Annotated in this window: 50 protein-coding genes, 1 other RNA gene and 1 pseudogene (1 of these 52 running past the window's edge); 12 read left to right on the top strand and 40 right to left on the bottom strand. The window is 35.2% G+C overall.

What is annotated here, in order from left to right; all coding sequences use genetic code 11:
- A protein-coding gene (parC, locus tag CP366_RS03610) for a DNA topoisomerase IV subunit A (protein ID WP_089147933.1) crosses the window boundary here: on the bottom strand, window positions 1–1,453 show its 5' portion. 1,004 nt of this gene lie to the left of the window's left edge; the window shows 1,453 of its 2,457 coding nt (coding positions 1–1,453); its start codon is at window positions 1,451–1,453; its stop codon lies beyond the left edge, outside the window.
- Between the two features lie 18 nt (window positions 1,454–1,471).
- Entirely contained in the window at window positions 1,472–3,418 is a 1,947-nt protein-coding gene (parE, locus tag CP366_RS03605; protein ID WP_013086390.1) for a DNA topoisomerase IV subunit B, read from the bottom strand.
- A 98-nt stretch (window positions 3,419–3,516) separates the two neighbouring features.
- Between parE and plsY the strand changes: the two genes are divergently transcribed.
- Window positions 3,517–4,152, top strand: a complete 636-nt coding sequence (gene plsY / locus CP366_RS03600) for a glycerol-3-phosphate 1-O-acyltransferase PlsY (protein ID WP_005719656.1) — start codon at window positions 3,517–3,519, stop codon at window positions 4,150–4,152.
- A 117-nt stretch (window positions 4,153–4,269) separates the two neighbouring features.
- Here plsY and CP366_RS03595 read toward each other — a convergent pair.
- The 7 genes and pseudogenes from CP366_RS03595 to CP366_RS03565 form a co-directional block, all read right to left on the bottom strand.
- A pseudogene (locus CP366_RS03595) lies at window positions 4,270–7,557 on the bottom strand (DEAD/DEAH box helicase); the annotation flags it as partial.
- Window positions 7,558–7,713: 156 nt separating this feature from the next.
- Window positions 7,714–7,950 carry a replication initiator protein A gene (locus CP366_RS03590; RefSeq protein ID WP_041810979.1) on the bottom strand — a complete coding sequence of 79 codons (237 nt, stop codon included), beginning with the start codon at window positions 7,948–7,950 and terminating at the stop codon, window positions 7,714–7,716.
- A 161-nt stretch (window positions 7,951–8,111) separates the two neighbouring features.
- Window positions 8,112–8,663, bottom strand: coding sequence for a cysteine hydrolase family protein (locus CP366_RS03585; protein ID WP_057727074.1), 552 nt, complete (start codon window positions 8,661–8,663; stop codon window positions 8,112–8,114).
- An 11-nt stretch (window positions 8,664–8,674) separates the two neighbouring features.
- Window positions 8,675–9,430, bottom strand: a complete 756-nt coding sequence (locus CP366_RS03580; protein WP_005727753.1) for a hypothetical protein — start codon at window positions 9,428–9,430, stop codon at window positions 8,675–8,677.
- Between the two features lie 46 nt (window positions 9,431–9,476).
- Window positions 9,477–10,133 carry a hypothetical protein gene (locus CP366_RS03575; protein WP_089146973.1) on the bottom strand — a complete coding sequence of 219 codons (657 nt, stop codon included), beginning with the start codon at window positions 10,131–10,133 and terminating at the stop codon, window positions 9,477–9,479.
- A 25-nt stretch (window positions 10,134–10,158) separates the two neighbouring features.
- Entirely contained in the window at window positions 10,159–10,767 is a 609-nt protein-coding gene (locus tag CP366_RS03570) for a hypothetical protein (protein WP_013086397.1), read from the bottom strand.
- 97 nt (window positions 10,768–10,864) lie between these two features.
- A complete protein-coding gene (locus tag CP366_RS03565; RefSeq protein ID WP_005719668.1) occupies window positions 10,865–11,221 on the bottom strand; it encodes a hypothetical protein in 357 nt (118 codons plus the stop codon).
- A gap of 783 nt (window positions 11,222–12,004) precedes the next feature.
- On the opposite strand from CP366_RS03565, the gene CP366_RS03555 reads away from it, so the two are divergent.
- Entirely contained in the window at window positions 12,005–12,628 is a 624-nt protein-coding gene (locus tag CP366_RS03555) for a non-canonical purine NTP pyrophosphatase (protein ID WP_005722384.1), read from the top strand.
- Between the two features lie 141 nt (window positions 12,629–12,769).
- Here the strand turns inward: CP366_RS03555 and CP366_RS03550 are convergent, their stop codons facing one another.
- The 6 genes from CP366_RS03550 to CP366_RS03525 all read right to left on the bottom strand — a co-directional run bounded on the left by CP366_RS03550 (window position 12,770) and on the right by CP366_RS03525 (window position 17,141).
- Window positions 12,770–13,207 (bottom strand): hypothetical protein, encoded by a 438-nt coding sequence (locus tag CP366_RS03550; RefSeq protein WP_005726999.1) that lies wholly within the window; start codon window positions 13,205–13,207, stop codon window positions 12,770–12,772.
- Between the two features lie 49 nt (window positions 13,208–13,256).
- Window positions 13,257–14,489, bottom strand: coding sequence for a metallophosphoesterase (locus CP366_RS03545; RefSeq protein ID WP_005722382.1), 1,233 nt, complete (start codon window positions 14,487–14,489; stop codon window positions 13,257–13,259).
- A gap of 3 nt (window positions 14,490–14,492) precedes the next feature.
- Window positions 14,493–15,617 carry a class I SAM-dependent RNA methyltransferase gene (locus tag CP366_RS03540; RefSeq protein WP_005719674.1) on the bottom strand — a complete coding sequence of 375 codons (1,125 nt, stop codon included), beginning with the start codon at window positions 15,615–15,617 and terminating at the stop codon, window positions 14,493–14,495.
- A gap of 66 nt (window positions 15,618–15,683) precedes the next feature.
- Window positions 15,684–16,051: RNase P RNA component class B (gene rnpB / locus CP366_RS03535), an RNA gene on the bottom strand.
- A 26-nt stretch (window positions 16,052–16,077) separates the two neighbouring features.
- Window positions 16,078–16,488, bottom strand: coding sequence for a DivIVA domain-containing protein (locus tag CP366_RS03530; protein WP_005723079.1), 411 nt, complete (start codon window positions 16,486–16,488; stop codon window positions 16,078–16,080).
- Window positions 16,489–16,571: 83 nt separating this feature from the next.
- Window positions 16,572–17,141 (bottom strand): DUF1273 domain-containing protein, encoded by a 570-nt coding sequence (locus tag CP366_RS03525; RefSeq protein WP_005719679.1) that lies wholly within the window; start codon window positions 17,139–17,141, stop codon window positions 16,572–16,574.
- A 68-nt stretch (window positions 17,142–17,209) separates the two neighbouring features.
- Here CP366_RS03525 and recU point away from each other — a divergent pair, with 68 nt between their 5' ends.
- Complete coding sequence (recU, locus tag CP366_RS03520; RefSeq protein WP_005723080.1) at window positions 17,210–17,839, top strand: Holliday junction resolvase RecU; 630 nt, start codon at window positions 17,210–17,212, stop codon at window positions 17,837–17,839.
- A gap of 2 nt (window positions 17,840–17,841) precedes the next feature.
- Window positions 17,842–20,154 (top strand): PBP1A family penicillin-binding protein, encoded by a 2,313-nt coding sequence (locus tag CP366_RS03515; protein ID WP_013086401.1) that lies wholly within the window; start codon window positions 17,842–17,844, stop codon window positions 20,152–20,154.
- A gap of 154 nt (window positions 20,155–20,308) precedes the next feature.
- Here the strand turns inward: CP366_RS03515 and nth are convergent, their stop codons facing one another.
- From nth to rexB, 7 genes are all read right to left on the bottom strand, one after another.
- A complete protein-coding gene (gene nth / locus CP366_RS03510; RefSeq protein ID WP_013086402.1) occupies window positions 20,309–20,938 on the bottom strand; it encodes an endonuclease III in 630 nt (209 codons plus the stop codon).
- A gap of 2 nt (window positions 20,939–20,940) precedes the next feature.
- A complete protein-coding gene (locus CP366_RS03505; protein ID WP_005719684.1) occupies window positions 20,941–21,585 on the bottom strand; it encodes a DnaD domain protein in 645 nt (214 codons plus the stop codon).
- 78 nt (window positions 21,586–21,663) lie between these two features.
- The gene (gene asnS, locus CP366_RS03500) at window positions 21,664–22,962 is read right to left on the bottom strand and encodes an asparagine--tRNA ligase (protein WP_013086403.1); all 1,299 of its coding nucleotides are present in this window, start codon (window positions 22,960–22,962) and stop codon (window positions 21,664–21,666) included.
- Between the two features lie 53 nt (window positions 22,963–23,015).
- On the bottom strand, window positions 23,016–23,513 hold the full coding sequence (locus CP366_RS03495; protein ID WP_089147934.1) for a hypothetical protein: 498 nt from the start codon (window positions 23,511–23,513) through the stop codon (window positions 23,016–23,018).
- Window positions 23,514–23,515: 2 nt separating this feature from the next.
- Complete coding sequence (locus tag CP366_RS03490; protein ID WP_089147935.1) at window positions 23,516–26,296, bottom strand: DnaQ family exonuclease/DinG family helicase; 2,781 nt, start codon at window positions 26,294–26,296, stop codon at window positions 23,516–23,518.
- Between the two features lie 15 nt (window positions 26,297–26,311).
- Entirely contained in the window at window positions 26,312–29,920 is a 3,609-nt protein-coding gene (gene addA, locus CP366_RS03485; protein ID WP_089147936.1) for a helicase-exonuclease AddAB subunit AddA, read from the bottom strand.
- Window positions 29,921–29,922: 2 nt separating this feature from the next.
- Window positions 29,923–33,402: an ATP-dependent helicase/nuclease RexB gene (gene rexB / locus CP366_RS03480; protein ID WP_089147937.1), complete on the bottom strand. Its 3,480-nt coding sequence runs from the start codon at window positions 33,400–33,402 to the stop codon at window positions 29,923–29,925.
- Window positions 33,403–33,480: 78 nt separating this feature from the next.
- Between rexB and mvk the strand changes: the two genes are divergently transcribed.
- The 4 genes from mvk to fni are packed head-to-tail and all read left to right on the top strand — an operon-like array spanning window position 33,481 to window position 37,504.
- Window positions 33,481–34,389, top strand: a complete 909-nt coding sequence (mvk, locus tag CP366_RS03475) for a mevalonate kinase (RefSeq protein ID WP_057726663.1) — start codon at window positions 33,481–33,483, stop codon at window positions 34,387–34,389.
- The gene (mvaD, locus tag CP366_RS03470) at window positions 34,389–35,351 is read left to right on the top strand and encodes a diphosphomevalonate decarboxylase (protein ID WP_005719691.1); all 963 of its coding nucleotides are present in this window, start codon (window positions 34,389–34,391) and stop codon (window positions 35,349–35,351) included. Before mvk ends, mvaD begins: the two co-directional genes overlap by 1 nt.
- A gap of 42 nt (window positions 35,352–35,393) precedes the next feature.
- Complete coding sequence (locus tag CP366_RS03465) at window positions 35,394–36,476, top strand: phosphomevalonate kinase (protein WP_005719692.1); 1,083 nt, start codon at window positions 35,394–35,396, stop codon at window positions 36,474–36,476.
- Between the two features lie 11 nt (window positions 36,477–36,487).
- Window positions 36,488–37,504 carry a type 2 isopentenyl-diphosphate Delta-isomerase gene (gene fni, locus CP366_RS03460; RefSeq protein ID WP_057726665.1) on the top strand — a complete coding sequence of 339 codons (1,017 nt, stop codon included), beginning with the start codon at window positions 36,488–36,490 and terminating at the stop codon, window positions 37,502–37,504.
- Window positions 37,505–37,556: 52 nt separating this feature from the next.
- Here the strand turns inward: fni and CP366_RS03455 are convergent, their stop codons facing one another.
- Genes CP366_RS03455 through CP366_RS03440 form a run of 4 tightly spaced genes read right to left on the bottom strand, consistent with a single transcriptional unit; the run spans window position 37,557 to window position 41,418 of the window.
- Window positions 37,557–38,348 (bottom strand): Cof-type HAD-IIB family hydrolase, encoded by a 792-nt coding sequence (locus CP366_RS03455; RefSeq protein ID WP_089147938.1) that lies wholly within the window; start codon window positions 38,346–38,348, stop codon window positions 37,557–37,559.
- The gene (locus CP366_RS03450; protein ID WP_089147939.1) at window positions 38,345–39,718 is read right to left on the bottom strand and encodes an RsmB/NOP family class I SAM-dependent RNA methyltransferase; all 1,374 of its coding nucleotides are present in this window, start codon (window positions 39,716–39,718) and stop codon (window positions 38,345–38,347) included. The genes CP366_RS03455 and CP366_RS03450 overlap by 4 nt, the downstream gene beginning before the upstream one ends.
- Window positions 39,699–40,676 carry a hypothetical protein gene (locus tag CP366_RS03445; protein WP_083554561.1) on the bottom strand — a complete coding sequence of 326 codons (978 nt, stop codon included), beginning with the start codon at window positions 40,674–40,676 and terminating at the stop codon, window positions 39,699–39,701. Before CP366_RS03445 ends, CP366_RS03450 begins: the two co-directional genes overlap by 20 nt.
- A complete protein-coding gene (locus CP366_RS03440; protein ID WP_013086416.1) occupies window positions 40,666–41,418 on the bottom strand; it encodes a hypothetical protein in 753 nt (250 codons plus the stop codon). Before CP366_RS03440 ends, CP366_RS03445 begins: the two co-directional genes overlap by 11 nt.
- An 82-nt stretch (window positions 41,419–41,500) precedes the next feature.
- On the opposite strand from CP366_RS03440, the gene lepB reads away from it, so the two are divergent.
- Both lepB and CP366_RS03430 read left to right on the top strand, forming a co-directional pair.
- Window positions 41,501–42,064 (top strand): signal peptidase I, encoded by a 564-nt coding sequence (gene lepB / locus CP366_RS03435; RefSeq protein ID WP_089147940.1) that lies wholly within the window; start codon window positions 41,501–41,503, stop codon window positions 42,062–42,064.
- 70 nt (window positions 42,065–42,134) lie between these two features.
- Entirely contained in the window at window positions 42,135–42,323 is a 189-nt protein-coding gene (locus CP366_RS03430) for an LBP_cg2779 family protein (protein WP_013086417.1), read from the top strand.
- Between the two features lie 57 nt (window positions 42,324–42,380).
- Here the strand turns inward: CP366_RS03430 and CP366_RS03425 are convergent, their stop codons facing one another.
- The 8 genes from CP366_RS03425 to CP366_RS03390 all read right to left on the bottom strand — a co-directional run bounded on the left by CP366_RS03425 (window position 42,381) and on the right by CP366_RS03390 (window position 48,987).
- Window positions 42,381–43,199, bottom strand: a complete 819-nt coding sequence (locus CP366_RS03425) for a hypothetical protein (protein ID WP_089147941.1) — start codon at window positions 43,197–43,199, stop codon at window positions 42,381–42,383.
- Between the two features lie 20 nt (window positions 43,200–43,219).
- Window positions 43,220–44,029, bottom strand: a complete 810-nt coding sequence (locus CP366_RS03420) for a hypothetical protein (RefSeq protein ID WP_013086419.1) — start codon at window positions 44,027–44,029, stop codon at window positions 43,220–43,222.
- Between the two features lie 9 nt (window positions 44,030–44,038).
- On the bottom strand, window positions 44,039–44,869 hold the full coding sequence (locus CP366_RS03415) for an ABC transporter permease (RefSeq protein ID WP_089147942.1): 831 nt from the start codon (window positions 44,867–44,869) through the stop codon (window positions 44,039–44,041).
- Window positions 44,869–45,576 (bottom strand): ATP-binding cassette domain-containing protein, encoded by a 708-nt coding sequence (locus CP366_RS03410; protein ID WP_089147943.1) that lies wholly within the window; start codon window positions 45,574–45,576, stop codon window positions 44,869–44,871. Before CP366_RS03410 ends, CP366_RS03415 begins: the two co-directional genes overlap by 1 nt.
- The gene (locus CP366_RS03405; RefSeq protein ID WP_089147944.1) at window positions 45,569–45,943 is read right to left on the bottom strand and encodes a GntR family transcriptional regulator; all 375 of its coding nucleotides are present in this window, start codon (window positions 45,941–45,943) and stop codon (window positions 45,569–45,571) included. The genes CP366_RS03410 and CP366_RS03405 overlap by 8 nt, the downstream gene beginning before the upstream one ends.
- Window positions 45,944–46,249: 306 nt before the next feature.
- Entirely contained in the window at window positions 46,250–47,491 is a 1,242-nt protein-coding gene (gene pepT / locus CP366_RS03400) for a peptidase T (RefSeq protein WP_089147945.1), read from the bottom strand.
- Window positions 47,492–47,509: 18 nt separating this feature from the next.
- Window positions 47,510–48,307 (bottom strand): Nif3-like dinuclear metal center hexameric protein, encoded by a 798-nt coding sequence (locus tag CP366_RS03395; RefSeq protein WP_060462354.1) that lies wholly within the window; start codon window positions 48,305–48,307, stop codon window positions 47,510–47,512.
- Complete coding sequence (locus CP366_RS03390) at window positions 48,304–48,987, bottom strand: class I SAM-dependent methyltransferase (RefSeq protein ID WP_013086424.1); 684 nt, start codon at window positions 48,985–48,987, stop codon at window positions 48,304–48,306. The genes CP366_RS03395 and CP366_RS03390 overlap by 4 nt, the downstream gene beginning before the upstream one ends.
- Before the next feature lie 100 nt (window positions 48,988–49,087).
- On the opposite strand from CP366_RS03390, the gene CP366_RS03385 reads away from it, so the two are divergent.
- Together CP366_RS03385 and CP366_RS03380 are read left to right on the top strand one after the other, a co-directional pair.
- A complete protein-coding gene (locus tag CP366_RS03385) occupies window positions 49,088–49,528 on the top strand; it encodes an 8-oxo-dGTP diphosphatase (RefSeq protein ID WP_005719714.1) in 441 nt (146 codons plus the stop codon).
- Window positions 49,528–50,202 carry a M23 family metallopeptidase gene (locus tag CP366_RS03380; RefSeq protein WP_089145770.1) on the top strand — a complete coding sequence of 225 codons (675 nt, stop codon included), beginning with the start codon at window positions 49,528–49,530 and terminating at the stop codon, window positions 50,200–50,202. The genes CP366_RS03385 and CP366_RS03380 overlap by 1 nt, the downstream gene beginning before the upstream one ends.
- 46 nt (window positions 50,203–50,248) lie before the next feature.
- Here the strand turns inward: CP366_RS03380 and rpoD are convergent, their stop codons facing one another.
- The 6 genes from rpoD to CP366_RS03350 all read right to left on the bottom strand — a co-directional run.
- The gene (rpoD, locus tag CP366_RS03375) at window positions 50,249–51,361 is read right to left on the bottom strand and encodes an RNA polymerase sigma factor RpoD (protein ID WP_005719716.1); all 1,113 of its coding nucleotides are present in this window, start codon (window positions 51,359–51,361) and stop codon (window positions 50,249–50,251) included.
- A 15-nt stretch (window positions 51,362–51,376) separates the two neighbouring features.
- Window positions 51,377–53,197, bottom strand: a complete 1,821-nt coding sequence (dnaG, locus tag CP366_RS03370) for a DNA primase (RefSeq protein WP_013086426.1) — start codon at window positions 53,195–53,197, stop codon at window positions 51,377–51,379.
- A gap of 29 nt (window positions 53,198–53,226) precedes the next feature.
- Complete coding sequence (gene glyS, locus CP366_RS03365; protein WP_068812882.1) at window positions 53,227–55,290, bottom strand: glycine--tRNA ligase subunit beta; 2,064 nt, start codon at window positions 55,288–55,290, stop codon at window positions 53,227–53,229.
- Window positions 55,283–56,200 (bottom strand): glycine--tRNA ligase subunit alpha, encoded by a 918-nt coding sequence (gene glyQ, locus CP366_RS03360; RefSeq protein WP_005719721.1) that lies wholly within the window; start codon window positions 56,198–56,200, stop codon window positions 55,283–55,285. The genes glyS and glyQ overlap by 8 nt, the downstream gene beginning before the upstream one ends.
- Window positions 56,201–56,459: 259 nt before the next feature.
- Window positions 56,460–57,215 carry a DNA repair protein RecO gene (gene recO, locus CP366_RS03355; protein WP_060462357.1) on the bottom strand — a complete coding sequence of 252 codons (756 nt, stop codon included), beginning with the start codon at window positions 57,213–57,215 and terminating at the stop codon, window positions 56,460–56,462.
- Between the two features lie 196 nt (window positions 57,216–57,411).
- Window positions 57,412–57,671: zinc ribbon domain-containing protein (locus CP366_RS03350; RefSeq protein ID WP_143469301.1), on the bottom strand; the 260-nt coding region annotated here is incomplete at its 5' end.

The raw sequence follows: 57,671 nt of genomic DNA, 5'->3' as shown, positions 1-57,671 counted from the left end.
TTTGAGTTCGACGTGGATTAGCAAATTCTTTCTTGACTGCATTTAACTCTTTAATAATTTCTTTTTCTAAAGTTGCACGATCTGATAATAATTTACGGTATTTTTCGGCCAATTTATTTAACTTGTCTTGTTCAGCAATTAATTCATTAACATCCGTATTAGTTAAACGATAAAGTTGTAAAGAAACAATTGCTTCAGCTTGTTTTTCAGTAAATTTATACTTAGCTATTAAATTCTTCTTAGCATCGGCTTTATTTTTAGAAGCGCGGATGGTTTTAATTACTTGATCCAAAATATCCATGGCATGAATCAAGCCCTGAATAATCTCTAATCTAGCTTCTGCCTTATCTAAGTCAAATTTCGTACGTTTAGTTACAACGTCTTTTTCATGTTCTAAATAAGAAGCTAAAATTCGTTTTAGCCCAACTTGAACAGGAGTCATGTGATCAATAGCGACCATGTTGAAGTTATAAGATACTTGTAAGTCAGTATTTTTAAATAAATAATTTAGAATATTCTGCGCATCAGCATCTTTTTTCAATTCAATCACAATTGACAAACCATGGCGGTCAGTTTCATCACGAACTTCTGCGATTCCATCAATTTCTTTATTCAGACGGATTTCATCTATCTTTTTTACTAATAGTGCTTTGTTAACATCGAATGGAATTTCCGTAGCAACAATTTTTTGCCTATGCCCACGAATTTCTTGAATAGTGGTTTTGGCACGGACCTGAATTCTACCACGTCCTGTCCTATATGCTTCCTTAATTCCCTTAGTCCCCATAACAATAGCACCAGTTGGAAAGTCAGGACCTTTTACATATTTCATCAAATCTTCAAGAGAAGCATCAGGATGTTTCAACAAATAAATTGTTGCATCAATCACTTCACCTAAGTTATGTGGTGGAATCTCTGTAGCGTAACCAGATGAGATCCCAGTTGATCCATTAACTAATAAGTTAGGAAAGCGTGCAGGTAAGACTGTAGGTTCATACTCAGTATCGTCAAAGTTAAGCACCATGTTTACGGTTTGCTTATCAATATCTTGCAAAAGCATATTAGAGATTTTGCTTAAGCGGGATTCCGTATAACGCATAGCTGCTGGGCCATCACCATCCATTGAACCATTGTTACCATGCATTTCAACTAACGGTTCGCGCATCTTCCAGTCTTGTGATAAGTGCACTAAAGCCCCATAGATTGAGCTGTCACCGTGAGGGTGAAAGTTACCCATGATATTACCGACAGCCTTAGCAGCCTTTTTAAATGGTTTATCATAAGTATTACTATCTTGATACATTGCATAAAGGATACGCCGCTGAACTGGCTTTAAGCCATCTCGAATATCAGGCAAAGCACGTTCTTGAATAATATATTTTGAATATCGTCCAAAACGTTCACCCATTACTTGTTCAAGTGGCATTTCTCGAATTCGTTCTTTTGTGGCCATTAAATTTAAAACCTTCTTTTATTCATCTTCGGATTCTAGAATTGAGCCGTCTTCGCCCATTCTGAATTTAACATTTTCTTCAATCCACTTTCTTCTTGCGGCTACTTTATCACCCATTAAGGTAGTAACTCGTCTCTCAGCAAGAGCAGCATCGTCAATTTTAACTCTGATTAACATTCTCGATTGAGGATCCATAGTAGTAGCCCATAGCTGTTCCGCGTTCATTTCACCTAAACCTTTGAATCGCTGCAGCGAATAGCCACGTCCCATTTTCTTTTCATCATCAGCTAGTTCTTCATCAGTCCATGCATATTGAACTTGCGTCTTTTTGCCTCGACCTTTTTGTAAGCGATAAAGCGGTGGCAGAGCAATATAAACTTTTCCGTGTTCAATCATCGGCCGCATATAACGATAAAAGAATGTTAATAGCAAGATCTGAATGTGAGCACCATCATCGTCGGCGTCAGTCATGATAATGACTTTATCATAATTAGAGTCATCAACATTAAACTCGGTTCCTACACCAGCACCAATGGTATAAATCATAGTGTTAATTTCTTCGTTTTTAAAGATATCCTGCAATTTTGCCTTCTGAGTATTTAATACTTTACCACGAAGAGGCAAAATTGCTTGGAATCTTCTGTCTCTACCTTGCTTAGCAGATCCACCAGCTGAGTCACCTTCGACCAAGAATAATTCATTCTTTTTAGGATTTCGTGATTGAGCTGGCGTTAATTTACCAGACAAAACTTCTTTTTTTCGTCTCTTTTTACCATTTCTGCTTTCATCACGTGCCTTTTTAGCTGCTTCACGTGCATCCCTAGCCCTTTGAGCCTTCTTAACTAGTTCCTGAGCCAGCTCACCATTTTCCATTAAATAGTAAGACATTTTCTCATAAACAAGTGAATCTACAGCAGAACGTGCTTGTGGAGTACCTAATTTACCCTTAGTCTGTCCTTCAAATTCAAGTAATTCTTCAGGGATTTTAACAGATAAAACCGCGCTAAGCCCTTCACGATAATCAGAACCATCAATATTTTTATCTTTTTTACCTAGTAGACCCTGCTTTTTAGCATAATCGTTAAATGCACGTGTAAATCCACTACGAGCACCTGACTCATGGGTACCACCATCACCAGTTCTAACATTGTTAACAAATGAAACTAAATTTTCTGAATATCCATCACTATATTGACCTGAAAATTCAATTTCCATGCCATCTTGCTTGCCTTCAAAATAAAAGACATCACTAATTGTGCCTTTACCTTCGTTTAAATACTTAACAAATGATTTAATTCCATCATCATACTGAAAAACATCATGATGTTCTGGCTCACGCTCATCTGTTAAGACAAATTTAACCCCTTTAAGTAGAAAAGCAGATTCACGAATTCTCTCCTGAATTGTCTCATACTTATACTTCGTGGTTGAAAAGATAGTCTCATCTGGCTTAAACGTAATGGTAGTCCCTGTTGGCTCTTTTGTCTTTCCTACACACTTTAATGTACCTACCGGATGCCCACCATCTTTAAATTCTTCTTCATAAGCTTTACCATCGCGAACGACTCTAACCTTCATATAACTTGAAAGTGCATTAACAACGGATGAACCTACGCCATGCAACCCGCCTGAAGTTTTATAATTTTGTTCAGTAAACTTACCACCAGCATGTAATACAGTTAAAATAACTTCAATTGTGGGCTTACCCGATTTGTGCATTCCTGTCGGCATACCACGCCCAAAGTCTCTTACAGTAACACTATTATCTGAATGAATGGTTACATCAATTTCTTTACCAAAACCAGCCATGGCTTCGTCGACAGAGTTATCGACGATTTCATACACTAATTGATTAAGACCATGAATATCAGTTGAACCAATATACATACCAGGTCTTTTACGAACGGCTTCTAGGCCATGTAAAATTTGAATTGAAGAATCATCATAAGTATTAGCTTTTGCCACTAAAATTCCTCCACTTGTTCATTAATTTAACCAGCACCATATATTTAAAAGATAATCTTTGCTAAAATAGCGATAGATTAATAGGAGTGTTGTTAAATATGTTTGCATTAAAATTTGCATCGTTGTTTATTTTAGCATACTTGATTGGATCATTCCCAACAGGTGTGTTAGTGGGTAATATCTTTTTTCATAAAGATATTAGGAAATACGGATCAGGAAATATCGGAACGACTAATACCTTTAGAGTATTAGGACCAGCTGCTGGAATCATTGTCTTTATAGTAGATTTTCTCAAAGGAACTTTTGCTACAGTATTACCAATAATTTTTAAACTAGGACCACATTATCTTTGCTTGATTTTTGGCTTAGCTGCAATTTTAGGCCATGCTTTTCCTGTCTTTTTAAAGTTCAAAGGAGGCAAGGCAGTAGCAACTTCCGCTGGATTTTTACTAGGATATAATGTCCATTTTTTCTTGATCTGTGCGTTAATCTTCTTCCCTATCTTATTTATTACAAGTATGGTTTCATTAACTAGTTTGATCTCAGTAGTTCTAATCTTTATTGCTTCATTCTTTTTCCACGATCTTGCCTTGAGCATTATCAGTGGATTGCTCGTAATCTTAATTTACTGGAGTCACCGAAGCAATATTATTCGAATCGAACATCACCAAGAGAATCTGGTTCCATTCGGTCTAGTGTATTGGTATAAAAAGAAACATACTAACTCAAACTAAAATTATAAAACCAGCAAGCATTTAGCTTGTTGGTTTTTGTTTACCTAAATATTATACTTTTGCAAACAATAGTTCGCAAGTGCAAACAAATATTTTTATTTTATTATAATGATCTATTTATTTCAAAATCTTAATTAAATCGTCTTTACTCATTGTTGCATCAGCAATCTGATCATTTTGCAAAATTATATCAGCTAATTCTGCTTTCTTTTGCTGTAAAGCAATGATTCTCTCTTCAATACTGTCTTCTGTAACCATCTTATAAATGTTAACAGAATGCTTTTGACCAATTCTATGAGCTCGATCCGTCGCCTGTTTTTCTGCGGCCAAGTTCCACCAAGGATCATAATGAATTACAACATCAGCACCAGTCAAGTTAATGCCTGTTCCGCCTGCTTTTAATGAAATCAAAAAGACCCCTGGTTGAGCCATTTGATTAAACTTTTGAACTTGTTCTTGACGCTTAGTTTTAGGTGTTGATCCAGTAATAGTAAATAAAGGTAGTCTTAATCTGGCAAGGTTTTCATGCAAAATATCTAGCATAGCTGTGAACTGTGAAAACAATAAAATTTTATGTCCATTTGCTAGATTATTCTTAATCAACTCAATTGTAGCAATTAATTTATTAGACTTGCCATGATAGTTTTCATAAAGCAAATGAGGATCACAACAAATTTCACGTAATTTATTAATCTGAGCCAAAATTTGAAAACGCGATCTCTTAAAGTCTTCATCCCCCTGTCTATTTAATTGAGCGATAATCTTTTGCGTCTGCATATTATACAAATCAGCTTGTTTCTTATTCATTTTAACAGGCACAATTTCTTCATCTTTGTCAGGTAAGTCACGTAGCACATCTTTTTTTAGACGCCGCAAGATAAAGGGTATTACCATATTAGCTAATTGATCTTCTGCTTCTTTATCTTGCTCTTTAACAATCGGTAATTCATACTTTTTCCTAAAGTCAGGATATGAACCTAAAAAACCTGGCATTAAGTAATCAAAAATACTCCATAACTCGCTCAATTTATTTTCAATCGGTGTTCCTGTTAGAGCCAGTTTATGATGCGCTTTAATGACTTTGACTGTCTTGGCGGTAACTGATTGCTGATTCTTAATATTTTGTGCTTCATCAATTACTTCTACATCAAAAATTAGATTTTGGTACGCTTCTAGATCTCGATTAAGCGATTGATATGAACTGATTAGCAGATCATACTTTTTAGCATCTAAAAGCAATCTCTCTCGTTCTTTTTTAGTGCCATCTAATAGAGCCACATTAAGGCTAGGTGCGAACTTTTTAACTTCTGCCTGCCAATTATAGATAACAGAAGCAGGCGCAACGATTAAGCTAGGTAACTGATTTTGCATTTTTTCTTTGCGAGCTAAAAGAAGACTAATAATCTGCAAGGTTTTACCTAATCCCATCTCATCAGCAAGTAGCCCGCCAAATTTATAATTAACGATAGTGCTTAGCCAATTAAAACCTATCTTCTGATATGGACGCAAAATATTTTGCAAACTAACTGGTATTTGATTTTGCTTCAACTGATTCTTAGCTAAATCATTAATCAGAGTATTAAAGGATTCATTAGTTGAGAAATGCAGTGCATTAGCAGCTTTCATTTGCTTAGCAAAATAAAAGGCACGATATGCTGGTAAATGTAATTTACCGTGAATGAAATCCTTAAAACTAATACCTAAATCATGCAAAGTTTGTGCCAATTGTTCAATTGTCGGTTGTTCTGCCTTAGCTAGCATTCCATTTTTTAAAACAAAATATTTTCGCTTTTCTTGGTAGGCTTTCAAAGCCGCTTGAATGTCTTCCCAGCTCATCTTTTGATCAGCAAGATCGATATCTAATAATTCATTAGTCAGGTTGATATCTACTCCAACATCCAAATTAATCTTTATTCCCTTTAAAAGTGATCTAAAGTTAGCTGTAATTTGTACTTCGCCTAATCGTTTCAACTCATTGATACCATCATCTAGAAAAGCTTGTACGACATCCGAGTCTTCATTGGATAAAACATACCGCCCATGCTGATAATCACTAAAATATGTATTAATGTGCTTCCATGCTGCGGTCTCTTTTTCAACATCGCGTCGGTCCTCTTCAGTATATCCTTGATTTAACTCGTATTGTGCATCCCCATACTGTACTCGAGCCACACATAAAATACTGCCTACACGATAATCTAATTTAAACAAAAAATGGGCCTCTGGTGGCAAAATAACTTTCAATTCATCAGTACCAGACACTAATATAAACTTTGTTTGCTCAAATTTAGGCAAAATATTATGTGCAAACTTAGCAACGGTCTTTTTACTAAATTGCATTTCAGCACCAGGCTGCAATCCTAAATTATGCAAAGAAGCAGGCGTAAGACCTATATATTTGATCCATACATCTTTGTAATAGCCATAATACGCATGACTCCCAGTAATTATAGTAGAAACTGGAAGATCCTCTACACTAACTAAAACAGATGACTTTTGAGTTTCAATTTTAATGTTTAAATCTAGTTGATCAGTTGTATATCCTATAGGCTGCTCATTTGAGTACAACTTTACGCCTTGATAAAGTAAATCATTAACTTCATCGGCCACAGAGTTCTCTAGTGTAATGCGACCAACCTGACTACTGTAATTATAATAAAATTCTTCGTTTAGATTACGAGCATCTATAATTTTTTCAATAAAAGATAACCAGTGTTGACTATCAATATCCATTTTAGCCTGATTTATAGGCTCGTTGAAAAATTTACCTAGCTTTAGAGAAGAGCTGTGTCGGGATGCATCTACTAGTTGATTAAGATCTTTAACTTTATAAAGATGCTTGTTCTTTCCTAATTTAAACGTCAAACTAGGGATGTTATTATACTTATCAATACTTGCCCGCAAAATAATCGGCTCATCATTTTGGGTAGAAGCGTCACTATAAAATTCAAGTAGATCTTCAGCGGCCTGGTTAGTTAAATCAAATGGATCGTCATCAAGATACTCATTAATAAAGTAAAACAGAGCTAATATTCTAACACTATCTTTTTCAATACGGGAAAAATCACTATCAAATTTAATTGATATAATTTGTCAGCGAGTAAATTGCACAGATAATGTAATTAACTCATTGTCCTCTGTTACTATCTCCCAAAAATATTCATATTTACGCATCTTATCATCAAAATGCCGACAACTACTAATCGACCAGTGATCATTAAGTTCCAGTGCCTGATCATAACTTTTTTTGGTAAATTTCATATTGCCAATCAAATTTAAGGGGTTAAGTACTGGGCTTTTATGTGCGATCATTTGCTTAAGATGTTCAGAAATTAAGTCAGCAAAAGGGACTTTAACGTTATGTTCATTTTCTACTGCAAGTAAAGCCGCAACCTCGTGTTTACAGTGAAAATAATATTGAATACAATCATAAATTGCAAAATTTCTTAAGTGTTCATTCAGAGCCTTATCCTGATGCGGATACATTAGTTATTTTCTTTACTAATGATTAATTACTAATACTAAATAAAAGACATTGGCCGTATTTACCAATGTCTTTTATCATTTTTCGTTTTCATTAATTCTTAAAGGATATAACCTATCATCATGTCCTGCAGGAGCATCTTCTTCGAGTAACAAATCATGATTAACCAATTCTTTCTTTAGTCGTTTCACCGTATAAGAATTGCAATGCATGTCATCCATTAGCTCTTGATTAGAATAAATAATATACATATTACCGTCAGCATCTACCCATCCATTGGTTTGTGAATCAATCATTCTCATCGTAAATATCATGTATAGGTATCATGCATCGGGGCTTAACTTCTTATACTTGGGATTATGAAAAAATGCTTGTGGTAGCCCATTTTGCTGTTCCGGGTAGTTTCCGCCCTTTTTAAACTTACGAATATTTGTATACATTTTGACCTCTTTAGTAAATTATGCAGGCCATTAAATTAATCAGCAATATTCGCACCTAATGCATTTTTAAAGTGAGCCATTGCCCATTCATCGCCATTTGATGTAAAAGTAGCAACAGCAGAACGTGGAATTGTAATTTCATAGTCTAAATTATATGCCGCAATCGCTGTGTGCAATACACAAATATCAGTACAAACACCAGTTAGTGTCAGGTCATGAATATGGCGTTCACGTAAATAATTATCTAGATTAGTATTTTGAAAAGCTGAATAACGATTTTTATCCATTAATAAAACATGATCATTATCTTTGTTTTCTAAATACCATTTACCCGTTTGACCATATACTTCACGGCCAGCAGTTCCAATAATATTATGCGGTGGATATAATTTAGTTTCAGGGTGATATGGATCATTTTTTAAGTGCGCGTCCATCGGGAAAATCACCCAATCTTTATTTTGTAGAAACTGTTTACACAGTTCTGTAATACGTTGATCAATTGCTTGAGCAGGCTTGCCACAAGTAAGAGCTCCATCATCAGCTACAAAGTCTTTGCTGTAGTCGATAACTAATAACGCTTTTGCCATTATTTTCTCCTTTATAAAATAATATTTAAAATATACATAATTAAATTAATTATTGCTAAAATTACTATTGATATAATGAATACCAAATAAATCCAGACAGTAATATTAACTAAAAACGGTAATAATGCAGCGTGAAAGCCTAGAAAAGAAACTAAGAGAAGCATAATAAAGGTTATACCAATTAATCCTAAAAAAGCATATTTTCCACTACTTATATCAGCCTCGCTTAAATCGAATCCACCAAAACATAGACTGATTACTAGCAATAAAGCAACAATTGAGTGCCATATTGAATCAAAATTAAGCTGAAATAATTCAAAAATATAAATCCAACTATGAGTTAAGAAATTCCAGTTAAGTGCATTACCATTACTTAATAACTGAGTAGTAAGCTGATTCTGAACCAATGAAATAGGTGTATTCAATGTACGCATGATTATGTAAATCAGCAAGGTGCATCCTAATACAGGTGCAATGCCAATAAAAGCATTACCCACCTTTTGATAAGTAGATGTAGGAGACCAAGTATGTTTAACATAGCCAAGTGACATATCATTGGTATTACTAGGGATGCGCAATAAACTAACCGCATTAATATGATGACCAAAAATTATAGCCATAATCAAATGACTAAGTTCATGAACAATAATGCCTAATCCGCCAACAATAATTTGACTATTAAAACCAAATGTATTTACCAATTTTTGGTTAGCTTCATGGCTTAATTGTCGTAATGCTAATACAAATAAAGCCGGAACGAGTAACATTAAAAAAGTCCCATTAAGGGCATAAAGAATATGTTTCATCTCTGATTTAAATTTGTTTTACATATTGAGTCAATAATGTTAATGCCGCAAAAAGCTGATCAATTACGCCATCAGTTGCACTGAAATCAGTTTTAACAAACTGAATAACCCAATTATTTTTAATTGGAATTAAACGAACAACTTCATCTTGACCATAATTAAGCCGTAAACTATTGGCTAAAATCACTTCACGATAACGATGTCCATCACTTCCTAGCCACTGTGTTGTTTGATCAGTACTTTGCTTAATTAGGCTATAAGCTTTGGATATTTTTCGCAACTTATTACGCAGATCAAACCAGGACTTTATTTCTACTAACTCACTATTTTTAACATATTCAGATAATTGCATGCCTTCTTGACTTTGCGCAATTCTTTCTAATGTAGTTAAGGCAATCGCCATAGATTTGAGCGAATCAATTGAAAGTTGCGGCATTAAAATTTGGATTAGCCAATTGTGACTGAATTCATCAGGTGGATACAGTCGACTAACTTCAAGATTATTTTCAAAAAATACACGATATGTATTCTTACTTAGGCTTTCATATTCTTTTTCACCATCTTGAGTGCGATACGTCAAAATGACATTATGTTTAATTTTTCGAATGGCAAAATTATCGTCTGATGAAAAAATTGTACTTTCAAATTCTGTAAAATCTGTCATTAAATTCTATCTTTCGTCTATAATTTTATTTATCGTGTTTACTAAAATATATTGCTCTACGCTTTTTTAAACTAGCAATAACCTTATCAATGTCTTCATCAGACATTCCCCTGCGTTTGGCATTGTTTCGCCATTGTAATTCACTGATTGGAACACAACTAACAGTATTCAAATTCATCCATATCCAGAGCGATAACAAACTACCTGCAAGACCTACTAGCACAAATGTACCAGTAATAAAAGTTAAAGATCCTACGAAATGTGATACGCTCCAAAGCCAACCGAACAAGGTTATGATATATAAAATAGGCAAAATAGCTGGACGATGATTTTTTCCATATTCAGCATTCGGGCCAAAGAAAGTTTGCCAATAACGAGGTATTGAGCGATTAATTACTAAATTTGCTAATGCTAATAGTAAGCAAATTAGTACAGAAACATTAGACTTAATTAATAAAATACTAATAGCTGACAGAATGATTACATAAAATGTAGCAAAATTAGTAGAAAAGAAAACCCAACGTCGAAATTTAGCACCATTGCCAATGATTATTGCTTGCTTAGGATTTAATGTTGTCTGGAAAAACATTTTATCAGTTGAGACAGTTTTTCGATTAAAGATATCAAAGTGCATCTAATTCTCCTTACAAGCTTAATTTTACTACATTTCTAGCTATGACTTAAATTTCAAAAATAAAAGCGGCTTACATCTCGTAAGTCACTTCCGTTAACTAATTTTCAAACCAATTCCAATCATCGCCAACCACGTCAACTTTAGCATCATCGGCAGCTGCTGATCTGATTTTTTCTGCTTGAGTTGGGCGTTCAATTGTGAAGCCATTGTTAGAATCTTTTTCAACCATGCCTTCAAATTCAACTACATCGCCCCTCTTCAAATCAAGGTCTTTGAAAGTTTTCAAGTAATGCAGTGCTAACTGCTTAACAATTGGATTGCCACCAGCACCTGCAATACGCAAATCCTTAAAAATAGCTAAGCGATCGTTTAATCTATCAAAAGTACCACTAAATTTATGACGCTTACCATCGTCGTATGGTTCAAGTTTTTCATTGTAAATATCTACAGACATATGTACATAATCTTCTTTCTACCTCTCTAATATAACATTGATTTTGATAAAATAAAGAGGCTAGATAAATAAAAATCACTCTTTAATCCGATTTTAACGTATACTTTTAACTGTAACTTAGGAGAGAAAATGAGAATTTATTATCAATTTGGAATTATTATAGGTTTGGTTCTGTTGGCTTTCGCCATTCACATCGCAATGAAACAACATAAAACTACCTTTCCATTCAACATTGTCAACTTAGGCATTGTATTCATAATCTCAACATTAGCAATTTATATTATTGTAGCCTGTATAGGAGCAATTCAACCGCAAAACTGGTACACCAATAATGCATTATGGAAATTTTTAATAGCTAGTTAATCATAATTGAGAAAATCTAAAAAAGATTTTCTCTTTTTTATTAAAATACAATTTTATTTTTTTATTAATTGATTAATCACTCTATCTTGTGTAATTTGATACAAGTTTAGTGTGATAAATGTATTTCGTTTTTTCATATAAAAAAACAACCTCAGAGAAATTATATATCAAAAGGTTATACAAGATTGGTATAAATATAAAAGTAATATAAATTGAAATGAATTCATATTATATTTTTCACAATCTTAGTCATTAAAAATAACATTATTCAGTTTAAAAACCTTAAGTATATGGACTTTTTGATAAAAGCTATTATCTATGCTTGACTTTACTTCACAAAGATAAGACAATGACTGTGCAGTATATGAAAGCGGATACACTATAAATGGTATATCTATTTTTGAAAGCATGGGGAAAATAATGGATAGTTTATTATTTACAACATATGACCAAAATAAAATTAATGAATTACAAGATAAACTTAACCAGCTTAGTCTTCCTATCAAAGTAGTTGGTTTAGCTGAAGTAGATTATGCACCACAAAAGTCATATTCTGAGGCAACATTTTTAAGTAATGCTAGAGCTACAGCACATCGTTTAGCTGAATTTACCAATTTGCCTACATTATCAGAAAGCTCAGGTCTAAGTGTTGATTATCTACTTAACTCTTTAGGAATCTTGCCTTACCACCATAATGGTCAAGATGATAAAGCTAAATTATTAGGCTATTTAGGTGGAGTTTCTAGTGAAAAAAGGACAGCTAGCTACTACACTACCTTTGTCTTTACTTGGCCAGGTCAAGAAAGCAATGATATTGTTAGTGCTGGTAGAATCAGTGGATTAATTGCTAAGTATCCACATGGTAGCAGTAACTATGGTTACGATGCTTTATTCGTAGTTCCAGAACTAGGAAAAACCTTTGCAGAAATGAATCTCAATGAGAGAAACTCAATTTCGCACCGCAATAATACATTAAATAAGTTATTGTGTGATTTACCCGATTGGTGGGATGCTCAAAAATCTGCTCAGGCAATTAATAACTAGCTCACTTTGAAAATTAAACTTGTTAAATAATATCTACTTACTTAATTCAATAACTTCTTAATACTCGTAAATAAATCCTAAAAAAGGTAGGTCAAAATTGACCTACCTTTTTGTTTAAGCTTTACATAATTAAAAATATTTTTATAAATCTTGATCAGTCTTGGTCAAATCACTACGATCTGAAATCCAAACATATAGCGGCAAATTAATCTTACCTTTTTCATCGATTGCATCAACGACTTTTTCAATCAAAAATTCTTGCCATTTCTCTGCAGGTTGCATCCCTGGGTGACCCAATTGTGGTACCAACCATCCATTTGCTAATGGCTTACCTGTAGTCAAATCTACAATCATGCCGACAGTATAATTATAAAAATCAAAACTACCTTCAACTACAATCCAATTACTACTATTCATCAATTCAGATTGCAGCTTAGTTAACATTTCCGGCGGAATCTTTCCTTCTGTAACCATCATTCTGCCCTTAATTGGACCATTTTTCTTTTCGAAGTCTTGCAAAACACCTTTCATAAAAAGCTTTTGCCCTAATTGATCAAATTTTGTTTCATCTTTTAACATAATCATGTCCGCTTTCTTTAGAATCAGTATCCATTATACTAAAATTTGTTTAGTATCGTATCTTCACTTGTAAATTAGAGTGATCACTTGTGTCGTACAGCGTCTTTAGATATAACCGATACTCAGGATGGTGCTTAATCAAAACTTGATATTCTTTAGAAGCATGGATTTTATTCAACTCGCTAGCCTTTATATGATTATGACCATTAAAGAAATGATAGTTCATCCAGCCAAACAAATTCCCCATCGCCCTAACTAACTCGATGTCTTCGTGATACTGATTTAATTCACTTTGCATCATATCCGCAGAAATACTACCAAGCTGTAGATCTTTTAAATACTTATGATAATGAACTAAAGTATAATTTTCCTTTTCCTCATCCGTTAAATATCTTGTCATATCAAAATTACGCCGCACATATGTAATGTGCCGTGAATGAACTCGCACTACTCCATAGCCTTGATCATTAGAACAAAAACTTGATGTAACGATCTCAGTTGTAGGCGTCATGTCTTGTGGTCCCATAATATTTTGAGCATGAATATGACCAGAAAAAGCTAATTTCACGTTGTAACGAGCACACAAACGTCGTAGCTCAACAGCGTCATCAACTACATAGCCCTTGTTAACTGCTGGATTATGTGCATATAAATTATGATGCATAAATAAAACCGGACGTAACTGATGTTCCTGCGCATAACGAAATTGTTTTTCAATCCATTTTAATTGTACTTTTCCAATTTCGCCGTGAGTGTGCGGTGCTTCTGTTGTCTCTTCTTTTCCATAAATATTTGAATCCGCTAAAACTAAAAGATATTGCGGATTCAGTTGGACACTGTAAGCCAATGAATTATCGTCTTCATCTAAGGCCTCACGATATGATTTATCAAAGATCGAGCGCCAAAACATTGGGCTAATTTCACCAGCATAGAACTGTTTTTTACCACGAAATTCTCTAGCCCAACCATCAAAAATGTCGTGATTTCCAGGTAAAACTAACACTTTAGTTTCTTTCAACGGCTTAAAAATTTGAGCAAATTTCTCAGCAGAAACTCGTTCACCGTTAAATGTCACATCACCAGTTACAATAATTGCGGCAGGCTTTTTTCTTTGTGCCATTCGCATAAAAGCAGAAAGGGCTATTTCTTGATAATACAAATCCTTACCTTGACTAGTTTTTTGCATGCGTGAAAAGGCTTGTCCTTCATCATGTAAACTATCTGCGATTAGGTGCGTATCCGAGATCACCCAAAATTCTGTGTTAAGCTCTTTTGTAATCATTTCTTACCTTCTGTTAGCCCAATACTGATAGAAATCAACCCGCAAATTTCCGTTAAATAGTTTGCGCTTCTTAGTAGCCTTTGCACCAAAACATTTTTCAAAGTTAGGATCTGCAGTTAAGTAATACTGACTGAACGAACTAAGCGGTCTAAGTACTTCTCCCATTTGGCGATACAGCTCTTCTGCCGACTCACGATCCTTCAATCGCTTACCATAAGGTGGGTTCGCAATTATAATTCCATTTTCTAGATCAGTAGTAAAGTCTTTAACTGCGATTTGTTTAAAGCGAATATCTTGCAATACACCTGCATTGTGAGCATTTAATTTAGCTACTTCAAGAACAGACTGATCAATATCACTAGCCCAAATCGGTGCTTCAAGCGGCTTAACTTCACTCTTAGCCTTTGCCAATACTTCATTATGTAGTTTAGGGTTAAACCAGTCAAAACCATCAAAGGCAAATTTACGCCAGGTTCCTGGTGCTATATTTTTAGCAATTAATGCTGCCTCAATAGCTAAAGTTCCTGAACCAGTCATAGGATCAATTAAGGGGTGAGTACCATTATATGGAGTTAGTTTTAATAGCCCGGCCGCAAAGTTTTCTTTCATAGGGGCTCCACCATGCTCTACTCGATAGCCACGTTTAAACAAACTAGCGCCTGTAGTATCTAGCGAAATTCGAGCTACATTTTTATAAATATGAATATCTAAGGGATATTCATTACCAGTTTCTGGCAAAAAGCCACGACGATGGTACTGGTCAACCATCTTATTAACAATTGCCTTTTTTACAATTGACTGTACATCTGGTTCAGAGTGCAATTTGGATTTTACAGCTCTACCTTGAACAGGAAACTTAGCGTCAACAGGCAATAATTCAGCCCAATCAAAATCATAAATCTCATTAAATAAGGTATCAAAATCTGTTGCTCTAAACTCTTTTAGCAAAATTTTAATTCGGTCAGCTGTTCTCAGCCAAAGATTAGTTCTAACTATATCTTCTTGACCACCCTTAAAAAAGACACGACCATTTTCAACACGGGTCTTATACCCCATAGACTGTAATTCTTTATTAACGACACTTTCAAAACCAGCGCCCATAGTTGCGTAAAGTTGGTATTCTTTCATTGTTACTCTTTCATTTTCAAAATAAAAAAGAGCTGGACCTAAAAGCCCAACTCTGCCTGTGTGAATTTCTATAAGCCACGTTTTGTTCCAATAATCTCTGGCAAAGATTACCTTCAGTAGTCATCTATCTTTACTGCTTAAAGCAATAATCCGACCTTTAGTTCATTTCCTTAGGCCGAAACTCCCCCACCAAATTTGGGTTTCACACTCGCAGGGTTTACCTCGTTCCACCAAAGTCATTTCTGACCTTGCTTCGTCACTGTGGCACTTTTCAGGATAGTAATGCATGTCCGAAGATTTAGCACTTTTTCCGCCGTGAAGACTAACGTCCCCCTCCAGCTTGTTAGGCTGAATACGATCACTACAAACATCGCAGTCTGTGTGTGCGTGGACTTTCCTCAGCTAACATAAGCTAGCCGCGCCTACTCAAAATTCACACTGTTAATCATTATAGCAAAAATTAATGCTTTAATCCATAAACGTGTTGTTCTAGATTATAAACTTTTCTTTCCAAAGTTGAAATCCGTTGAATAATAGCCATATTAGTCGAAATTTCACCTTGAGTATCATCTGCATCTTCTGCAAACTTCACAGGCGCACTTCTTCTATGCGTTGGCATATAAGTCTTAACCTTTTCTTCTTCAGCCTCAACTGTTTTCTTTGCTTTTTGCTTTTCATCCATTAATTGACGTTGGAGCGTACCGATCTGACCATACAAATCTTCGATAATTTGTTGAAAAGTAGTATAATCAGAAATTACTTCATCTAAGTATGCATCAACTTCATCGGGATCATATCCCTTTACTTTACTTTTGAATTGTTTCTTTAATATATCTTGTCCTGATAATTTTATATCATTTAAATTTGCCATCTTACTGACAACTCCTTTACATTCCACCCTATTTTAGCAAAAACAACGCTGACTGAAAATAAAGAAACAGACTTTTTACCATATTATTCAGAAAAATGATTTATTTGATGATTTTCTTGGTATTCTTCAGCTGCATCTTGTAAATCATAAAAATCAATTAAATCTAATGGATATTCTTTAGTTTCCTGGTATTTTTGGATTAAATTATAATCATATTTAGGTTTACCTGGGTGCTCTGAATCATAGATCATCAATGCTCGATCAGTATGCTGAATCATAAAATTTTGATAATTACGTAATTGAAGTGGACTTTGATAAGGGGTATTAGAAGTTGAAGCAAAAAAGTCCACTTTTTCCTTCAAATTTAAGAATTTAGCTTTGTTACTATCATTCCATCGATTAGCAAATTCTTCATATGGAATCATTATTGATGTTCTTACCGGATATTTTTCTCCTAATTCAAGTCCAACCTCAGCTGTCCACTGTTCGACACCGAGGTTAGCTCCAGTAATAATCCAGTCCAATTGCCCATCATCCAGTAGACTTGTCAGGTAATTTTTTAGGGCATATTTAATGACAGTTATCTTGGGATCACGATCGCCAAAAACATTTAATTCATAGCTGCGATAGCCAGTCACCCATAAACGCTGCATTTGTTTAAGCCCCCTTTATGTTCAAAAATGTAGTCTTTATTGCTATAATGCTAACAGGAGTGAGGACAATGGTCAAATATCCTAGCGGTAGTTTAGCCGCATTTAGAAAACCTGTAACTAAAAAAGATGAACATCCAGTTCACCGATCATATCATCATAAAAAAGGTGTTAACTTTTCTGATCGTGGGATGACACTTGAGCAACAAATCAATGAATCTAATAAATATTATTTAATGGAAGAAATTGCAGTTGTTCATAAAAAGCCAACCCCAATTCAAATTGTTAAAGTTGATTATCCCAAACGTTCTAAGGCGGTCATTCGTGAAGCTTACTTTAGGCAAGCTTCAACAACTGACTATAATGGTGTTTATAAAGGGTACTATCTCGATTTTGAGGCAAAAGAAACACGGAATAAAACTAACTTCCCATTAAAAAACTTTCATGAACACCAAATTTTTCACTTGGACGAATGCTTAAAACAACAAGGAATTTGTTTTACAATTATTAGGTTCGCTAGCTTAGAGCGCTACTTTGTTACTCCAGCTAGTTTTGTAATTCGAGCTTGGCGAAAAAAAGATAAAAGCTCAATGACTTTAAAAGAAATTGAAAACAATTCTTTTGAAATCAAAAGTGGCTTTCGTCCTACACTGCCTTATCTTAAGGCGGTAGATAAATTCATTGCAGATAGGAAAAGATAATCATGGCAGATAATAACAATAATATGAAACGAGAATCACGAAGAGACTATCATGGTCGAAGGCCAAGTAGTGGCCACTTATGGATTAGAATCATAAAATGGATCTTTTTGCTGATATTTTTAATAGTAATCTCTGGAATCGGGCTTTTTGCTTTTTATGCCAAAGATGCTCCTAACATTAGTCAGGACCAATTGCAGAGTGGTAAATCTTCAAGTCTATATACTAATAATGGTAAGTTTTTACTATCACTTGGTTCTGAAAAAAGAATTTATGTTAAAAATAAAGACATTCCTCAGCAATTAAAAGATGCTGTAGTTTCAGTAGAAGACAAACGTTTTTACAAAGATAAGTTAGGCGTTGACCCAATTAGAATTATTGGTTCTATGTTAACTAATGCCAAAAGTAATAGTATTGCTGCAGGTGGTTCTACTATAACCCAGCAGTTAGTTAAGCTAACGGTCTTCTCTACTGCCGCTTCTCAACGTACTCTGAAGAGAAAAGCTCAAGAAGCTTGGTTAGCTATGAAAGTCCAACATGAATTCAGTAAAGACCAAATCTTAGAATTTTATATTAATAAAGTCTTTATGAACTATGGAAATTATGGCATGGGTACTGCTTCTAACTACTACTATGGTAAGCCACTAAGTAAGTTAGATTTGGCACAAACTGCATTGATTGCAGGGATGCCGAATGCACCTGTTGCATATGATCCATATCTTTATCCGCAAAAGGCCAAATACCGGCGTGATATTGTTTTAAAGACTATGCTACAAAATGACAAAATTACTAAAGCTGAGTACAATCAAGCAGTTGCTGAACCAATTAGTAAGGGACTTAAATCACATCGAAATAATAACGAGTCTAAGCTTAGAAAAATTGATGATCCATACATTAAAGAGGTAATTTCTGAAGTTAAGAGCAAAGGCTTTGATCCATATCACGATAATTTAAAGATTACTATTAATATCGATCAAAAAGCTCAAAACAAGCTGTACGAGTTAGCTAACAACGGTTCTGTACCTTTTACAAACAATAAAATGCAAATTGGTGCAACTGTAGTTGATCCAAACAATGGTCATGTTGTTGCAATCTTAGGTGGACGTCACTTACCTTCTGTTCAATTAGGATTAGACCGGGCTGTTCAAACTGGACGCTCTACCGGTTCGTCAATTAAGCCAGTACTTGACTATGCACCTGCTATTCAATACTTGAATTGGTCAACAGCAAAAATGATTGATGACAGTAAGTATGTTTATCCTGGTACCAATATCCAATTATATGACTGGGACAACAAATACGACGGGATGATGACTATGCGACATGCATTGGAGCAGTCACGTAATGTTCCAGCTGTTAAAACTCTTGCTGAAGTTGGAGTAAAACGGGCTTCAGCTTTTGCTCGCCGAATGGGCGTTAATGTTTCACCAAAATCTGGTTTATCAGTAGCAATTGGCGCTAATGCGTCTAGTTTACAAATGACTGGTGCTTATAGTGCTTTTGCCACCATGGGCGTATACCACAAGCCGCAATTTGTTTCTAAGATTGAAACACCAGATGGATTAACCAGAAATTATGATTCAAATGGTGTACGTGTAATGAAGAAATCAACTGCCTATATGATTACCGATATGCTTAAAGGCGTAATCAAACGAGGCTCTGGTACTAATGCAAAAATTGCAGATCTTTATCAAGCTGGTAAAACCGGTACTGTTAAATACTCTGATGAAGATCTAGCTAAGTACCCAAGCTATAATTCAACTCCAAAAGATTCATGGTTCGTTGGTTATACCAGATCATATGTTATGGGTGTTTGGACTGGTTACGATAATTTAAAGGACGGTACTATTTCTGGAATAGGTCAACAATCTGCACAGCTAATGTATAAGAGTATGATGACCTACCTAATGAACAATAAGCCTAACCTAGACTGGAAACAGCCTAGCTCAGTTGTAAGAGCGAAAATTGTAAATAACTCTAATCCTCCAGAATTAGCAACTAGTGGCGGCACTTGGCAATTATTTGTTCGAGGCCATGCCCCAGCCGGAATTGGTAATAGTCCAGCAAGTTATGATGAAGACGATGAAGAAACTGATACTTCAAGCGATAATACTGGAACTACTCCTTCATCTTCTAGAACTGCAGTTACTCAATCATCATCAAGTCGTGAAAATGGCTCATCATCTCAATCCAATAGCAGTCAGCGAGCCTCTTCCTCTCAAAGAAGAACACAATCTTCTTCAACACAACAAAGTTCATCAACGAGAAAACCTGAGGAAGAATCACATGAACGTAATGATGATTCGGATAATGACTAGGCAATAATTAAATATATTTATTAACAGATAGCGTTTTGTTATCTGTTTTTATTTTGGCCGAAACGTAGTTGAGGCCTGAAATTATAAAATTAAAATTTAGTAACAACAGATTATATAAAATTATTCAATAAAAAAAGCCGAATTTATTTCGGCTTTACTTTTCGGAATTTAAATAAGAATACGGATCGCCTTTAGCTCGAGCTGGCATTGTATAACGACCAAATAGAATCATCGCATGGTGCGTTTTTATCCATTCACTTTTAGGTAAAATTGCTTCTAATCGCTTCTCTACTTCATGTGGAGTAGCTTTGTCATCTACAATATGGAACTTTTTAGAAATCCGTGACACATGAGTATCAACAGCAATAGCTGGCACACCATAGCCTTCAGCCAAAACAACGTTAGCAGTTTTCTCTCCCACCCCTGGTAAGGTCATCAATAACTTTTTATCCTTAGGAACCTGTCCATTATATTTATCGACCAAAATTTGCGCAGTGGCCTTTAAATGTTTAGCTTTTGAACGAAATAGACCAATAGTTTTTATCTCATGCTCAATCTCTTCAATTGGAGCTTTTGCTAATACTTCTGGGGTTGGGAACATTTTACTAAAACTAGGCATAACACGATTAACCATCTTATCAGTCGTTTGTGCGCTCAACATAACCGCACAAAGTAAATGAAAGTTAGTATCCCATTGCAATTCACCTTGTGCGTCAGGATACAATGCTAAAATTTTTTTCAAAACTCTACGTGCTTCTTCATCACTCAATACATCTTCTGTCATTTTTATCGATTCCTTTTCAAAAATCTCTCAACTTCATCAGTTGTTTTCAGACTATGCCTTTGCCAATTAAGTAAAACACGATCAATATACTTTAAAGAATATGCCTGAGACAATACAGCCTCTCGCAAAGCAAGTTCAATTAATTCAGGAGCATAGTGATCCACACTTAACCATTGCGCAATCTCTTCTCGTTCAATTGGACTCAGATAGCGACCAAATTCAACTTCTACTTTTCGTGACAAATAATTTAACGGATTATTTTCTAAATTATTAGCAACTGAAACAGTTTTATCTTTTTTCTTATCTTTGATCAAGACGTTTTGATCAATATAGTGATCAAGTGCATTATACAACTTATTGAGACTATATTTATTACCAATTTTATCCTGACTATCAGTCATTTGTTCAATAGTTAAATAATTTCGTTCAATTAGCCGCTGAATAAGATTACCCACATCACTAACCGATAAATTAGTATTAGCAGCAATCTTTTCATTAGATGGAAAACTCTCACCTCGTTGGCTAAATGCTTCCAATTGGATTATCAAAATTAGTTCAGCATCACTAATGCCTAATTGAGGGTAGTAAGCGATCAATCCATTTTGTAAGGTTGTAAAGCCTAATGCCCGATAATCATTAAATTCCAAAATAATTTCCTTTCAAAAACAAAAGTTGAACTAATAACTAGTCCAACTTTGTGTATCAATATTTAATTATTAACCAAATTAAGGTTGCATTCTGTTAATCAATCTTGGGAATGGAATTGCTTCACGAATGTGGTCAAGGTGACAAACCCAAGCAATAGTACGTTCAAATCCCATACCGAAACCTGAGTGAGGAACTCCACCAAATTTACGTAAGTCAAGGTACCATTGGTAGTCTTCCAAATTCAAACCAGCGTCAAGAATTTGTTGCTTAAGGACTTCGTAATTTCCTTCACGTTCTGAGCCACCAAAAATTTCACCATAACCTTCTGGTGCAATTACATCAGCACATAAGTATTCCTTAGGATTATCAGGATTCTTCTTCATATAGAATGGCTTAATTGAGGTTGGATAGTTGACAATGAAGACTGGACGATCATATTGTTCTGAAATATAGCCTTCATCTGGAGCACCAAAGTCATCGCCCCACTTAATATCACGTCCAGCATCTTGAAGCATTTTAATTGCATCATCGTATGGAAGACGAACGAAGTTACCTTCAGTAGTTGGGCGAAGTTTTTCAGGATCTCTACCAAGAATCTTAAGTTCATATTCATTATTTTCTAGAACTTGCTTCACCATGTAGGCAAGATATCTTTCTTGAATATCTAACGATTCATCTTGATGCATCCAAGCCATTTCTGGTTCCATCATCCAGAATTCAGTCATGTGACGACGACCCTTTGATTCTTCTGCTCTAAAAGTTGGACCAAAAGTAAAGATCTTACCATAAGCCATAGCACCGGCTTCACCATACAATTGACCTGATTGTGAAAGATATGCATCGTGGTCAAAGTATTCTACATGGAATAATTGAGTAGTACCTTCTGGAGCTGAATGCATAAAGATAGGTGCATCAAATTTGATAAAGCCTTCTTTTTCAAAGAAATCTACAGTAGCCTTAAACATGGTATTTCTAATTTGCATAATAGCAAATGGTTTCTTTGATCTTAACCATAAGTGGCGGTGATCAAGTAAAAAGTCAACACCATGTTCCTTATTACCAATTGGGTAACCTTCATTGTTTGAAACCACTTTTAAATCAGTGATTTGAATTTCATAACCAAAGTGTGAACGTGCGTCTTCATGAACAGTACCAGTAATGTAAAAACTTGCTTCTTGTCTAAGTGACTTAGCAGTATCAAATACTTCTTCTGATACATCATTCTTACGTACTACCCCTTGGAAAAATGCAGTACCATCACGTAATTGCAAAAAGATAATCTTTCCGCTTGATCGTTTATCTGTTAACCAAACATGCATCTTGACTTCTTCATCAACATGTTTAGAAGAATCTTTAATTGAAATCAATTCTGTCATAAATTCCTATCCACCTTTTTATCAATTATACAATTTCCATAATACCAAAGTTTCTACAAATTATCGACTTCTGAGATATCATTTCCATTTTTGAATTCATATAAAGTATAACCTAGGTTGCCGTTTTGTTTTTTGTAGGCCACTTCCCAAACGGCCTCACCCTTATACCAACCAAGATTAATATTATTTATTGTAGCATCCGTATGGATAGATTTAAACTTATTTTTAATCTTAGATTCAGTGATTCCTTTGGTCGCAGGATATAGATATGCCTTTTTAGAATTTGGCAAATAAATAAAGTAATATTGTTTTCCCTTATTATTGGTGCCTGCTATAGCATAGCTGCTAGTGCCGCGATCTAAATGATAATAGTTTTGAATCTTTCTAATTGGTGTTTTACTAGTAGCCAATTGCGTAACTTTTTGATCATTGCCCCGACTTCTAGATCCAGCATAATAAAAGATAGCAATGCTGGCTAGAAAGGCAACTATTATCAAACCAATTACCCAACTCACAAACTTGATTGTTTGTCTTGTATCATCTTGTAACATAATTATTTATTTTCTAATTTCTTTTTTAATTCTTCTCTAGTAACCTTTTCAACTTTGACAGGAATCGTTTGAAGGAACTCTTGACCATAATCTTTAGTCCATAATCTTGGGTCTAAAATTACAAATTGACCATGATCCTGTTCTCCTCTAATTAAACGGCCCATTCCTTGTCTAAAACGAATAACAGCTCTTGGTAAACTATCTTTAGTAAAAGAATCGATTCCCTGATCTTCCAATTTCTTCTGCCTTAAACGAACTTCAGGTTGATCAGGAGATTCAAACGGGATTTTTGCCGCAAAAACAGTATCAATCCCACAATCATGAAAATCAATTCCCTCCCAAAAACTATCAGCACCAATTATAATTGACTTTTTAGCAATTACAAACCTCTTAGCAATTCGGTTATTGGAACCAGACAATCCCTGGGCTAAGATTTCAAAATCTTTTAGCTGTGGCTCATTCATAATCATGGTAAAAACAGTTTTAATTTTTTCTAAATTAGTCATCAAAACAAGTACATGGTGCTTATCTTGAATGTCACTAAGTAAAATTTGTGCAATAGTCTTTTCAAATTCTTCACTATCAGGGCTAGGCATATTATTAACTGCCAGTACCTGTAAATGCTTTTTTATATTAAAAGTACTTTTACCAATATATTCAACCGGATGTAATTCTGTTAAAGCTAACTGGTTGATTGCATATTCAAAATTTCGATTACTGGTTAAAGTAGCACTGACGAAGGCAATATGGTCAAAACGACTATAGATTTGTTTTAATACTTCACCAGCATCAAGCATTAACCAGTCTAAATTGGTACTTAGTGGATCATCAGGATTAGTAATCATCAAAATAAAGCCATCTTGCTCTAAACCTTTTTGATCAGAAAGCAAATCAGCCAATTGATAGCCCTTTTCAGAGTAATAATCTAGGCGATCAATTTGTTCCGTAATCTCATTAACTAATACCTCAACATTAGCCAGCATGCGTTCTTGTTCATTATATAATTCAAATAAAACCTGATTAGTTAAGTCCCTAACCTCTTCTAATTTTTGTTGGAACTTAGGTAAAATCGCTTTAAACTTGCTATTTCCGCCAAATAAACTTTTTCCTTGAAAACTAAGTTCTAGATTATCATTAGCTAAAACTGTCCGATTAACAGCATTATCTCTTTGAAAATAAAGTTGCTTTTGTAATTCATTAATTAACTGAATTAATTCCAAAATTTTAGGATCTATTTTCTTTAGTAAAAGGTTCAGCTGCACATCATCATTAAATTGCGCTTCAACACTTTCATCTGAGAAATAAAGCAAATTACGGAGATGACTTAAAACTCCCCACAAAGCTTCAAAACGCAAAGAATCATTACGCGAACTTACGACATTGTCTGTGAAACGATGAGCTTCATCAATGACTAAATACGGATTCTGACCCCAAATTGTATCCATATAGTGGTTAGCCAAATAAGCATGATTAGTCACCAATATATCCGCTTCTTCTTGTCGTTTACGCGCTAAATTCCAAAAATCGACCCCTGCAAAACGGCTACCTACTCTTGCATCCCCTGGATGTTGAATCTGTGCAAAGAGTGGTGCATTATAGTTAGTTAAATTTAATTCATCTAAATCACCAGTTTTAGTCTTAGTCAGCCAAACCAGTATCTGCATCTGTAATATCAAGGTTTGCTTATTCGGTGTACCTTGAAAAATCGTCTGTACAAATCCGTCAAGGTCAAGGTAACGACTACTTGACTTAACTACTTCTGCAGTCAAATCCAACTTAGTCACCTTAAATAACTGCGGAATTTCATGTTCAATCACTTGTTCTTGCAACACTTTAGTTGGTGTAGCTACAACTAATTTTCTACCAGAATAAAGCTGATAAGCATAAGCAAAAAGATAAGAAAAAGTTTTCCCGGTCCCGTTAGGTGCTTCAATTAGCATCGCCCTTTTATCTGGATCATTAATAAACTGATGCAAATGATTAATTAGATCGACTTGAGCTCTACGAAAGTTTAAATGACCTTTAAATAGCTTTTGTTTCTCTGAGTCAGTCTTTGGGAATTTAGCATTCCCACCATGTGCTTCAGAATTATCATTTTGTTTTTGCAGAATAATATTACGCACTTGCATATATTCTTTACCTAAAGGCCGTTTTTCTTGACGTAAATTATCTGCAATCGTTGTAATCACCCAAGATGTATCCCGAATAAGCCCATGAGATAATGAACTGAGGGTATTCAGTGTAGCTTGAGGTAGACTTTCTAATTTATTAAAAATTTCAAGCAATAAAACTGCAGTCCCATAAGCATCAGAATCTGCCTTATGTGGATCTAAATGTTTAATCCCCAATTGTGTTGTCAAATCACTCAACTTATAAGATGGAAAAGTCGGAAAAGCAATCTTAGCCAGTTCTACAGTATCAATTGCTTTATTTGTAAGTGCCTCATAACCATGTTGCACTAGTTCATAATTCAAAAAAGGCAAATCAAAGTCAACATTATGAGCTACGAAAACAGTATTTTGCAAAATTTTAGTAATTTTGGGTGCATAATAATCAAAATCTCTTTGTTTTGCTACATCTTGATCATGAATTCCGGTTAAATTAACAACTGATTGTGGTATTTCACGATGTGGATTGATCAAAAATGAATAAGTTTTAACTACCTTGAGATTTTTAATAATAGCACACCCAAACTGAATAATATGATGCCCATTCTCACGTTGCGTTCCTGTAGTCTCTAGATCAACTACAGCAAATGTATCTTTAGTAAAACTTTTTGCCATAATTTCCTCCTTCCTCTATTTCACTTCAACCGCTTGTTTAGCATCAAGCAGAATTAAATATTTTCCAATAACTTTTTTTTGACTAAATTCATTGATAGCTTGTTCATATAGTCTAAGCTGACCTGTATATTTTTCTTTAATCAATTCAATTGATTCAGATAAATGCGATTGATCAACGTGGTCAGTTTTGTAGTCAAACAAAATAATACCATCATTTTTGACAAAATAGCCATCAATTGTACCATGAACCAAAATTTTGGCATTAGGATCTGAAAAGTTTTTAAACAAAGTTTTAGCGGAGATTAAACTAGAAAAATCTATTTCTCGCTTTAAATTCTCTGGCTTTTGCCAAAATTCCTCGGCAAAATTGCTATGAACAAACCACTCAATTTGGTCTTTCTTTAAACTAGAAACAATTTCTGGATTCAGTTTCTTTTGCTTAATCAATTCTTGAATTTCTACTTCTAGTTGATCTTCAGCACCATTGCCATGATAATCATAATACTGCAAAATCATGTGTGTAGCAGTTCCAATTTCTGCACCAGTAAACTTAGTTTGATACAAGAAATTAGGTTTAGTATCAATCGGTTGTAAATAACGATTAGTCGATGTCAATAAGTGAGCATTCTCTAATTCGGTCTCGATCGGATCGTTGAATGCTTTTTTTATTTCAGATACCGCCTGATAAGCTGTAGTTTCACTAGCATCTTTAAACGGATAATTAAATTGATAAAGCCGTTTCGTGGTTTGATTTAAAAGGTTACTTTGCGTTTTATCATTACTTGTCTCCGCTTTCTGATAATCAGGTAGTTCACCGTTAGCATTTTCATAATTAATATACAAAAACGACTGACTCTTATCCAACGAATTAGTAATATCAGACATTTTCACAGCTAGGTGACGATCTAAAGCCAACGCAGGTCCCATAAAACTCAATGGACTAGTGGAAGATAACTTATCTGCTAATGATAATTGACCAATCTGATTTAGTTCAGTCGACCATTCTTTAACTCGTTTATCCAGATTAGGAACATCGCCAACCAAAATTAATTTCTGCTTAGCCCGCGTTAATGCTACATAAAGAATTCGCGCTTCTTCTTCTAATAATTGTCTTTTTTTAGTTACATTTCCCATCGCTTTAACTAAAGAGTCAATCCGATAATGTTCTTCACGGAGCGTAATTCCTATACTATCTGAGCTAATCACATAGTTACCTTTTAAATCACGCATTTGATATTTATGCTGCATCCCCACATAAAACACGATCGGAAATTCTAGTCCCTTAGAACCATGAATAGTCATTAATCTGACCGCATTACCAGCTTCTTTAGTTAATAAAGGCTGTGCCAAGTCCTTCTGACTTTGCCGCATCCGATTAATAAAATTGATAAATTGGTATAATCCCTTGAACCCTGCACTCTCATATGAAGCAGCACGTTCATATAAAGCTTCTAGATTAACTCGTCGCTGTTCACCATTAGGTAGTGCGGTCATTATCTCTAATAAATTTGTCCTAGCATAAATGCTCCAAATCAATTCAGAAATACGATGTGCCGTGGCAAACTTGCGCAAATCAGCTAGTTGATTTAAAAAATCTTTGATTCGAGTACTTAATTCATCTCCTACACCTACATAAGAAGTCAATGCACTATAGAAAGTAGAGTTCTTACTCTTGATACGAATTTTAGCTAAATCCTTTTCACCAAAATTAAACAAAGGCGAACGTAAAACTGAAACTAATGGAATATCCTGATCGGGATTATCAATGATCTTTAAGTAGTTCATCATAACAGTCAATTCAAAAGTTTGAAAATAATTCTTCGCATCAGTTACAAATAATGGTATATCCTGCTTAGCAAATTCCTGCATTATTTCCAAATTATCACTACGACTTCTAGTCAAGATAGCAATATCACTGTAACGTAACTCTCTCATTCCTGTTTTACTATCAAAGATTTGTACACGCTCTTCTTTTAGTTGCTTAATACGTGCTAAAACCATTTGAATTTCAGAAAAATCTATCTCATTTTCATCTTCATTACTGCTATTTTTCTTTTCATGAACAATTACTTCACTAGCTTTAGGAGTGTTTTCAGGATAATACTTAGCACCAAAAATCAATTGTCCTTCTTTTTGATAGTCAATCCCGCCAAAATCTGAACTTAGCACACTTTTAAATACTTGATTTACAATTTTGGTAACCGGCTCAGTAGAGCGGAAATTATCTGACAACAGAATTCTTTTGGTTTGTTTATTATCATCATTGGCAAAATCATGGTATTTTTTCAAAAATAAGCTTGGCTCTGCTTGTCTAAAGCCATAGATCGACTGCTTTACATCACCAACCATGAAAAGCGTATTTTTATCTTTATTTTTGATTTGCTGGATGATATTTTCTTGCAAAGCATTAATATCCTGATATTCATCAATCAAAATCTCTTTGAATTTATTTTGATAAAATTCACGAGCCATTTGAGAATTCGATGTATCTTGACTCAAAATCTGATAAGCCAATTGTTCCATATCACTATAGTCAAGCAAATTTTCACTGCGCTTCAGCTTATTAAACCGATCAATCAAGGCTAGCTCGGATTTAGCAATTGCAGCAACAATCTTTTGGCCGCGCTTCATGACTTTAATTTGTTCTTGTTCATCAACAGCAAAAAATGAAGTAAAAGTATCAAAAACAAAATTTTTTGCTTCATCTTTTAACTTTTGTAGGTCTTCATAAAAATTTAGAACATCTTCATCCCATTTACTTGACTTACGATAATTCACTGTAAAAACACACGAACGTAATAGTTCTCGTTGTTTATCGTAGTCTGCATCATTTTCTAAAGCAAAAACAAAATGATCTAAATTTTGTGCAAACAAGGTAAAAGCTTCCTTAGCCTTAGCTAGCTCTTTTGTTTCTATTACTGGATTTTCTAAATAATCATTAATTTTCCCTTGTAAGTCGCCAATACTAGTAAGCAAGTATGGCTTAATCTGTTTTTGCCACAAATCAGATTCCACGATACTGCCATTAACCACGTAAACATCAACCAATTTTTTTAACCATGAGCGATACTCAGGTTTGGCCATGGCAAAATCATACAAATCTAGCAACAAGTCGCGCGGGCTATCCGCATCTCGATCCCCTGCAAAGTTATCATAAAAATGCCTAAAATTTACGTCTTTCTCTTCTAGAAACTCCCCTTCAATTTCACGTAATGCACGTTCTTTTAACAATGCAGCTTGAGTATCATCAGTTAGAATACTAAAACTTGGATCTAAGTTTACAGAGTAATAAAAGCGATGGATTACTTCTAGACAAAATGCATCAATTGTAGAAATATTAGCAGTATCCACTTGATTTAGCTGCTCACGTAAATATCTGCGATTAGATCCCGGCTTTGCTAATTCAGCTGATAATGCCTGTTTAATTCTAGTTTTCATTTCTTCAGCTGCTGCTTTGGTAAATGTAATTACTAATAATTCATCAACTTGGGTTCCCGAAAGAATCTCCCTTAAAACGCGCTCAACAAGAACAGTTGTCTTACCACTACCTGCAGAAGCAGAAACCAGAATATCATGACCACGATCATCAATTGCTTGTTGTTGCTCTTTAGTAAATTGAGACAATTTTATTGTTCCTTTCCTAATTTCTCTTTGATCTTAAGAATTAATTCTTTTTTATTCAGATTGTTTATTTCATGATATTGATTTTGACGCAGCATCGCATCAAAAAAGAATACATCACGATAATCAGAATAAGTTAAGGCATTCTTCGCTTTGCCATAACGATATGGATTAAGTTCAATTTTTCCAGATAAAATTTGGCTTGATGCTTGTCGAATAAGATACTCATCGTATTCTAGCAGTAATTCAATTTCTTCCTCACTAAAGTTGCGGTCACGTGGCAAGCTAAAGCCACCTCTAGCCTTAGTTTTAACCCCAGTATACAGTTCAGAAGAATAGCTAGGATGATCATCAAGTAATGGCTCAGCTTCTACTAAGATTTCTGGATCATTGCTGATTAAGCCAGTATACATCAGCTTGGGTTTACTATCAGTTGCTCCCTTTTTCAAATTTAAACTACTATCAATTAGTTTATTGCTATTCAAACGTTCTAATTGTCTAGTAACAGTTTGATAAAAAGCACCCAATAATGAAAGACGATCTTTTCCAGCAAAAAATTGATCATTTTTAGTCAAAACATCCAAATAAGAAACCATCTGTAAAGCAATTCCGTTATAAAACATCCCAAGATCAAATTTTTTAGCTGATGACTTGTAATCAATAACCTGGGCTAAAACTTGATCCTTATCATTGAAATTGGCCAAATCAACCCGGTCCATTTTACCGCGCAAATCAACTTTATGTTGACCTGATATATCTGGCACTTCTAAGCTTAATCCTTTGATTTTTTCGCCTAACCCAAAACTTAATTCAGAATACTTAGCCCGTAACGGGGTTTCCTTCAAGGAGCGCCGCCAATTATGAGCTACCTTAGAAGTAGTATGGTCTAGACACTTGAAAAGATATTGATTAAAAGGATCATTCATTAATTGAGAATATTTTCCTTCATCCTTCATCACATTTCGCACCGAATTAAGCATTTGTTCCAGTTCTATGCTGCTTAAATCTGCTAAGTCGGTATGCTGCTTGTTTAGTTTTTTCACTAAACGGTCAAAAGTCTCGTGAAAATAGTTTCCAGCCTGAATAATATCAAATTCATTTTCAAACCGTCGCCGCAGCTTAAGCCCATAATTCAAGAAATATTCATATGAATTTTCATAAAAAGTTTCCAGTTGTGACACAGATGAATTCAAGTTTTGACCATACAATTGACTAGCCAAGTCCTGACCAATATTTTCTGGCTGGTTATCAAAATCACTTGCTTCAAGCACTGTCTTCGTTTTTTGAGGTAGTTGCTCCTGTGTGATTTTTAATAACTCTTGCACAGCAAGACCTGAATTTATTGAATTCATATAGGTTAAATAGCCTAAACTTGCATCAGGGTTAGTAATGAAAGACAAAAGATCCTGCATCTTTTCTGGCAAATCATGTTGAACAAATTGCTGAGCACCATAATCCTTTAAACGTTGATAATAAATTGAAGGATCAAGTTCTTCATTTGAAGCATTAAGCACTGGATAAGATACATATACCCTATCTTGTGCTAAAGCTAGCGACAAACCAAACTGATAATTTTGGTCTAAGTTATTAAGCTGTTGACTATCTTCTAAGTAAGATTCTGAATTAAAACTATTTTGTAGCTGATTCAAGTTTTCAGTAGTTAAAAAACCTGGCATTTTCTGAATTTGGGGTAAATTACTAGCAGTAGCGCCAATGATAAACACTTGCTTATAGCCGCTAGTTTGTACCATCCCCATTTCAGAAAGGTTTACCGCATCAAGTGTTGAAGGAATTTGGGAAAAATTTGCTTCTCGGAAAGCACTAATTAACATATTAAAGAATTCATTTAAATCAAAAGTTTCAGGATTAATTGCTAAATAGTCTTGCAACAGCTGCATTAATAAATCCCATAATTGCTCTGGTTGCTGCGCCTGCTGTAAATCACCGGCTTCATTGGCCTCATCACGCCATTTTTCTAATCGGTCGGCAATTCCGTTCTTAGTTAAGAACTCAAAAAATATCGTTAACGCCTTTTGACTATCTTTTTCTTGCTCTATTATTTTGAAAAATGTTGAAATCTTATCAACCAAGTAGCTGCGCAAACGATCGATCTTAGCTACTTCATCATCCATTTTGTCTAAGCGAATCACTTCAGCATTCACAAAATTATCAAAGTGTTTTTTCCATAAATTATGATTAATACCATGAGCCAGAACAAAATTCTCTAGTTCATCAACATCATGAATATACTCCGCCTCTTCCCTATACCAAGAAGGTATTAACAAGTGTGTCTTTAGGATGGCTAGCATATTTTGTGTTTGAAACGGATTCTCATGTAAGTTAAATAAGCTTTCAATTAAAACAACCAGAGGATGATACTTCATTTCCTGTTGTAAATCATTAAAAAATGGAATCTGATTTTGACGTAAAATTGGCGTCAAATAAGTCTCGTATTCCTTTAAATTTGGAGCTAAAATCAAAAAATCATGATAGCGATAGTTGCTTAGTGCTACCTGTTGATAAATAGTCCGCGCTACAAAATAAGCCTCTGCATATCGAGAGTCTGCTTTAACTAATTGTACCTGCTTCAATTCGTCAACTTTAGGAATTGTCTCCGTCCAAAGACTATTTAATATTTCACGACCATTTGGTTGCGAATTAAGCGGAAAAGTTGCTGTCACGTAGTCCATTTTTCTCTCTTGTAAGAACAGCGTTAAGCGCTTAATAGTTTGCTGGATTACATAATCATAATCTCCTTCTTCCGCACTAGAATTAATTTCACCTAAGCGCGTTTTAAACGCAAGGATTACATCTTTTGCTTTACGCATCAAAATTTTAATCGTTAGTGTTTCCTGTAATGAAAAATGTGAAAAATCACAGAAATAAAAACTGGCTTGCTTTAAATTTTTACTTTTAGCTAAAATTTCATTTAGTTGCAGCTGAACCTCATTCTTAGTAGAAAATTTACCCGCAATTTCTTTAATAAAGGCATCATAGATAATCCGCAAATCATGTAATTTATTTTTAGTTTCTTGATCTAAATTATCCTCTGATATCTCGTCTAAATCTAAATTTCCGTCATAAACTTGCAAAATTGTCTGATAAAGCTGATTTACTAATCCAGAATTAACATTAACATTTTCAAAAATAGTCAATTCATCTTTTTTGTTCTCAATAATATGAGCTAAGAGCATTGCACTAGCTGCATCATCTAGTTGATTAGGCAATCCTTGCTCGGCATCTTTTAAGAAAAACCAAGCTAAACGCGAAAAAGACAAAACATGCAAATTTTTAACTGCAGTCTCAGTTTGTTGTTTGCTTGTTGCTAATTTGTTAATTGCCCTAACTTCTGTGGTAAACTTAATATGATTAGGAACGATGATAAAAGTTTCTTGTTCTGGGTGTTGCTGATAGTTTTCAACTGCTTCTTCCAGAATTTTTTCTTGTAATGGGTCGGTTTGTCGTCCTGTAAGAATTTTGATCATTTGTTCGCACTCCTTGCTTTTTATTTTATCATAGCAAGGGCAATCTTTTGTATAAATCTATTTTAAGGATGATTAAAAATGAAAAGCAGCTATTTAGCTCATGGCAAGGTAATTATTATTGGGGAGCATTCAGTAGTTTATGGATATGATGCTTTAGCTATGCCAATTAAGGCTTTACACATTAAAACTACTGTTGAATCTGCTTCTCAAATGTGGATGGATACCGCTCGCTACCACGGTCCATTATTTGAAGCACCGGCAGAATATGATGGCCTAAAATATGTAGTTAAACATATGCAAAAAAAGGCTGGCAATAACCATCCACTTAAAATTACATACACTGGTGAAATTCCAATGGAACGTGGTTTTGGTTCAAGCGCTACTGTTGCATTAGGTACCACTAGGGCAATGAACCAATTCTTTCAGCTGAATATGACTGAAAAAGAAATTATGACTGTAACTAATCATGCTGAAATGATCAATCATGGTAAAGCTTCTGGTCTTGATGCAGCCACTGTTAATTCAGATTATCTAGTTTTTTTTAATAAAAAAATGGGGCCTAAAATATTACAAACCAAATTAGGAGCTACCCTGTTAATCATGGATACTGGTCAACTAGGCAATACAAAGGAAGCTGTTTTTTTAGTTAAAAAAATGCTTGAAAAGTCCGACTATGCCAAGAAAAAAATAGCTCGCTTGGGTGAATTAGCGGATCTTACTAAAAAAGCTTGGATCAAGCACGATCGTCAAGCAGTTGGACAGATTTTTAATGAAGCACAAGAAATTTTGCATTCATTTGATCTTTCAACAAATAAAATTGACCAACTGCAAAAAATTGCCTTGTCAAATAACGCTTTAGGCTTTAAATTATCAGGCGGAGGTCTTGGCGGCATTACTATTTCCTTGTGTGATAACGAAACTGTCGCCCAAGAAATTGCCGCTAAATGTAAAGATTTAATTAGTGACTACTGGATTGAGGAGATTTAATGAATAGAACCGCACGAGCACATACAAATATTGCTTTAATCAAGTACTGGGGCAAAGCTGACGACAAATTACGTCTTCCTTTAATGTCTAGTTTATCAATGACTTTAGATGCTTTTTATACTGATACTAGCGTTGAAAAAACAGATGGTGAAAATCAATTTTTCTTAAATAATCAACAGCAAACTGCTGCAGCTAGTCAACGTGTTTTTGCTTATCTAAAAAAATTGCAGGCTCGTTTTCACGTCACTGGCAATTTAATCGTTAAATCTGTCAATCACGTCCCTACTTCTGCAGGATTAGCATCATCTAGTTCTGCTTTTGCGGCACTAGCTGCTGCTTTTTGTCAATGCTATGACATCAACATTGATCTAGAAGATTTATCTCGTTTAGCCAGGATTGGATCTGGTTCTGCCAGCCGCTCCGTTTATGGCGGTTTTGCTGTTTGGCAAAAAGGTAATAGCGACGAAACATCTTACGCATATGCACTAGATGAAACACCAACGATGGATCTTCACCTTTTAGCAGTTGAATTAAATACCAAACAAAAAAAGATTTCTTCGACTTATGGTATGAAAGATGCCCAATCTTCTCCATTTTTCAGGCCCTGGCTTGAACGCAACAATTCAGAATTAAATGAAATGATCAAAGCTATAAAAAGTAATGATTTCACTGCCCTAGGCCAGTTAGCTGAGTTAAATGCAAATGAAATGCATGCAATTAATTTAACTGCACAGCCTGAATTCACTTACTTTGAGCCGCAAACCATTCAAGCTATTAAATTAGTTGAACAACTTCGTACTGAAGGAATTGAATGTTACTATACAATTGATGCAGGACCAAATATTAAGGTACTTTGCCAATTAAGAAATAGCAAAGATATCATTCAACGCTTTTCGTCCGAATTTAATAATGTTAATATAGTGAATGCAAGTTTTGGTCCTGGAATTACTTATTTGGACTAGTTGTAATTAAAAAAGTTAATTAGATTCGAGGATTTAGTTCTTTTGATAACAGAAAAAGCGCCCGGAAAGTTATATATTGCCGGAGAATATGCAGTATTAGAGCAAGATTGTCCTGCTATTTTAGTAGCAGTTAACCAATTTGTACGTGTGTCAATCACTAAGAGTAAAGGGGCAACTGGCTTAATTCACTCCAAGCAATACTCACAGGATTCGATTCATTGGGTTCGTCAGGGCTCAAAAATGGTAATCGATAATCGTGACAACCCTTTTGAATATATTTTGTCAGCTATTTCATTTACTGAACAATATTGTATTGAGCAAAATATCAAGATGAAAGTCTATGATTTACACGTCAATTCAGACTTAGATTCTGCAGATGGTAAAAAATATGGTTTAGGTTCAAGTGCAGCCGTCACAGTAGCTACAGTTAAAGCTATCTTGCGTTTTTATGGCGTAAAAATGAGCAATGAGCTGGTTTATAAATTATCGGCTATTTCACACTATTCAGTTCAAGGAAATGGCTCAGCTGGTGACATTGCAGCTAGTGTCTATGGCGGCTGGTTAGCTTACCAAACTTTTGACAAAAAATGGTTAAAGCAAGAATTAGCTAATAAGACTTTAGTTCAAGTCGTTAATGAAGCTTGGCCTGGCTTAAAAGTTGAATTACTAACTCCTCCTAAAGATATGAAACTGATGATTGGTTGGAGTCAAAAGCCAGCATCAACTTCACGCCTCGTTGATGAAACTAACGCTAATAAGGCGGCTTTGAATATGGAATATAAAAATTTCTTAGCAGCTTCTAGAGCTTGTGTTTTAAAGATGGTTCAAGGTTTCGAAGCAAACAATATTGCTTTAATCAAACAACAAATTCGGGCTAACCGTAAATTGTTGCAGCACTTTGCCAAAATTAACCAAATTGCCATTGAAATTCCACGTTTATCGCAATTAATCAAAATTGCAGAAAATTTTGGTGGAGCTGCTAAAACTTCTGGTGCTGGTAATGGTGACTGTGGCATTGTGATTACAGATGCTAATACCGATGTTGAAGCACTTGAAAGCGAATGGCGCCATAATGGAATTATGCCTCTTAATTTTAAGGTTCACCAGATTATCATGGCTCATTGATGGAGAGTTCTATGTCGATTAGATCTGAAAGAAAAGAAGAACATCTGAAGTTAGCTCAGATGTTTTTTAATAAAGAAAAATATAATAGTTTTGATCAACTGCATTTGTTGCGCCCTGCTCTGCCTGAAACAAAAGTCGATCCAACTATTCTGGGATCAGAAATGTTTGGCAAAAATGTTTCTGCGCCTTTTTTTATCAATGCTATGACTGGTGGCTCAGCTGCTTCTAAACAAATTAATCAAGCATTGGGACAGGTTGCCCAGCAGCAAAATATTGCCCTAGCTTTGGGATCTGCCAGCATTTTAGCTAAGGAAACTGATCAACTAGACAGTTTTATGGTTGCCAGAGCAGAAGATCCAGATGGTGTACTAATTGTTAATGTTAATCCAGAAACACCAATCTCTGCAATTAAACAAATTATCCAAGAATTAAATGCAGATGCGCTTCAGATCCATTTAAATACAATACAAGAAATTGCCATGCCTGAAGGTGATCGTGACTTTCGTTGGCTTGATTCAATTAAAGCAATTCGTACCGCTATCGATTTGCCCATTATTATTAAAGAAGTCGGTTTTGGATTGGATCAAACAAGTATTCATCTTTTAAAAGTAAATGGCATTGAATACTTCGATGTCGCCGGTTCTGGTGGCACAAACTTTGCCCAGATTGAGAATGCACGTAATGCCAGTGACGTTTCATACTTAGAAGATTTAGGTTTACCTACTGTGGTGACTGCTCTGATGGCATGGCAAGAGCAAGTTAAATTTTTTGTTTCTGGTGGAGTACGTAATCCCCTAGATATTTTAAAAGGTTTAGCTCTAGGAGGAAAATTTGTTGGTATTTCAAATGTTTTTTTACAAGAATACATCCAAAATGGTAGTACTGGATTAGAGCAATTAATTACTAATTGGAAAAATGAATTGGCTGCTTTAATTGCTGTTTACGGCAAAAAAGATTTAGCATCCCTGGTACAAATAAAAAAATACTATGATTTACCATTAAAGGCTCAAATCGATCAGTTACTGTAAAGTAAAAGCACTAGTTAATGATTACTAGTGCTTTTACTTTACATAATTTTCCTTATTTAATTTCAAGCAATTTGGCAATTTCTTTTTGAACAGCACTTTCATTACTTGAACCAATAATTTGCCCTGCAGCTTGTTTGGCTTCTGGCAACGCCGTTGCAGTAGCAAAACTACGGCCTACATATTTCAGCATTCCTACATCATTACCGCTATCGCCAAAAGCTATCATCTCACTTGATTTGATCCCTAATTTTTGACTCAAATATGCTAGACCTACTGCCTTATTCATTCCCTTAGTTTGCATATCAATCGAGTCTGCTGCACCAGAAACAAAACCAACCTCCGGATATTTTTCTTTTAATTCGCGCAAAATTTTAGACATTTTATCTTCTGGCACTGTCAGACTGACCTTGAAAATCCAATCATCAATTTCTCCAAAAGAATCTACTACAGTAATATGCTCCATGTATTTTTTCATTTCTTGTTTATAAGCTCGTCCACTGCTCTTTTTAACATAAGCACTTACTAACCCCATCACTACAGCTGGATATGGATATTCAGTAGTTATTTTTAATAAAGTTTGATATATGTCATCACTTAACGAGTCAACATGCAAAATTTGTCTTCCTTGAGCAACTAATGCCCCATTTTCAGCTACAAAATAAATTTTATCCAAAACCTCAGGAAAACGAGTCATTAAGTTAGCATATTGATTGCCACTAGCAACTACAAATTTAATCCCCTGCTTTTGCATTTCCGCAAATTCACGCAAAAATAATTCTTTATCATAGTCTTTCTGGTCAGTTAACCAGGTTCCGTCCATATCTGTCGCAATTAGTTTTATCATTTTCTCAATCCCTTTGGGTAAAAGTTCTTCAATACTTGATTACCAGCGATTTTGCCAAAACTAAATATTAATTTTTGATAGCTGACTAACACAAAGCCCCGCAAATCACTGTCCACTTTAACGGTTTCACCGTGCAAATAATTTTGGTATTCTTCAATTGTCGGTAAATCATAAACCCGTTCTTGCTTTACCTTACCTAGCACTTCTGCCAATTGATGTCCTGGTTCAAAACGTTTTTTCTTTAATATACCCAACTCGACTCCATTATTAATTACATGAAGCTTACTTTTTTCAGGCAAACTGATTGCAGGAATATAGACATGTTCATTACGGACTTTTGCTTTATTACGCCAGTCACTTAAAGCAACTGGTAAATTAAACTGATCCATTACCTGACCAACTAGTTCCTGATCATTTTTGGTTAAGCGCCACGGATCACGCTTGGCTTTTTTGTTTTTGCTCTTTTTTTCAATTCTAGCTTTACCTACTTTTTGTAAAACTGCCACAAATTGTCCTTCACCTATACCATCTTGAGGCCAAAAGCGTAATGTTTTAGTCAAATCAGGATTTCCATCAGCCCACTCAGGCTGTCCAACATCAATCTTATTAGTTTGTATCCCTGTATCTAAAATTGTAAAACCATATTCTTTATTTAACCAGCTAACAATCTGCTCATCCTCTTCTGGTGCAAAGGTACAAGTTGAATAAATTAAGCGTCCGCCAGGTTGAAGCATCTTAACAGCTTCATTGAGGATCTCTTTTTGACGGTTCTGGCATGTTAAAACATAGTCTTGAGACCAATAATCAATTGCCTCCGGATTTTTTCTAAACATTCCTTCACCACTACATGGAGCATCGACTAAAATCACATCAAAAAATTCCGAAAAAATTGGAACTAACTTTTCTGGACTTTCATTAGTAATTAAGGCATTACTGATGCCCCAACGTTCAATATTTTCCCGTAGTGCCTTTACTCGTGTTGCAGAGATTTCATTAGCTACTAAAAGGCCCTCACCCTTCAATTGTTCTCCTAATGCTGTTGTTTTTCCTCCAGGCGCAGCACACAGATCTAGCACGCGCTCTCCTGGCCGAACACCACTAATTGCCGCAGGAAACATAGCCGCTGGATCTTGAGAATAAACACTACCGCTTACCCACTCAGGATCTTCCCCCGATACTTCACCATAATAGGCTGAATTTATTTGCGGTACTGAATCAGTAAGCTCATATGAAACCTTAGTAGGCTTCAATGTATTAATTCTAAAAGCTTTTTTGCTCTCTTCATTCATCGCCGCAAATAGTTCTTGTGCTTTTTTGGTATCTAATAATTTTTCATATTTAGTTTTAAATTCATTTGGTAGATTTAGCAATTTTCCTGTCCTTTCTCACTAAGTAATAGACCATCCCACAAAACGCCAATACAATTACAACCCAGGAAGCTATTAATGTAACTATTAAAGAACCATATGTTGAATAAAAGGCATGCCATCTTAAAAAGAAGTATGTAGCAAGGGCAAAAATAGCCTCTATTAAAAATAAACGTACGCTGCGGTTAATTACCCAATTGCGCAGCAAATCATCGTGTAGACGTGTTAAACGAGCCTGACGCTTAATTCCTATTGCAAGCAACATATTTGTAATCATTCCGACCAATAGGCAAACAACTAACATTAAAATATCCGGCACGACAGATAAACGATCACGATGATGCTCTTGAACAAAAGACGGAATATGCAAACTAGCATGATAATGCTTAGCAATCTTTTCAATCACTGCAGGTGTTGCATCTACTACAATTCGATAATTCTTGAGCTGGTCTTTAGCAGTTGGCTGATCAATTCCTGTACTTAGATAATATTTATCCATTTCTACCTGTGGATAGTCCTTAAATTCGCCTATAACAGAATAATAATTTTTGCCTAAAATAACATATTTATTATTCTGCACATCTAATAAATTAAGTTTAACTGTTGGCCCCAGCACCACAAAAGAAACCTGTCCTTTAAAATCATCAGGCGAAAAATAGCGACCACTCTCAGTTGGCAAGCCAGTAACGGCATGATTAGCCCAAACAAGCACTTGTTTTTTTTCATAATTATTATCTAAATGCAGTTGAATTTGATGATTCGCATAATTTTTGTCCAAATATTTTAGGAAAATACTAATCTTTTCATCACTATCTGTTCTAAAATAGCGGGTATTATTAGTTAAGCCGTGTGCTTCCAGCAATTCGTCAGCATAACTAGATTCAATATTGGAGAGCATTGTTCCAATTCCTAAAAAAGATAATAAAAGAATCAGTAACAAAAATATCTTTTTAAAATTCATTTTTTATTTCAAATACCTGTTCATTAATAAAATCGAAGCTTTGCAAGGAATGATTAATCTCGTCTAAAGCTGCACTATTTTTAAACCAATTTTGGTGCCAAAATTCTGGTGAATTAGTAGCACCATCTTTTTCACCAACAAAGAGCAAATGACAACTTGGATTATACTTATGCCAAGCTGCCACAGTTTCTAAATCTCCGTGACCGAAATTTGGTGACCACGAACATAGAACTAGATTAACTGTGTGATACTTCTTAATTGCTTGGTCAGCTGGTAAATCTTCTACTGGATAAAAAGGCTTAGCTCCAGTGGTCGACGTCTTGGCCCACTCTAATGAGTCTGTACTGTGAACTTTAATTCCAACCTGAGCCAAAGCTTGAGACCAATACGCGTTGCCTGCCATGATTTCTAACGCTGTTTGCACATGCAGCTTATTTTTAATTAACTGCGCAGTCTGAATATTAGGCAGAGACCAGATGCCATATATTAAAGAGAGATATTGCCGAAAATTATTAAGTAAATTATTTAAATCCCTTAAGGCCCCTTCTTTATCTGGTCCCACCTCAACTAAAACTTCTTCAAATTCATCTGGCAATAAACCTAATCTGCGTGGTGCCCGCTTCAATGGCTTACCTGCTTGTACATAACTATCAATTAATGCTATTTCTTCAACTTGTCGTTTAACCGCAGGATGATTTATCTCTTGCTCTAATTTTGTTAATTTCGTCAAAAATTTTGTCATACTTAAACACCTTAATATGATTTTACCATTCAACGGCGGAGAATTCAGTTATAATAAGACTAGCAAGCAAAGGAGATATTCTATGGTTGAAACCAAAAAGAAAAATGATGATGAAAGCATTGGCCGCTTTGTTTTAGACATAATTATTGTGTTTGCAATTTTGATGGGAATTTACTACTTTATTTTTAGTTTTTTCCTATCAAATGAAACAGTATCTGGTCCATCAATGCAGCCCACATTTGAGAATGGCGATCGTTTGATTGCTGTACGTCATTTTACGCCTAAACGAAATGATATCGTCATTCTAAAAGCACCAGACCAAAAAGGTGCTCTGTATATCAAGCGAATTATTGGTACACCTGGTGATATGGTTACTTCTAAAAATGATAAGCTTTACATTAACGGCAAACAAATTGCAGAACCATATTTAAATAATGGCTACCAAAGAAAGTCACATAAATTAGGTGAACTCTATACTAACAATTTCACTTTAAAAAAGCGAGTACCTAAGGATAGTTACTTCGTCATGGGAGATCACCGTGACGTCTCAAAGGACTCCCGTTACTTTGGGTTTGTTAAACGAAGCGCGCTAGTTGGACGAGTCGTCTTCAGGTATTGGCCATTTACGCAATGGAAAACATTTTAATTGAAAAATTACAAAAAATTTTATTTTTCGTCCTGATTTGATTAAAATTAAAGAGTAAGGAGAAATTATTATGAATGAGCAAGAAGAATTATCTGATGCAATTATTAATTTTCAAGTAAAACACCATGTTAATGACACTGATCTAGCATTTGCTAGTCACCTATCAGTTGAAAAAGTCCATGCTATGAAAACTGGTGATGGTCAATTTACAGCTGAAGAAGTAAATCAACTTTATGACTATATGTCAGCTAATGCTTAGTTAACTACAAAAAAGAGCTTCATTTCTTGATTGAAATGAAGCTCTTTTTTGCATTAATTAATCTATTTTTGGTTCAAGATATTTCTTCACGAATACTAGATTCAAAATACCGAAAACAAGGCTAACAATAAACAAGCATAAATCATCTAACCAGATTGGATCGGTTGCTTGTAAATTTGGACTCTTATCAACAAAGCCCTGTAACTTAGACATAAAGATCATGCCGCAGTAAGCTGCGACAATTACCAAAATTGCGATAATTAACAAGCGAGCCCAAACTGTACTCTTAAACGGCAAGAAATCAGTAATTACTCGCGAAATAAAATTGGCAAAGCTGACAAAGAAGTAAATGATTAAAATTATCAAAATGATAAACAACCAATGAAAAGCAAGCATTCGATTGCTAGTTATTTCAACGCCGGGAACTGTTTTAATTGGATACAGACCAAACTCACGAAATGCTTGAGCAAAACTGTCTGCCCCGCAACTAGGGATCAGCAACAGACTATTAACGATTTCTTGCAGCAAGAAGAAATAACCACATGCCAGCAAACTGCTAAATATATTAGCTAAGTATGTTTTTCGTTCATCGCTAGCTGCTAAATGCCAGGTTTGACTCAGATTAATTTTTTCATTTTGCCAACATGTAATCGCACAAAAGGCAAAATCAATGTATAAAGTCACATAGACAAAATTATTGCGCCAGAATTGCCCTAAATTTTTAGACGGCAGATTTGCTAGACCATTCCAATTTTTGAAAAGAAGAAAATAACCTGATAAAAATACTACAGCAAAGATATTAATTAAGAAAACCAAATAAATAAATTTTCTTTTTTGCGTCCACATTTGCCTAAACAAGGTCCAAAAATTCGTCACTATCTACCCCTCCCCTTCAATTAACGATTAATTATCTTAGGTTCGACAAATTTACTCATTAAGTAGCTGTCGATTGCTCCTAAAACAATTGCTCCTGCAAAGTACTCAACCACTGAAATACCCAATGGATCATATGCTGCTTCTTTGGCAAAACGATGCAAATACATAGCAGTAATTTGTTCGTTTAGCTGTTCAGCAATCAAGATTGCAATAATCACAATCACTGCCATCACAAATAACTTAATGACAATATTATTGTTAACTGGCAATTGATCAACAATTACTTTCGTCAAAAAATTAGCAAAACTGACAAAAGTCATAATAACTAAAACCGTTCCAGTTAAGAACAATAGAAATTCAATTAATAAACTAGCATCTGCCCAAGTAACTTTAGCATCAACTAAGTCATGAAGCAGTGAATAATGATGACTTAAATTATCAATCATAGCAGCAACGAAGCCTAAAATGACTTGAATTACAAAAATATAAATACATTCAACTAAACTAGAAAGCATATTAATCAGCCAGATTTTGACACTTGAAGCTGGAGCTAGCTGCCAAGTTTGACTGAGGTTGATTTTTTCATTTTGCCAGCAAAGCAGACCAACAAAAATCACATCGGCAATCGGCGTTTTGAGCATTCCTGCACTAAGCAAACGATCTAGCCAATTACTGTCCTTACTAATGTTGAGATAAGCTAAATTGCTTTTATCTAACAGAGCCATTACCAGCAAAAAAAGGACTGCAAAAACTTGTAATAACAAAACTAAGTTAGCGTAGCGCCTTTTTTGCACAAACATTTGCTTAAACAAGGTCTTAAAATTTGCCATAAAAAACTCCTAATTCTGTTTTGCTTCTACGAATTTATTCAAAAGCAAGATATCGATCAAAGTAATCACAACATCAAAGACCAAGAATTGAAGAATCGTAGTGGCATAGTTAATATCCTGGCTGTTGACCATAAAAGGACTAAACTTTCCTAAGACTGAAAAGATAATTGTTGCCGCATGGCCTAAAATCCAAATAATCGCAATAATTACAATTACTCTAATAATAAAGGTCCATACTTTACTTGAGCCACCTGGCAAAAAATCAATAATGCTGCGGCTTGCTAGGTTAAGCAAACTTACAATTGCGTACCAAGCATAGCCAATAAAAATGATTAGCAGCAAACTTTCGAGCATTGTTTGCCAGTCTCTTGCTGAAAGATGGATTCTAGCCTGACCTATTGCTTTGCGCACATCTTGATCAGACAACATCGGCAAAAGGGTAACGATTATCGTGACCGCTTCTAAAATTCCTAACCAAATATAAGTTAAAAATGCTGTCCCAAAATTGCTAAGCAAAAACTTAGTATCAGTTACCGGAATCAAGCGCCAAGTTTGACTGCGATTAATTTTTTCATTCTTGATTGAAGAAATAATCCAATAAACAAAATCAGCGATAAATGACGTTATCAGCATCATTACTGCAAATACAGCGAGAAAAGCAACAATCACATTGACAGAACTAGTATCTTTTCCATTAACAAATTCTGGTGTACCATTTCCCGAAACAAAACCAATAATTGTAAAACATAAACTAGCAAAGGCTTGAATTAAGAAGATTAAATAGACTGACTTGCTTTTTTCTTGAAACATTCGATTAAACAATGTGTTAAAACTAGTCATTATTCATCATCCTCATCTGCATAAAAACTTTCATAGTATTCTTCGATTGACTTATGCGTTTGACGAATGTCATCTGCTGACTTGTGTTCCAAAACGGTATGATCTTTTACAATAACCACTTCATCAAGCAATGATGAAATTTCATTGACAAAGTGATCTGAGATTAAAATCGTTGCCTTTTCATCTTTCCACAAAATGATGGAATTAATAATTTTCTTTCGAGCCATTGCATCAATCCCACCAAAAGGTTCATCAAGTAAATACAAATCTGCTTTACGAGCAAATGTTAAAGCAATAATCAATTTTTCACGCATTCCTCGTGATAACTGACTCAGTTTTATTTCAGGATCTAATTTCATAAACTTACGCAGCTCATCGAATTCATTCTCATCAAAATCTTGAAAAATCGTTGCGTAAAATTTAACCACTTCCTTGATCTTTGTTGAATCGCTGAAGCCAGTTAAACCATCAGTAAAAGACAACTTAGCCTTTCTTTCTGCCTCTTTTGTTGCCCCCTCTAAATTAATTTCGCCTTTGTAATTCTTAGCTACACCGGCAATAATTCGCATCAAAGTGGTCTTACCAGCACCATTTTCACCAAGTAAAGCAACAATCTTGCCAGGAGCTAAATTCAAGTTCACATCTTGCAATACTTGCTTCTGATTTTTCTTATAACTTACATCTTTAATAGCTAATAAATCATTCATTCTGATCCCCACCATTTTTTAAATAATTCTCTAACGTTGAAACTAACTCGTTTCTTCCTATTCCAAACTCTTCCATATTTTGAACAAACTGTTCTAATTCATTATTAATTAATGACTGCTTGGTTTCGGATAATAGTTTAGTATCTTCAGTAACAAAATTACCTTCGCCACGTTTAGTATAAAGAATACCTTGACTGTTCATCTGTTGTAGTGCTCTTTGCACGGTATTAACATTAACGGTTAATTCTAGAGCAAGTTTTCTAACAGAAGGAATCTTCTCACCAGCTGTTAACTTGCCTAAAGCAATTTGACGATACAAGTATTGTTCAATCTGAAGATAAATAGGAATATTATCTTTAAATTCCATTTACTTAGCTCCTATTTTACACTGTATTATTAATCTATTACACTAACTATAATACTCACTTTAGTCACTTTTTGCAAGGGCTAAGTTTAATCACTTTGTTTCACAAGTTCATAAAAGTTAAAAGTACAACAAAAAGATAGTCTATAATCCTATAATGACGGTAATTATAAACTATCTTTTATTTTTAATAGTATTAGTGCATAATTTTTATTTATTAACTATGTTTACCCTATTTCCTAATCTATCAATAATCTCATATTAGATCAGAAATAGAATTATTGATATTTTTAGTCAAAAATGTTTCACTTACTTAGCTCTTTCAGCGTTTAATTCAGCCATTTTAATCATGACATCGACCGCTTTCCACATAGACTCAAGAACTGTGTATTCATAACGACCATGCATGTTTTCTTCTCCGGCAAAAATATTAGGACATGGTAAGCCCATATAAGTCAATTGTGAGCCATCTGTACCACCACGAACCGGGTCTTCGTTAATTTCAAGACCTTCTGCTTTATAAGCATCGCGCGCTAAGTCAACGATGTCCATATGTTTCTTTAATTCATCGGCCATGTTGTAATATTGGTCCCACATTTTAAGTGTAATTCGTTCAGTACCAAATTCAGCATTCATTTTCTTAACGATTGACTTAACCAAATTCTTCCGCTCTTCAAGCCCATCACGTTCAAAATCACGAATAATATAATCTAAGTGAGCATTATCAACAGTACCAGCAAAATTCATTAGATGGAAGAAACCTTCGCGTCCATCGGTATGTTCTGGGCGATCGTGTTCTGGCAGTTGATTATGAAAGTCAATTCCAACTTGAATTGCATTAATCATTTGACCTTTAGCAACAGCTGGGTGAACATTAACTCCCTGAATATCAAGACTAAATTGTGCCGCAGAGAATGTACCCCAATCTAACTTACCAGGAGCTTCACCATCAACAGTAAAAGCAAAGTCAGCACCAAAGTCTTCAACATCAAAGTGTTCAGCACCAGTACCAATTTCTTCATCGGGAGTAAAGGCCAATCGAATCTTGCCGTGCTTAACTTCTGGATGATTCATTAAGTATTCCGCAAAGGTCATTAATTCAGAAACACCACACTTGTCGTCCCCACCAAGCAAGGTATCGCCTGAGGCAGTAATTATAGTTTGACCCTTGTAATTCTTCAAGTGTGGAAAGACCTTTGGATCAAGGTAAAATTCTGAATCGCCTAATTGAATTTTGCTTTCACCATCATAATTTTCATGAATCTGTGGTTTAACATTTTCTGAATTAAAGTCAGCTGTATCACTATGTGCTAAAAAGCCCATTACCGGAACATCATAGTCAACGTTTGAAGGAATTTCAGCAATTACACTACCTGCTTTTTGGTTGTAATGAATGTCACTTAAACCTAAGTCTTCAAGATCCTTCATAATGACATTCTTTTGGAAGTTTTCTTCTCTTTCAGTTGATGGAAAGCGATCTGAGTGTTCGTCAGAACGCGAATTAACTTTAACGTACTTTAAAAATCTAGGTAACAAATTAGGATATTCCATATATAACTCTCTTTCTAATTAAAATAAGTCTTGAAATGGATTGGTAGAAACCTCGGAAAGCTCAATTCCAACATTCCAGTTATTTTCTTCATTCCACTTTTTAAGTCGATCATAGACCTTGTACTTAAATAGTTTTTCAGTATAATGACCAGGATCAACAACAGTTAAACCAGATGAAATCATATCATGGCCTACATGATAATAAACATCCCCAGTAATAAAAGCATCTAAATGGTCATCTAAGGCTCTAGTCCAATATTTACCACCATCGCCACAAATAAATCCTACACTGGTAATTGGCTTTTCATTGTTTGCAGTAATCAGACGTGCCATTTTAATTTGCATTTTTTCTTTAACATAATAGGCAAAATCATAAGCAGTCATTGTTCTAGGTAACTTTCCTTTTCTACCCATAGCAATTCCATCATCATCCAGACAAAATGGTTCAACATCTTGCAGACCTAATTCCTCTGCTTGCCAATCAGCAGATCCATCTTGGGCTTTATCTGAATTAGTATGAATTGAATAAACAGTAATTCCATTCTTGATAATATTGCCATACATTGCGTTTTGTGCATTCGCAAAATCCAAATTTTGTGCTGGTCTAAACATTACAGGATGGTGACTAACGATGAAATCAACCCCTTTTTCAACAGCTTCTTCAACTACCTGGGGACGTACATCTAAAGTAGTCATTACTTTGGTAACATCAGCCTCCATTGATCCAATTTGCATACCAACAGGATCACCTTGTGAAGCAATGTTTTCCGGAAAATCTTGTCGCAAGCGCGCAACAATGTCTTTTACTTTGGTCAATTCTCCAATTCCTCCTTGATTAATTTAATATCATGATCTACTTCATTGATTCGATCTTCGTCTTTTTTTCTTGCTTTATTCAAATTAACCAGCAATCTTTGATAATAAGCGAGTTGGCCTTCCCATTTCTGATAAAAAACTGGATTCTTTTCTTGTACAATAAAGGGGCCAAAAAAGATTTCCTTTTCAGTCATCTCATGCTTTTCTTCAGTTAAGCTAGCCTTAATTAATTCATAAGTATGCCCAGCCTCTGCAATTAATTTTTCTGAGATAATCTTATAATTATGCATCATCAGCCAATTACGTACCCCTGCTTCGCCTATATTAGGTTCTAGTACCAGAGTTTTAAATTGTGCATCTTTGCTCCAAGCTCTATCAAGAATATCAGTCATTAACTTGCCGCCCATTCCGGCAATCACAACTGTATCAATCTGATCAGCATGAGTAACGGTTTCTAACCCACTACCTAAGCGAGTTTCAATTTGCTCGGTTAACCCAGCTGCTGCAATATCATTTTTAGCATTTTCAAGAGGGCCCTCTGCAACGTCACTAGCAATTGCATAATCAATTTTGCCATTTTTTACTAATTCAATTGGCAAGTATGCATGATCAGTTCCAATATCAGCCACTCGACTGCCAGGATCTACCATCTTTGCCAACGTATTTAATCTTAAATTCATGTTTCCTCCATAAAAGATATGGTTAAACAAATTTTAGCATATTTCATAGTCTTATTTTGCTACTATTTGATATAATCGTCACAGAAAGCGGGTTTTTTACATGAGTAGAACAGAAAATGTCACATTAACTAATATGTGCATGGTTAAAAACAAAGATCAGGTTTTAGTTCTTGATCGCAACGATCCGGTCTGGCCAGGACTTACTTTTCCTGGTGGTCATGTTGAAGCGCATGAATCTTTTCATGATTCTGTCGTCAGGGAGGTCAAAGAAGAAACTGGATTAACGATTAGTCATCCTCAATTAGTTGGTGTTAAACAATTTTATGATCACAATGATGAACGTTATTTAGTATTTTTCTACATAGCTGAACAATTTTCGGGTACCGTTAAAGAATCAGACGAAGGTAAACTAACCTGGATGAGTGCTAAAGAATTGAAAAAGCAAAAGTTAGCTTACAATTTTGATCATGATTTACCAGTATTTTTTGAACAAACAATTAGTGAACATATGCTTGACGGAAAGCGAGATGAGCTATTTTAATGAAAAAAACTGAAAGTAAGTTTGCACTTTTAGCTGCTTTAATTGCTATTTTAGCTTTTGCCTCTATTCCCTTATGGCAAAACAATCTGAATAGTTTACGACCACAAACTCACACGGTTAAGAAAAAGAAGACTGCTAAAAAGAAAAAAGTCGTTCATGTTACTTGGGGTTACCCTTTTAAGAAGCTCTATGAAAAGAAAATCAAATTTAAATCTGGACAAAAGTTTGGTGAAACTGACGTCATTCGTCGAGTCTATCCTAGCAAGAGTTATTTTCATGATGGCTATGACTTCGGATTTAGTGAAGTTGGACATTCTTCCGTATATGCTGTGCATGCGGGAACTGTCCATCGTGTTAAATACGCCCCAGGTTTAGGACTTTATATTTGGATTATTTCCGATGATGGCTATGTTGAAGTTTACCAGGAAGGCTTCCTCAGTATTACTGATATTTATATTAAAAAAGGTCAAAAAGTCAAGTTGGGACAAAAAATTGGTAAACTGACCGGCTCTCACATTCATTTAGGAGTTACTAAGACAGATAAAGATTACATTGATAAAAAGCATGACAATACGCCATGCAAATACTATTGGAAAGATAATGGCACTTGGTTAAATCCAATGAAAATCATTGAAGATAATCTAAGGGCAGCAGGTAAAGATCCAGTCCAATAAAAAAGAGCTAAGTAAAACTTAGCTCTTTTAATATAGATAATTATAATTAATCCATGAAATCACGTAATTGATTTGAGCGACTTGGATGACGCAACTTACGTAATGCCTTAGCTTCAATCTGACGAATACGCTCTCTGGTAACACCAAATACCTTACCTACTTCTTCCAAAGTACGGGTACGACCATCATCAAGACCAAAACGCAAACGCAAAACATTTTCCTCACGATCAGTTAAAGTCTCAAGTACTTGTTCAAGTTGTTCCTTCAACATTTCGTAAGAAGCGTGTTGTTCTGGACTAGTTGCATCCTTATCCTCAATAAAGTCGCCTAAGTGTGAATCATCCTCTTCGCCAATAGGCGTTTCTAATGAAACAGGTTCTTGAGCAATTTTTAGAATATCACGTACTTTATTGGTTGGCATATTCATTTCTGCACCAATTTCTTCTGGTGTAGGTTCACGGCCTAAGTCCTGTAACAATTGACGTTGTATCCTGATCAATTTATTAATTGTTTCGACCATGTGAACAGGAATTCTAATTGTACGTGCTTGGTCAGCGATCGCACGAGTAATTGCCTGTCTAATCCACCAAGTTGCGTAGGTTGAGAACTTAAAGCCTAGACGATAATCAAACTTATCAACGGCTTTCATTAGTCCCATATTACCTTCTTGAATCAAATCAAGGAATGACATACCACGTCCTACATAACGCTTAGCAATAGAAACTACCAAACGAAGGTTGGCTTCGGCTAATTCTTGCTTTGCCTCTTCATCCCCGGATTCAATTCTTTTGGCAAGAGCAATTTCTTGATCAGCAGTAAGAAGTGGTACACGACCAATTTCCTTCAAATACATCCGCACTGGATCGTTCATGCGTACGCTTGATGGAGCAGACATATCCTTTAATTCAGCCTTTTCAACATCCTTTTGTTTTTTTAAGGCTAACTTTGAAGGATCACCGTTTTCATCAACAATGCTAATACCATTATCTTCAAACTCTTGTACTAGTTGATCTACAGCCTTGCCTTGTAAGTTATAAGGCTTAATCAAACGAGCAGTGAAATCTTCTTCAGTGATCGACTTATCTTTCTTTACGTCTTTTACGACTTGCTTAACCATCTTATCCAAAGATAGTTTTTGTGTAGTTTCTTTTTCTGCCACTAAAAAGCCTCCTTATTAACCTAAGATCCGTTTTAATCCAATAATCTCCTGAGTGATTGCAATAATTCCTTGTGCATCATTTTTGCGCTTAGCATCCTGTAATTGAGCTTGAAGCTCATTCAGCCTGGAATAGATGTTGCGTCTTTTTAATGCTAGAACCAAAGCATCAACTTCTTGAATTGTAGAATCTTTTGGCATCTGTGCCATTTCAGCATCTACTATTATACCTTGAAGTTGCTCAGGAATAAAATCTAAGAACCCATCAATTTGTGGATTTTCATGAGTTTCCGCATATTTTAACCAATCCTGTGCCAGAGTTTCAAAATCCTGATTAGGAAAATGAAATTGCCCTTCTAACATATATTTTTGAGCATCAGTTGAATGAATAAATAAATACAAGAGTCTGGTCTGACTAGGATTTTTTTCAACTACTGACTGCTCTGTAGGCACGTCTTCATCACCAGGTAAAGGTACGTCTATCGGATAATCAGGTGAATTTCTTTGAGAATTACGTACATGATTGCGTGCCCGATTATTTCGCCGTCTTTCTTTAGCAAGATTTGCCTTTAACGAAGCAATAGAAACCCCACTAGACTTCGCCAATTTTTCAGTATACATATCTTGCTCAACTGGATTGCGCACTTGTGCAATTTCTTTTACGGCCTCACCTAAATAAGCAATCTTTTCACGGTCATTATCTAAGTTATATTTTTGTTCCAACCGTTTTAAGAAAAAGTCAGTCGGCGTTAAGGCACCTTTGACTTCTTCCAGATACTTCTCAGCGCCATATTTTTTGACGTATTCATCAGGATCTAGTTTTTCTGGTAAAACTACAATTCCTAAATTAAAATTGCCATCTTTATTAAACATACGTGCAGCACGTTCTTCGGCATGGACTCCTGGATCATCTCCATCATAATTAATAATGATATTAGGAGTAATACGTCTCAACAAATATATTTGGTCATCTGTTAAACTAGTTCCCATTGAGGCAATTCCCGATTTCACCCCTGCTTTATATGCTGCAATTACATCCATATAACCTTCATATAGAACTAAGTGACCTTCACCACGAGCTGCTTTCTTTGCTTCTGCAAAGTGGAATAATACCTTTGACTTGGTAAAAATCTCCGTTTCAGGACTATTCATATACTTAGCTTCGGTCTTATCATCAGAAATTCGTCTACCAGAAAAGCCTATCGTTCTCCCATTTTCATTATCCAATGGAAACATCAAACGGTCACGAAAACGGTCGTATAACTGCCCATCCCTAGCTTGAACAAATAAGCCACTTTGTGCTAGATCATCATCTTGATAACCTTTACTACGTAAATAAGTAATCAAAACATTATCAGCCTTAGGTGCATAGCCTATCTTAAAATGATCTAATATTTCTTGATCTAGTTCTCGCTTTTGAGCATACTGCATCCCCCGTTCACCGGCTTTAGTAGTCAAAAGCACACGATGATAAAAATCAACGGCATCCTGATGCATTTGCATAAGTGGATTTAATTTTGTTCCACTATTATGACCATATCCATTAGGCATAGCAATATGGGCAAACTCAGCTACTCGCTCGACGCTTTCGGGAAAAGTTAAATCATCCTTATACATCAAGAATTTAAAAACATTTCCACCCTTACCACAACCAAAGCACTTAAAAAACTGCTTATCAGCATTTACAGTAAACGACGGAGTTTTTTCTTGATGAAAAGGGCAAAGACCAATATAGTCTTTGCCTTTTTTCTCAAGCGAAACGTACTGACTGATAACATCAACAATATTGACGTTACTGCGAACCTCTGAAATAAAATCTTCAGGAATCCGTCCAGCCATATGAATCACCCTTTTTCTATCTAAATTAACTACTTAATAACTAACTTGCTTAAGTCACCTAAACGATCTGCTAATTCATTAACTGCATATAATTGTGCTAATCGGTTATTCTTGACCTTTTCGTCCTTAGCCATGATCATATTAGTTTCAAAGTATTGATCAATCACTGGTTGCAGTTGAACAAAACCTTGGTAGAGATCAGCCAAACTTTCAATATCTTGCAAGTTTTGAACGCCAGCGTAAAGTTCTTTTTCACTGTTATCATCAAAGAGACTTTCATCAACAGCAGTATTACTCTTAAATTTAGCCTTCTTTAAGATGTTATCAATTCTAGTCAAACTCTCAACTACTGGCTTGAATTCTTCATCATCATGGTGAAGTTGCAATACAGTAGCTGCTGCTAAAATTTGACTTGGATCTTGTTGACTTGAAGCAAGAACAGCATCAATAATATCATACTTGAAGTCATTCTTTTGTAAGTATTGCTTGACACGATCACGAATGAAGTCTGCAATTTCCTGGTCAGCATCACTCTTAGGTAGCTTAGCTGGAGTTACACCATTAAGCATACTAATGATTTCTGGTAAAACTTCGTTAAATGGTAATGACCACTTCTCATTAAGTAAGATTCTTACAATACCATATGCATAACGACGAAGTGCGTATGGGTCATTAGATGATGTAGGAATCATTCCTGCACCAAAGAAGGTTACAATTGTATCAATTTTATCAGCAATTGATAATAATGAACCAACCGTAGTTTCAGGAAGTGGACCTTCAGCAGTGGCAGGCATGTAGTGTTCCTTGATTGCAACTGAAACTTCTTCGTCCTCACCTGCAAGACGAGCATAATGCATGCCCATTACACCTTGAAGTTCTGCAAACTCACCAACCATTTGGGTAACTAAGTCAAATTTGTAAAGTTCACTAGCACGGTCGAAATCCTTGACTACATTCTCTGGTAAATCCCAACGCTTAGCTAAGTAATCACCAATCATGCGAACACGTTGCATCTTTTCAGCCATTGAACCAATCTTATCGTGGAATGAAACATTCTTAAGACGATCAACAAAATGACTAAGTGGATACTTGCGGTCTTCATCATAGAAGAATTGAGCATCGTCCAAACGAGCAACTAAAACTTTTTCATTACCTGAAATAACATTATCAAGGTAATCTTTATTTCCGTTACGAACAGCAATAAAGTGATTAATTAACTTACCATTTTCATCATAGACTTCAAAGTATCTTTGATTGTCTTTCATTGAAGTAATCAGCACTTCATCAGGAATCTTCAAATACTTTTCATCAAATGAACCAGCAAATACAGTCGGATATTCTACTAAATAAGTAACTTCTTCGAGTAAATCACGATCTGGTTTAACTTGCCAGTTGTTCTTCTTAACTAATTCATTCATTTGACGAACGATCATATCTTTACGTTCATCTGCATCAGCAATTACAAATTGATCTTTTAATGCATCTTCATAGTCATCAGCATTAGCCAAAACAACTGAATCGCCTAAGAAACGATGGCCTTGAGTTTTACGACCTGCAGTAATATCCAAAATCTTAACGGGAATTACATCACTGCCAAATAATGAAACAAGCCAGTGAATTGGACGAACAAACTCAAAATCATTTGAATCCCACCGCATCTTAGTAGGGAAAGTCATCGCCTTAATGATATCGCTCATACCAAGTAAGATATCACTAGCTTTCTTACCTTCCTTTTGAACGTGAACATAAGCGTATTCAGTACCCTTAAGTTCTTCAAAATAGATATCGTCTGTAGTCATTCCTTGGCCACGAGCAAATCCTTGAGCAGCCTTAGTCCAATTACCATCTTGATCTTGAGCAATCTTCTTAGCTGGACCTTTTTTAACTTCATCAATATCGTCTTGCTTTTCAGCCAAATCTTCAACCAAAATAGTCAAACGACGTGGAGTTGAAAAAGTCTTAATATCTTTAAATTTCAAGCCATTTTCTTTTAAAAATTTTCTTGTTCTGTCAGCTAATTGCTTAACGCTGCGTGGTACAACGTGAGCTGGCATTTCTTCAGTACCAATTTCAAATAAATAATCTTTAGCCATTTTCTACCCCCGCCTTTTTGTCTTCTGCACTTTTAAGCAATGGGAAGCCACGTTTTTCACGTTCTTCGACAAATTTGACAGCAACTTCATGCGCAAGATTTCTAATTCTTGATAAATAACCAGCACGTTCAGTAACTGAAACAGCACCACGAGCATCAAGCAAGTTAAAAGTATGTGAACACTTCAAAATATAATCGTATGCTGGGTGAACCAAATTCTTATCTAATAAACGCTTAGCAGTTGCTTCATAAATATCAAAGAACTGAAGCAATTGTTCTTGATTTGATTCTTCAAATGCATATTTAGAATGTTCATATTCTGGTTGCTTGAAGATATCACGATAAAGAATGCCATTACCCCATTCAAGATCAAATACTGAGTTAACATCCTGAATATATGACGCAAGGCGTTCAACACCGTAAGTGATTTCACTCATAGTTGGCTTAACATCTAATTCACCAACAACTTGGAAGTATGTGAATTGGCTAACTTCCATACCGTCAAGCCATACTTCCCAACCAACACCAGCACAACCCATAGATGGGTTAGCCCAGTTATCTTCAACGAAACGAATATCGTGTTCCAAAGGATCGATACCTAAAACTTTCAAACTGTCTAGGTAATATTGTTGAATATCCTTAGGAGCTGGCTTAATAACAACTTGGAATTGGTGGTGTTGGAATAACCGATTAGGGTTTTCACCATAACGACCATCTGCAGGTCTTCTAGAAGGCTCTACATAACAAGCTGCCCACGGTTCTGGACCAACTGCACGAAGAAAAGTGTAAGGACTCATTGTACCCGCACCCTTTTCAACATCGTATGAAGGCATAATCATACAACCTTTGGAGGACCAGAATTGTTCCAGCTTAAAGATCATATTCTGAATATTTAATTTCTTATCTGCCATTTCCTTTAATCTCCTCCTGCGCTAGGCCATAAAAAAAGCCTATGCAAAATTTTGCATAGGGACGAAATATTATCGCGGTTCCACCCTAATTCAGGAAGTATCCTTCCTGCTCTTAATTGAACAATATGACTAGAGGTGCCTTTTCCTAGATGTCCTCACACCGACCGACATTCGCTGAACTAGTACTTTTCTTAAATCCTCATCATCGTCAAATACGTTTTTATTTTAACACATGGGTCATGGTAAAACCAGATTTTTACTAACTAAAAAGTTTTAATTCATCTAAAAATTTCTTAGTCTTTAAATTTAGGCCTATCGTTTCATGGTAAATACGATCAATCGCTTTTCTAGTAGCCCTCTTCGTTTCTTCATTAATTTTAATATCGCCTAATCGCTCAATCGGTAATAAGCCAATTGTTCTAATTACAGCAGTTTCTTTTGGCTTTAAATGCATTCGGCTAGTGACTGTACTAAAATGATCGCTACAAATAACTCCACCCATTTTAATCGAATAATCAAAAACGCCTTTTTCCTTACCACAAATAACACAATGCTTTAGCTGTGGCTCAACACCATATGCTGCTAATATTTTCATCTGCACAATTTGTGTAATCATTTCTGCATCAACGCCACTATCTATTTTTTTCAAAGCAAATAAAGCTAAATCATAATATTTACCAATTGGCTGATATTCTACAAAGGCGTGATCAATTAAATCAAAAATAAAAGAAATATAAGCGTTCTTGGTTAAATCATTATATAAGCCATCAAACTGCCTTGCCTCTTTATATGTGCGTAAATTACTTAAGCCCTTTCCGCTCGTATAAATTACGTAAGTACCAATAGAAAAATTTAACGTTGCTGCACTTAATCGTGATTTAGGCCTCAGGGCTCCTTTAACAATCAGAGTCATAATTCCATCTTGTTTAGTCATAATTTTGGCTAATAAATCTGCTTCTTTATATTTCTGCCTTTTAAAGATAATACCCTGAACTTCTTTTAGTTCGCGTGCCATATCATGACTCCTTTAGTATGTCAACTACCCTAGACTGAAGTCTAGGGCTTGGTGGCTCGTTAGCTTGCGCTAGCCAGAACACCAACTTGCTTAGATACGGATTTGACTTACCAGCAGTAATCTTTTGACTATTGCCGATAGAGGTCGTCTAATTACCAAAGCCTTTTGAGTCCGCGAGTTGCTAGCGGACTGCAGCCTAGCTTAGGCTGCTTTTTTCTTTTATTTTAGGATTCTGCCACTTGCCTAATCCTTTTTCTAAGATGTTCACGGCCGCATTCCAATCACGAATATGGGGCATTCGACAAATTGGACAAGTCCATTCCCGATCTTTAAGCGTTAGTTTCTTATAACCATTTTGGCCCATAATACTGCCACAAGCATGACAGCGTTGAGTAGTATATTTAGGATCAATTGTTAGAAATTCTTTGCCATATAGATCTGCCTTATAAGCCAGCA

This window comes from Lactobacillus sp. UMNPBX15 (assembly GCF_002553785.1).
GTDB classification, from domain to species: Bacteria; Bacillota; Bacilli; order Lactobacillales; family Lactobacillaceae; genus Lactobacillus; species Lactobacillus crispatus.
This window is presented reverse-complemented; position numbering and strand designations above follow the sequence as displayed.

Excerpts from the sequence above, each read along its gene's own strand:
- asnS (WP_013086403.1), bottom strand. The coding sequence starts at position 22,962 with ATGACAGAATTGATTTCAATTAAAGATTCTTCTAAACATGTTGATGAA.
- CP366_RS03405 (WP_089147944.1), bottom strand. The coding sequence starts at position 45,943 with ATGGAATTTAAAGATAATATTCCTATTTATCTTCAGATTGAACAATAC.
- CP366_RS03575 (WP_089146973.1), bottom strand. The coding sequence starts at position 10,133 with ATGACAGATTTTACAGAATTTGAAAGTACAATTTTTTCATCAGACGAT.
- CP366_RS03570 (WP_013086397.1), bottom strand. The coding sequence starts at position 10,767 with ATGCACTTTGATATCTTTAATCGAAAAACTGTCTCAACTGATAAAATG.
- mvk (WP_057726663.1), top strand. The coding sequence starts at position 33,481 with ATGAAAAGCAGCTATTTAGCTCATGGCAAGGTAATTATTATTGGGGAG.
- CP366_RS03380 (WP_089145770.1), top strand. The coding sequence starts at position 49,528 with ATGAAAAAAACTGAAAGTAAGTTTGCACTTTTAGCTGCTTTAATTGCT.
- lepB (WP_089147940.1), top strand. The coding sequence starts at position 41,501 with ATGGTTGAAACCAAAAAGAAAAATGATGATGAAAGCATTGGCCGCTTT.
- CP366_RS03490 (WP_089147935.1), bottom strand. The coding sequence starts at position 26,296 with ATGGCAAAAAGTTTTACTAAAGATACATTTGCTGTAGTTGATCTAGAG.
- CP366_RS03525 (WP_005719679.1), bottom strand. The coding sequence starts at position 17,141 with ATGCAGCGTTTATGGGTGACTGGCTATCGCAGCTATGAATTAAATGTT.
- CP366_RS03430 (WP_013086417.1), top strand. The coding sequence starts at position 42,135 with ATGAATGAGCAAGAAGAATTATCTGATGCAATTATTAATTTTCAAGTA.
- CP366_RS03420 (WP_013086419.1), bottom strand. The coding sequence starts at position 44,029 with ATGGCAAATTTTAAGACCTTGTTTAAGCAAATGTTTGTGCAAAAAAGG.
- CP366_RS03385 (WP_005719714.1), top strand. The coding sequence starts at position 49,088 with ATGAGTAGAACAGAAAATGTCACATTAACTAATATGTGCATGGTTAAA.
- mvaD (WP_005719691.1), top strand. The coding sequence starts at position 34,389 with ATGAATAGAACCGCACGAGCACATACAAATATTGCTTTAATCAAGTAC.
- recO (WP_060462357.1), bottom strand. The coding sequence starts at position 57,215 with ATGGCACGCGAACTAAAAGAAGTTCAGGGTATTATCTTTAAAAGGCAG.
- recU (WP_005723080.1), top strand. The coding sequence starts at position 17,210 with ATGGTCAAATATCCTAGCGGTAGTTTAGCCGCATTTAGAAAACCTGTA.
- CP366_RS03565 (WP_005719668.1), bottom strand. The coding sequence starts at position 11,221 with ATGTCTGTAGATATTTACAATGAAAAACTTGAACCATACGACGATGGT.
- CP366_RS03550 (WP_005726999.1), bottom strand. The coding sequence starts at position 13,207 with ATGTTAAAAGATGAAACAAAATTTGATCAATTAGGGCAAAAGCTTTTT.
- plsY (WP_005719656.1), top strand. The coding sequence starts at position 3,517 with ATGTTTGCATTAAAATTTGCATCGTTGTTTATTTTAGCATACTTGATT.
- CP366_RS03455 (WP_089147938.1), bottom strand. The coding sequence starts at position 38,348 with ATGATAAAACTAATTGCGACAGATATGGACGGAACCTGGTTAACTGAC.
- CP366_RS03580 (WP_005727753.1), bottom strand. The coding sequence starts at position 9,430 with ATGTTACTCGTTCCGGCTTTATTTGTATTAGCATTACGACAATTAAGC.
- glyS (WP_068812882.1), bottom strand. The coding sequence starts at position 55,290 with ATGGCTAAAGATTATTTATTTGAAATTGGTACTGAAGAAATGCCAGCT.
- CP366_RS03590 (WP_041810979.1), bottom strand. The coding sequence starts at position 7,950 with ATGATATTTACGATGAGAATGATTGATTCACAAACCAATGGATGGGTA.
- rexB (WP_089147937.1), bottom strand. The coding sequence starts at position 33,402 with ATGATCAAAATTCTTACAGGACGACAAACCGACCCATTACAAGAAAAA.
- pepT (WP_089147945.1), bottom strand. The coding sequence starts at position 47,491 with ATGGAATATCCTAATTTGTTACCTAGATTTTTAAAGTACGTTAAAGTT.
- CP366_RS03545 (WP_005722382.1), bottom strand. The coding sequence starts at position 14,489 with ATGATTACAAAAGAGCTTAACACAGAATTTTGGGTGATCTCGGATACG.
- dnaG (WP_013086426.1), bottom strand. The coding sequence starts at position 53,197 with ATGGCTGGACGGATTCCTGAAGATTTTATTTCAGAGGTTCGCAGTAAC.
- CP366_RS03440 (WP_013086416.1), bottom strand. The coding sequence starts at position 41,418 with ATGACAAAATTTTTGACGAAATTAACAAAATTAGAGCAAGAGATAAAT.
- CP366_RS03585 (WP_057727074.1), bottom strand. The coding sequence starts at position 8,663 with ATGGCAAAAGCGTTATTAGTTATCGACTACAGCAAAGACTTTGTAGCT.
- CP366_RS03530 (WP_005723079.1), bottom strand. The coding sequence starts at position 16,488 with ATGGCAAATTTAAATGATATAAAATTATCAGGACAAGATATATTAAAG.
- CP366_RS03445 (WP_083554561.1), bottom strand. The coding sequence starts at position 40,676 with ATGAATTTTAAAAAGATATTTTTGTTACTGATTCTTTTATTATCTTTT.
- CP366_RS03410 (WP_089147943.1), bottom strand. The coding sequence starts at position 45,576 with ATGAATGATTTATTAGCTATTAAAGATGTAAGTTATAAGAAAAATCAG.
- CP366_RS03495 (WP_089147934.1), bottom strand. The coding sequence starts at position 23,513 with ATGTTACAAGATGATACAAGACAAACAATCAAGTTTGTGAGTTGGGTA.
- CP366_RS03515 (WP_013086401.1), top strand. The coding sequence starts at position 17,842 with ATGGCAGATAATAACAATAATATGAAACGAGAATCACGAAGAGACTAT.
- CP366_RS03415 (WP_089147942.1), bottom strand. The coding sequence starts at position 44,869 with ATGACTAGTTTTAACACATTGTTTAATCGAATGTTTCAAGAAAAAAGC.
- CP366_RS03540 (WP_005719674.1), bottom strand. The coding sequence starts at position 15,617 with ATGAAAGAATACCAACTTTACGCAACTATGGGCGCTGGTTTTGAAAGT.
- glyQ (WP_005719721.1), bottom strand. The coding sequence starts at position 56,200 with ATGGCAGATAAGAAATTAAATATTCAGAATATGATCTTTAAGCTGGAA.
- CP366_RS03390 (WP_013086424.1), bottom strand. The coding sequence starts at position 48,987 with ATGAATTTAAGATTAAATACGTTGGCAAAGATGGTAGATCCTGGCAGT.
- nth (WP_013086402.1), bottom strand. The coding sequence starts at position 20,938 with ATGACAGAAGATGTATTGAGTGATGAAGAAGCACGTAGAGTTTTGAAA.
- fni (WP_057726665.1), top strand. The coding sequence starts at position 36,488 with ATGTCGATTAGATCTGAAAGAAAAGAAGAACATCTGAAGTTAGCTCAG.
- CP366_RS03555 (WP_005722384.1), top strand. The coding sequence starts at position 12,005 with ATGGATAGTTTATTATTTACAACATATGACCAAAATAAAATTAATGAA.